This window comes from Shewanella pneumatophori, assembly GCF_023283895.1.
GTDB lineage: Bacteria > Pseudomonadota > Gammaproteobacteria > Enterobacterales > Shewanellaceae > Shewanella > Shewanella pneumatophori.
On sequence record NZ_JAKILB010000011.1, the window covers coordinates 57,672 to 115,342 of the forward strand.

A 57,671-nucleotide genomic window follows, 5' to 3' on the forward strand; every position below is an offset into this window, starting at 1 on the left:
CGCATCAGAAGCCTATCTCGCTGACTTAAGCGAGCACGTTTATAGCTTTGCCGATGGTCTGCGTTATTCTATTCGTGTGCTGTGGAGCCGTATTAACAACGAGTTTGGCTACGTTGGCAGTATTAACGCCAAAATTCGTGAAAACGAATTAGCTCAAAGCCAAGTGACCGAGTTGCTGAACGGTTTAGAGATGTTCCAGTTTAGTGAGCTAGGGGAAATTGCGGGTGATATCCGTGAGCTGCGTAAGCTGCTGGTAACCACACTGCAAGAAACCTTGAGTGACTGTACTCAAGAGCTGAGTGTGGTGCAGGCGCGTCTGCTTGAGCTACTGGGTCGTTTCCGCCAAATTCGCGGTCGTACTCGTTTGCTAAAGGGCTGGTTGCTGTATACCGACTTACATCCAGATTATAAGCCTGCAGATCATGTTAGCCATAAGCAATTGCCTGCGCTGTTTAACCTCGCAGAGCCATTATTGGCACCAGCGGCGGTGGATGTAAGCAATCATGGTTTAGAGCCTGAGTTACTTGAGATTGTATCTAGCATTAAACGTATTGATCGTTTAAGTGATGTGGGTTCACAACGCGAGCAAGATGTATCGGTTGATCTGACGCAAGCGGAAGATTTTGATATTCCAGATAACCCATTAAAGCTAGCGGTAGATGGTTATTTCTGTGCTGTGATTGATTCAGGTAAGAGCCAGTCGGCACTTGAATACCTTGATGAGCAACAGTTACCTTGGGATAGAGAGTCTTGGCTTTACCAAGTCATTTGCGGCTATGAAGGCTTGCCTGAAGAGCATCGTAGCTACTTTGAGTTAGAGCATATTGGTGAACCAGACCCAGTGTATACCGGTAACTTTATCATTAAAGATGTCGAGCTGTGGCTGGCTTAGCCGCGCAGATAAACGATAAAAAAAGCACCTTTTAAAGGTGCTTTTTTTATGAGCATTAATCGGTGTATTTTGCTCTTGGTAGTAAATGATCGCTGTTTAGGGTTTTATTTGTGGTTGAAGTGTCTTTCTTGGTGTGTGTTTTTAGCGGTTTACTCTAATTGGTTTTTAATTTTCTGTGGGGAAAATGCTGCTATTTTGTTGCTGGTGTAAAAGTTATGCCTACGGTAGTCAAACCGTCATCTCTATAAAGTTGTTTTATTTCAGCGGCTTGCTGTTGCTGGTGGCACTTGGTTACACAGGTGTTTCAAAAACTAATTGCCGTGTTTGCATTGAAATTTGTGCCAGCATGTTTCACTATCCCTGCCACAAAGAGATGAAAATCAATAATTCATCAACATTGAAGGCAATAGAAGGCATGCATTTAAGACATGTCCAATAAGGCAAGCAAATGACAAAATCACTTTCGACTAGGATCTTTATCGGTCTTTTTTCAGGGCTTATTTTTGGCTCTATCATTCAATACTTACTTGCAGACGTCAGTTTATTCTCTGGCACTATCGTAGATTTAGCCTCTGGCGCAGGCACCATGTTCGTCAATATGATCATGATGTTAGTTGTGCCATTAGTATTCGTCAGCATTGTTTGCGGTGTGTGCGAGCTTAAAGATCTCAACAGCTTTGGCCGCTTGGGCGGTAAAACATTCGGTTTCTATATTATCAATACCTTAGTGGCGATATTTGCTGCTCTTGGGGTGGCGCTATTACTCGCTCCAGGTAAAGGCGTTGATATGGGCAGCAATGGCGGCGTGGATATTGTTGCTACCGAACTGCCTAACTTAGTTGATTTAGTGGTTAGCATAGTGCCGAGCAACCCAATTGCAGCCTTTAGCTCTGGCAACATGCTGCAAGTTATCTTTATGGCGCTATTACTTGGCGGCGTGATTAAGTCTCTTGGCGATGCAGCGCAAAGCGCGGTGAATGGCTTCCAAGTGGCTAACAAGATCATGATGAAGCTTATTAGCGTTGTAATGCAGTTAGCGCCAATAGGTGTATTCGCCTTGATGCTTAAGCTTGGTGCAACCTTAGAAGCGGCAATCTTTGGCAGCGTCGTTGAATACCTAGCATTGATTTTAGGCTTGCTGCTACTGTGGATCTTTGTGGTTTATCCATTTGCTGTTGGCTTGTTTACGCAAACCTCAGCAAAAGAGTTCCGCGCTAAGACCCGTGAGCAAATTTTATTCTCGCTATCTACTGCTAGCTCAAATGCGACTATTCCTGTGACTATGCGCACTTTGACTGAAAAGCTTGGTGTTAACCGTGCAGTTGCTGGTTTTGGTGTACCGCTTGGGGCAACCATGAACATGGGCGGCGTATCGATTTATATCACTATCGCTATCTTCTTTGTGGCTAACGCTTATGGCGCACCCATTACGATGGAGCAGTTGCCAGCATTAATGTTCAGCATCTTCTTATTGTCTGTTGGCGCTGGTGGCGTTCCAGGTGGTGGCATGGTAATGATTGGTGTGCTTATCCATCAGATGGGCTTGCCAGTAGAAGCCTTTGCGATTGTTGCAGCATTAGACCGTCTAATCGATATGGTACTGACCTCTTGTAACGTGGTTGGTGACACAGCTGTGTTAACTATCGTTGATGAAACAGAAAAGGCAAGTGACGTTAAGCTAGCAACGGCTTAAGCAAGCAGATTGCCATAGCATCTTTAGTTTCGCTAATAAACGGCTTCCATTTAATGGAAGCCGTTTTTTTAGGTGAGGTAGTGCAAGAACCTTAATTAGAATTAATTAAGCGTTAAAGCTAAGTCAATAATGTAAACGCTACACTGCTGTGCAAACTAACACTGGTAAAGCAATTATCGCCAGTTTCAACATTATTACACTCCTTGCTGAGATCTCGATTAACACAATGAACAACAGACGTAATTTTATTAAGAAAACCCTGCTAATTGGCGCAGGCTTGTCGCTTTCTCCTATTCCAACAATGGCTTCTAATCTTGACGAAAAGAATATTGTTAAAGCGCCATTATTTACTCCAGATCTAGCTCAATTAAGAAAACTAGCTACAGTGATTGTTGGAGAATTACCGCAAGGTCTTAATATTATTCGTATTGCTGACACAACTCGTCCAGCTAGCGTTGTGGTCAAAGGTGGCGATCCTAAGCGTAAAATCAAGCTTGAGCGTACGGCGTATCAACTTGAGTACACCAATGGCACGATTATGCTTGATAGTGGCATGGATGAGGCTACTCACCTGCATTTTGGCAAGGGGGGGAATTTCTATCCTGACAGTTATGCTACGCTGCAGCAAGCGTTGAAAAAAGCCAATATGATTGTATTGAGTCATTATCATGGTGACCATGTTGCAGGTGTTGTGCGCTCGCCTTATTTTGATGAGATTGCGCATAAGGTCTGGACCTCAACTAAAACTGCGGAGTTGATGATTAATCGCCCACATAAACCAACACTGAAAATTGCTGCAGATAAAGTTAATCAGTTTATGATTTCAGATTTTGATACATACCAGCCTATTGCGCCGGGAATTGTCGCGATTAATACCCCAGGGCACTCAGCAGATTCGAAAATGTTCTATATCCGCTTACAGTCAGGACAAGAGTTTATTCATAGTGTTGATACCGGCTGGGCGATGGAAAATATCACTCGTAACAGCATGAAAAATGCGTCTTGGATTAAAGAAGATGAGAAGCAAATTATGGCGCAGTTTGCTTGGTTAAATCGATTGATGGCAACCGAAAAAGACCTGATAGTTTTATGTGCTCACGATTCTGGTCAGTATATTAATTTAAGAAAGCAGGGTATTTTGGGCGACATCGTCTAAATTGCAGATTAACAATGCCAGCATCACGCTGGCATTTTTGTTAGTCGCGTAAAGCTATTTTTCTTTAGTGATGCGGCGGCTGAGTGCACTTTGGCTAATACCTAGCATTTGCGCGGCGGCGGTTTGGCTGTTAGCGGTGCGGTTCATCGCTTCTTGAATAAGCGCGTCACTCATTTGCGCTAATGTCGGCAAAATCTTAGGGAAAATCAGCTGGTCGCTCTCAGTGTGATTGGTTGATTTACTTAAATTAATTGCCTCCATAAACGGCGTGATATTTAGCGCTACGCCATCGCTGCGACTGACAGCGTCAAACACCATGCCTTTTAACTCGTGCAAGTTACCCGGAAACTCATATTCAGACAGTTGCTGCGCCAGCGTGCTCGGTTGCTGTGGCTCAGATAAGCCCATCTCTTTGGCGGCCAAGCTAATAAAGTGATTGATCAGCATAGACAGATCTAGTTTGCGGTTTTTAAGCGGTGGTAACTTGATGGTGTGTGAACGTAAGCGATACAAGAGATCGCTTCTAAATTTACCCGTTTGATTCAGTGCCAATAAATCATGCTGGGTTGAGGTGATGATTTTACACAGCACTGGGTAGGCCCTATCGCTGCCAATAGGGTAGTACTGCTTATGCTCAATCACATCCACTAAGCGAGCTTGTGCCTCAATGGGTAAATCGCCTATCTCATTTAAATACAGTAGACCTGACTGCACTTGGTGCAACACACCTGCCTGCGCACTAACATTGCCATTATCATCAGTATGCAATTGACCAAAAAGCTGCAGCTCAAACGCTGAGGTGCTAATGCCTGCCAGATTTACGTTAATAAACGGTGCATCAGGGCAAATCAGTTGATGACAAGATTTGGCAAACTCATCTTTACCTGTGCCGCTTTCACCTTGAATAAGGATTGGCTCAGGGCTTAGAGCCACCGCTTCTAAGTATCTGAATTGATCTAGCAATGCAGGCTCGCAGGTGAGGATATTATTAAACACTTCAGGGCGGTCTAGGGTGCGGCTTAAAAAGCTTTCTTTGATGCGCAGATAGTTACGCTCAAGCCCGACTACCTCTAGAGCGCGGCGCACGGTGCGAGCAAGGTCATCGACTTTATCGGTTTTAATAAAGTAATCATAAGCACCGTTTTTAATGCAGCGCACTGCAGTGTCGACTTCGTTTACGCCGGTGACGATAAGTACTCGGGTTTTAGGAAATTCACTGCGGATCATTTGCAGTAAATCTTCACCAGAATGGAACGGCATAGTTAAATCGAGCAAAACTAAGGCGTAGTCGCCAGTTTGCAGTCGATTCATCACTTGACGACTATCAACACAAGTATCAATTTTCGCTTCCGGCACTAAGCGGTTTAGCGTGATAGACAAGGTTCGTAGCCATGAGGCTTCATCGTCAACCAGAAGAATGTTTCTAGCAAGTTTCATGGTGATAGCTATCCTTTTTATCTTCTATTCTTTGCGGAGCAGGTGAACATGGCGTTAATAATCGAGAGGAAAGCGTATTTTAATCACTGTGCCTTTACCAAGACGTGAGGTGATCTGCATATCAGCTTTATGCTCTTTAATAATACGGCTACACACAGATAGCCCCAGCCCCGTGCCACCACTTGAGCGTCTAGTGGTAAAAAATGGTTCAGTAATACGCTGTAAGGTGGCTCTGTCCATCCCTACGCCTTGGTCGGTAACAATCAAGCAAATATGATTGTCTTCGACCGTGGTCGTAATATTGATGTGCTCATTGCACTCATAACAATCGGCATCTTGCCTGATGGCGTGGCAGGCGTTTTGAATTAGGTTAATCAAGACTTGGTGCAGCTGCTGCGCATCGCCCATTACCACTGGTGCCGGTGACATTAACTCAGTGGTGACGTTAAAAATCTTGGTTTGGTTGGCAGTTAAGCGCAGCGATACTTCAACCACATCGTTAAGACAGGTTGGTTGATAGTCATTAGTCAGCGTTGGCCGCGCGTAGTGTTTTAGGTCATTCACAATGCGGCTAATGCGCTCAGCGCCTTCATTAATAGACTGACTGCTTAAATCCAGTTCATCGATGGCTGAATCAGGCGCCATACCGGCAATGGTCCAAAATGGATTTTGCTTTTGATATTGACTACTGGCCTCAGACAGATCGCGCAATGCATCGCTAATAAAGGCGATGGAGTGAATAATAATCCCGGTTGGGTTATTGATCTCGTGGGCAACACCAGCCGATAACTCACCAAGAGAGGCTAGCCGGCTAGCTTCATCGTTAGCTTGGCGCAGCCTGTGCTGCTCTGTGGTTTGTTCCAGCAAAATAACCACTTGTTTATCAATAATCGGGTGTAGCTGCATTTGCCAATATTGATTATCGATCTGCATGTCTGTTATTTGTGATTTTTGTGCAGTTAATGCATCGCTCAACGCCTGTTTTAGCTCAAAAGCTTGGCCGTCGATGTAGTGAAAATCAGGATTACTGAGCAGATCATTATTATTGTCGTTACTCCACAGGCATTCACCGTCTTGATTAAACAAGGTTACGCCGTGGGGAATACCGTCGAGTACTGACTGAAACTGCTTTGATAGCTTGGAGATCGCCTGCTCAGCTTTTTTGCGCTGTGCCAGTTCAATCTTTAATGATTTAGATCGCTTACGTAGGCTTAAGCTCATATAACCAGTTAATAGCATACCGATGGCTGAGAGTAAGCTGACAAAAATCGCCAGCGATAACATGCGTTTTTGAGCCGAGTTAAGATCGACTTTTTCCCGACCAGTACCAAACCACTTATTGACCAAACGGTCATATTCGCCAGAGAGCTTTAACTGGCGTAGGGCATCGTTTATCTGTGCCATTAAAGGTGCATTGTTGTAGTTGCTGACAAAGTTAAATGCACCGTAAATCAACGGATCACTCGAGCTTCTAATTGATGGGTACAATGGCATTAAGCGCCGGGCAACAAAGTTCTCTGCAATAACTACATCCACTTCGCCTTTAATAAGCAACTGAAAGCCGGTTTCGTATAAATCAACATCGACACGGGTAAAGTCTTGCTGTTTACCTGAGATATACACATCAACAAATGCGCCTTTTTTAATAGCAACACGTTTGCCCACTAGATCGGCCCAGCCATTAATAAATGACTTACCTTGTAAGGTATAAGCCTTAGCGTGAGTGGCATAAATAGGATCTGACTGGCTTAAGGCGCGGTCAATGGTGATAGGGCTAACAACGGCAATGACATCGATAGGGGAGTAAGGATCGTGTACATCGGTGAGTAACTGCTGAAAAGTTTTACGGCGGATAACAATCCGCTTATTAGTAAGCTGACCGATACGGTCCATCAACTCAAGGTTAAAGCCTTGGTCAACACCATTGTTACGCCACTCTAATGGTGCGGTTTTCGAGTGAACCCCAAACACAATACTGTGCTGTTGCAGCGGTGTTTCCGCCTGAGCAAAAAATGCCAAGCAACAAAGGCAAAGGCTGCAAACTAAGTTAACAAATATTTTCATAAAAGAATCTTAGCATGAGCTTATACAAGATAACTGTGCGGGATTTCTCGCTTTTTAAGGCTTTTTTTGAGCTTTTAATGTCACTGTAATTATTGGTTTTTCTCGTTTTTAGAATTGCTAAATTCCGTTCTGGGCGTATTTGTGATCAAGCTAACTTTAGATTATGCATTTTTGCATAACGGCTTATCAGATTATGCATGTTTGCATGGACGGTTTTACAAGCTGTGATCGAGTGTTCAGTTTCAATGGTGATTCAACCGATGTAGTTGCTGGTGTTGAGCAATAGGCAGAAAATTACCTCGAATTGAGTAGTTAAGACAACACTAACGATTGTCGAATATAACGTGATAGCTTTTTTCAGCTGCTGCAGGGCGGTGATAAAAGGCGAGGAAATGAGATGAAAAACTTTAAAAAAGCAGTGTGTATTGCAACGCTTCTAGGTTCAGCAGGCTTAATGTCTAACGCTATGGCGGCTGATAACTTGGCAGATTTTCATGGTGAAAACCAAGAGTGTGATAGTTGCCACATGCCAGACGGTGAGCTATCAAACGACAGCTTAACTTACGAGAATGCACAATGTGTATCTTGTCACGGCACACTAGCTGAAGTTGCTGAAGAAACTAAGCATGAGCATTACAATGCCCATGAATCTCATTTCCCTGGCGACGTGGCTTGTACTTCTTGTCATAGCGCTCACGAAAAATCGATGGTTTACTGTGACTCTTGCCACAGCTTCGACTTTGACATGCCATACACTAAAAAGTGGGAACGTCATGAGCCAAGCATCGATGAACTATTAAAAGACCAATCAGACCGTCAAGCAGCTCTAGCGGCTGAGCCACGCGACACAGTTGATGTAGTGGTTGTTGGTTCTGGTGGTGCAGGTTTCTCTGCAGCAGTATCTGCGCACGACCATGGCGCTAAAGTTATTCTTATTGAAAAAGAGCCAGTAATTGGTGGTAACGCTAAGCTAGCAGCTGGCGGCATGAACGCTGCTTGGACTGATCAGCAAAAAGCAAAAGACATTAAAGACAGCGTTGAGTCAATGTACAAAGACACCATGAAAGGTGGTCGTGACTTGAACGAGCCAGAACTAGTTGAAGTATTAACTTCACACTCTAAAGGTTCTGTAGATTGGTTAACTGCAATGGGCGCAGACCTTAACGACGTAGGTCGTATGGGTGGTGCTTCTGCTAACCGTTCACACCGTCCAACAGGTGGTGCTGGTGTTGGTGCTCACGTAATTCAAGTGCTTTACGATAACGCAGTTAAGCGTGATATCGATATGCGTATGAACACTCGTGGTATCGAAATCATCAAAGATGACAAAGGTAACGTTAAAGGCCTATTAGTTAAAGGCATGTACAAAGGTTACTACTGGATCAAAGCTGACGCAGTTATCCTAGCAACAGGTGGTTTTGCTAAGAACAACGAGCGTGTATCAAAACTTGATCCTAAGCTAAAAGGCTTTATCTCTACTAACCAACCAGGTGCAACAGGTGACGGTCTAGACGTAGCTGCAAATGCTGGCGCGGCGATGAAAGATCTTGAGTACATCCAAGCTCACCCAACGCTATCTGTTAAAGGTGGTGTGATGGTAACTGAAGCGGTACGTGGTAACGGTGCAATCTTGATTAACCGTGAAGGTAAGCGTTTCGTAAACGAAATCACGACTCGTGACAAAGCATCTGCTGCGATTCTGAACCAAACTGGTAAGTCAGCATTCCTAGTATTTGATGACTCAGTACGTAAGTCGCTAAGTAAGATTGATAAGTACATCGGTCTAGGTGTAGTGCCAAGTGCAGACTCGCTAGTTAAACTAGGTGAAATGACAGGTATTGATGGTAAGAACTTAACTGAAGCTGTTGCGCGCTACAACAGCCTAGTGAAGAGCGGTAAGGATGCAGACTTTGGTCGTCCAAACCTACCTCGTGCCCTTAACGAAGGTAACTACTACGCAATCGAAGTGACTCCTGGTGTACACCATACTATGGGTGGCGTGAAGATTGACTCTAAAGCTGAAATCATGAACGCGAAGAAGCAAGTTATCCCTGGCCTATACGGTGCTGGTGAAGTAACTGGTGGTGTTCACGGTGCTAACCGTTTAGGTGGTAACGCTATCTCTGATATCGTCACCTTCGGTAGAATGGCTGGTGAGAACGCGGCAGAGTACTCTAAGAAGAACTAGTCTTAGATTGTTAGTCGGGGTTGGGATTTGAGTTAAGCTTCAGCCTCAGACTTAAAAGCAAAAGCCTTTATCTTTGGATAAAGGCTTTTTTGTTTTCTTAATTTCAGTTGACCACTACGCTTTACCTAAAATCGTGCCGCAGAGCCATCATGAAAGATGGTTCAGGGCTCGGCGAGTATGTGGATTCTTTGGTATTTGTGCTATCTCGACTTTGCTTTGGCTCAACCTAGTTGCTCCACTTCATTATCTGTGGGTGTCAATGATTGGTTGATTAACGAACGCTATAGTAATAGGCTGTTATTCTTTGGTACTTCAAGGATGGATATTCCAAAATGAAATTGGAAAGTAAACTCAATCGAATAGAGTTAAGCGCAGTAACTTTATGTTTCAGTGCTTCACTAGGCATACTTATCTTTGGTAGTGCCTCCTCGCCTTTTATAGGTGTCATGCTTGCTACTATAGTTTGTGGTGTTTATGTCATGATTATCTTTGGTAAGTGGGAGCTAAAAACACATAAGAAGTATTTAAACATGGATTGTTAACTGTATTTACTAATATTTTCTCTCGCTAAAATGAGGGGGATGTTAAAGCAAAGGGCTCAACTACATGGAAAGTTTCAGAGATTTATTACTAAAAGCAGAAATAATGCTTTGGATTTTACCAATCTTTATTTCAGGTTATTTCACTTTTAATTCAATGTATATCTTGTTTGTTCAATTTGGAAAAATTTCTCTAGATTATGTTGCCACATTCTTACTATTAGCATTATTGGCATCAGTTATTCCTCTTTCAATAAAGGGATTAAGAGCTTCAATACAGTGAGCTATAAGGGATGGATTTTACCAAACGGTTAAGGCGTGACACTCATGCTCAGAGTAAGAACTTACATTCATGTTGGTTTCACCTGATTTTCATCAACATGTTTGAATTATTTTAGTCGGAAGCTGTGAGTTTAGCGCTTTATCACACAGCGTTTGACCTATAAGTTAAATTTCGTTTAACAATTAAAGTCGTGGCGTTACCAAAGTTGGTCGCGCATCAAACGAAGCCTGATTGCCAACCAAACTCGGTGGCAGAGTCGTCGCCACCACGACGAAAATCCTGATGTATCTCAAACAAACGAAAAAATTCTAAATTTTTTTTTGTTTTTAATCTTAGGTTAACCGTTGTTTTTCTAGTAAAAAAATTACCGTTTAGCTAACTAAATGCTTAAAAATAGTTGTTTTTACTTTAAGTTTAGTAATTTTTGTTCATTCGTGAAATTGTTCGCTTTTAAAGATATTGTTACTGATGTTTCTTTGTTTCTATATTTCTTTGTCTTTTTATCTGTATGTATTTAAAAGCTAAAGGCCTTGGTTTCTCTCTATTCGCTTGTTCTGTTTTTAGGATAATCCGCTTTAAATCACACCGCTGATAACCAAAGCTAATTTTATTGAATTTAAAACGTGATTTTGCGCAAATTAAGGCGATTTTTTGTATGAAAAGTACAATTGGCAGCTAGGCGATTTTGGCTGATTTCCGACCTATAGAGGCACTAGCAATCGTGCTCGCTGCTGCTGTAAGCTCCGGATTCTTGATCTTAAATGATGGTTTTAGGCATGGGTTTTTTACTGCTTAGAGTTGTCAATAATACCAAAAATAATACTTATACCTTATAAGGACGAGAATGATGAAAATCCTGAGCGCAACTGCTGCTGCAGTCACTCTAGCAATGTGTTCGTTTGCTGCAACAGCTGCAGACTTCAAGCCTGCTGTTGCTTTTGATACCACGGGTAAGTTCGATAAGTCTTTCAACCAAGCTGTTTACCAAAATGGTGTATTGAAGTTTAACGAAAGCGCAGGTGTTGAAGTGCGTGAATTTGTACCTTCAAATGACGCACAGCGTGAGCAGGGTCTTGAGCGTTTAGCTCGTCGCGGTTTCAGCCCTATCGTTGTTGTTGGTTTTATGTATGGCTCAGCGCTTGAGAAAGTGGCTAAGAAATACCCTGAAACAGAATTCGTAATCATCGACTCTGTTGTTGATCTACCAAACGTTAAGTCACTTGTATTTAAAGAGCACGAAGGTTCATTCCTTGTTGGTGCACTAGCTGCAATGAAGTCTGAAACCAACAAGATTGGTTTTGTTGGCGGTATGGATATTCCGCTAATTCGTAAGTTTGCTTGTGGTTACGAGCAAGGTGCGAAGTTCATCAGCCAAGATGCTGAAGTATTCCAAAACATGACAGGTTCAACTATTGCTGCATGGAACGACCCTGCACGTGGCGCTGAGCTATCTAAGAGCCAGTTCACCAAAGGCGCTGACGTAGTATTCGCAGCAGCGGGTGGTACAGGTGTTGGTGTTTACCAAGCGGCTAAAGACGAAGGTAAGTACGCAATTGGTGTTGACTCAAACCAAAACTACTTACACCCAGGCGTAATGCTAACTTCTATGGTTAAGCTAGTGGGCGTGGCAACGTTTGAAGTATTCAAAGATGCACAAAAAGGTGAGTTTACTGCAGGTATCGATAGCCGTGGTCTTAAAGAAAACGGTGTTAACTGGGCATTAGACGAGCATAACCGCGCATTGGTTACGCCAGAGATGGAAGCAAAGCTTGCTGATATCACAAAGAAAATCGTTGCTGGCGAAATCGTTGTTCATGACTACATGAAAGACAACACTTGTAAATACTAAGCGGTATTAACATAGATAAAGCTCTCTGGTTTATGACTGGGGAGCTTTGTTGTAAGTGGTAATTTTTAAGAGTTAATTTTCAAATCAATATTTGATCAATGTTTAGTCATCAATGCCTGCTTAGGCATTTGAGATAATTATGACCATGTCCATATACGCAAAAGAAAAATCCGCTGAGCGTCCCACCGCATTAGAGCTTCGTGGTATCGACAAAAAATTCGGCGCCGTTCACGCAAACAAAGATATCTGCTTAAAAATTCCTGCTGGCACCATTCACGGTATTATCGGTGAGAACGGTGCAGGTAAATCCACCTTGATGAACATCATTTATGGTTTCTACACCGCAGACAAAGGTGAGATCTTAATTGATGGTATCGAGCGTAAACTGGCTAACTCTAAAGAAGCCATCAGCTATGGCATTGGTATGGTGCATCAACATTTTATGTTGGTAGATAACTTCACCGTGCTTGAAAACGTGATTTTAGGAGCTGAAGAGGGCGGTATACTCAAACCTAGCTTAAGAAAAGCACGTAAAGAGCTTGAACGCTTAGCCAAAGAGTACCAACTTGATGTACCACTCGATAGCTTAATTGAAGAGCTATCAGTTGGATTACAACAGCGAGTTGAGATTTTAAAAGCCCTGTATCGCGGCGCAAAAATCCTTATTCTTGATGAACCTACCGGTGTGTTAACGCCGCAAGAAACTGAGCACTTATTCCATATCTTTGATGCTTTGCGTGCGCAAGGCGTAACGATTTTGCTGATCACTCATAAGCTTAAAGAGATCCTTTCAGCAACGGATAACGTGTCAGTTATGCGTCAAGGTGAAATGGTTGCTCACAGAGTGACAGCAAACACCAATAAAGAAGAGTTGGCAGAGCTGATGGTTGGCCGTAAGGTGCGCCTTAAAGCTGAAAAAAGCGATGCCAACCCAACTGATGTATTGCTTTCAACTCATAACCTTACTTATACCGACTCAATGGGCGTTGATCGCCTCAAAGAAGTGTCGATGGAGATCCGTGCTGGTGAGGTGGTAGGTATCGCAGGTGTCTCTGGTAATGGACAGTCAGAGCTACTTAGCGCACTTGCCGGCCTTATTACACCAACCCGCGGCAGTATCAAAGTAGGAAATAGCGTTATTGATGCCAATAACCCAACTTGTGCCGACGGTATGCGCAAGCTCAAAGTGGGTCATATTCCTGAAGATAGATTGGTGATGGGCTTGATTAAGTCTTTCACTGCGGAAGAGTCAGCCATTCTTGGTCATCATAATCAGGCGCAATATAACGGCGCACTGTTTAACAAGCCAAAATTCATCACCTCTGAGTGTAAGCGTCTGATGGATGAATGGGACGTAAGACCTCGTGATCCTAAACTGAAGAGCTCACTGTTCTCTGGTGGTAACCAGCAAAAGCTGATTATTGCTCGAGAAGTCGATCAAGACCCAGATATTTTACTGATTGGTCAGCCTACCCGTGGTGTGGATATTGGTGCGATTGAGTTTATTCATAAACGCATTATTGAGCTACGTGAGCAAGGCAAGGGGATCTTGCTGGTATCGGTAGAGCTTGATGAGGTGATGTCGCTTGCTGACCGGATCATAGTGATGTTTGACGGCCATATTGTGGGCGAAGTGGATGCCAATAAGGCTGATGAGAAAACCTTAGGAATGATGATGGCAAATATTCTGCCTGATGAGCTGGCTTCGAATAAAGGAGGTCAGTAATGAACGACTCTAAAATCCCATCTTGGGTAAATATCTTTGTTTTACCTTTGATTAATATCATGTTTGCTTTTGCGTTTGCTGCCGGTATTTTCTTGGCGGTTGATGTGAACCCAATTGAAGCGGCTGGGGTGATGGTACGCGGCGCCTTGGGTTACCAAGAGGGTATTGGTTACACGCTTTATTATGCAACCAACTTTATCTTTACTGGTTTAGCGGTGGCGATGGCATTCTCTGCTGGCCTGTTTAACATTGGTGGTGAAGGCCAAGCTTATATGGGCGGCTTAGGTGTCGGTCTTGCCTGTTTAGCACTTGATAGTACTTTACCATTTTGGGCGCTGCTGCCGATTACGATGTTAGCAAGTATGCTGTTTGGTGCGCTGTTCGCGTTGATCCCTGCATATTTACAAGCGTACCGTGGTAGTCACATCGTTATTACCACCATCATGTTTAACTTTATTGCTTCTGCGCTAATGGTTTACCTATTGGTAAACGTACTTAAGCTTGAAGGCCAAATGGCACCTGTATCGCGGGTATTTGAAGATAGCGCCGGCTTACCTATGTTCCATGAAATGGCGGCATGGTTTGGCTTCTCTTTCTCACAGTCACCAATGAACTTAAGCTTCTTTATCGCGCTTATCTGCTGCGTACTCGTGTGGGCATTACTGTGGCGTACTCGCTGGGGATATGCCATTCGTGCAATGGGCGCTAGCCCAAGTGCAGCTGAATACGGCGGCATTAACTATAAAAAACTGATCATCGTGGTGATGCTAATCTCTGGTGCGCTATCGGGCATGATGGGTTTGAACGAAGTACAAGGCTATAGCCAGCAGCTAAAACTCGACTTTGTGGCGGGTTACGGCTTTACCGGAATTGCGGTGTGTTTGATTGGCCGTAGTCATCCTATCGGTATCATCTTGGCCAGTATTTTGTTTGGCATGTTGTACCAAGGTGGTGCTGAGCTGTCATTCGATTATCCAAATATCGACCGTGAAATGATCCAAGTGGTTCAAGCATTGGTGGTGCTATTTAGCGGTGCCTTAGCATTGATGTTAGTTAAACCGACTGAGAAGCTATTTGTGTTTCTTGATCAAAAGAAAACCGCGCTAGCTGGCACTAAGGCGGAGGCATAAATTATGTTTGAGAATATTATTCTTATCTTAGATGCAACCCTACGTGTATCGGCACCATTGATTTTGGCTGCGCTGGCAGGCTTGTTCTCAGAGCGCTCAGGTATCGTTAACATCGCCCTTGAAGGTAAGATGTTGTCAGCTGCCTTTTCGGCGGCTGCAACCGCTACTGTAACCGGTTCTGTGTGGCTAGGTTTACTTGCGGGGATCGGTGTTTCAGTCATGCTATCACTGGTACACGGTTTTGCGACTATTACACATCGCGGCGACCAAATCGTATCTGGTGTAGCAATCAACATGTTAGCAGTGGGTTTAACTGTCACGCTTGGACGTTTCTGGTTCGGTTTAGGTGGTCAAACACCAGCGCTAACCGATGACTCTCGCTTTACTGCTATCACTCTACCATTTGCCGATGCATTAGCCGATGTGCCAGTTATTGGCATGCTTTATAGCCAGCTAATATCAGGCCATAACTTCTTAGTTTATCTGTCGTTGTTTGCCGTACCAGCAGTTTACTGGGTTGTTTATAAAACCCGTTTTGGCCTTAGACTGCGTGCAACAGGTGAAAACCCACATGCTGTAGATACTGCCGGTATCTCAGTTGCTTGGATACGTTACCGCGCGCTGATTATTGCAGGTGTGTTAGCGGGAATGGCAGGTGCTTACTTATCGACTGCCCACAGCGCAGGCTTTGTACCGAACATGAGTGCGGGTAAAGGCTTTATCGCGTTAGCGGCATTGATTTTCGGTAAGTGGAAGCCAGTACCAGTATTGTTTGGTTGTTTGCTGTTTGGTTTCTTAGACGCGATTGCAATTCGTCTGCAAGGTGTTGAGCTACCGTTGGTTGGCGAAATCCCAGTACAAGCGATTGAGGTATTACCTTATATCTTAACCGTGTTGCTACTAGCAGGCTTTATTGGCCGTGCAGTAGGGCCAAAGGCGATTGGACAACCATACGTTAAGTCTCGTTAGGCTTCGCTAATAACGAACTTTTCGATTGAGATTAAAGAGTTTACTTGAGCCGATATTTGTAATGTTTGGCTCAGTAAACTCTTTTTGTTTTCTTGTCGAAAACACAGGCTTATCAGGCTGCGCCTGAGCTTAATGCAATCAAACTTCGTTTGACCTCAAAGTTAGACTTCGTCTAACAACTAAAGTCGTGGCTGTGCCACCTATCAGGCTGCGCCAGACCAACGTCGTGGGATTCCATCCCACACCCGGGCAAAGAGGACTGCTCGTCCTTATCCTCCTTGCATCCACCATGACGCCCCGACGGAGTTGTCTCCCTTGTACTTATGGATAAATCGCTAACGCTTCAGATGGGGCATCCTGCCCCGCGAAAGCTAGCCAGACATCCATGTCTGGACTTACGTGATTTATTCCAACGTACTTCGGCAACTCCGATGGGGATCTGGTGTTTGATGTAAGTGCAGTAGCTAGGTTTTGCCTTCATCCCTCTTGTTCAAAGCAGAAGAAGTTATGCCTGTCCCATTTTTAGTTGTCGGCGGCGTCATGGAATCCCACGACTTTTATCAAGCGAAGCTTGATTAGCTCTCGGGTGCATAATCTTCAAATTGCACGATATTGATTCCGATCATATTGGATAAGTATTGCTCTAAGAATACCTTGTGATTGGAACCGACTATGATAACAACCTTACCACCAATATGATCTGCGACTACCCGCATTATATTTGAAGCCATATTGAGGTTGCGGATCTCCCATAGGGCAATTCTTGCTTGTGCTGATTTAGGTTCTAAATCTCTATCAACAAATCCTATCCACTCTTTATTGATAACGTCAGATTGATACTCTTTGCTATTTGTCCAATAAAACAGAGGTAACCAATCTCCAGTTTCTAGCGCTTGAGACTTTAATTTATCAGGTTTGGTTATATATTCGCTTGTGCGGAATTCTGCCCAAAAAGTCGATTTTTGGTAAGAAGGCATTAATTCGTGAACAACTTTGCTGTACATGTCTTTGTCTAAATGATCATCAATAGGATATACACGGTTGAGATTAAGTCTTTCTGCTAATTTGAATCCAATAACGTTTATTTCGTTGTTGCTATTTGTTTGTTTTTGAAGAAATGTTTGGAGTTCTTTTGAAAGGCTACCGTTAATGAATTTAGTGTCTAAAAGGCTCCAGTTTAGAGCGGCAGTATCTCGGTTGTAGCCTGCAACAGCAAGTCTGATAATTTCAATTCTCTGTTGCTGGTCAAACTGTTTTTTAGTCAACAATTCATTCATTTTCTTAATCGCGTCATTAGCTGAAACTCCTAAAGCTTTCTGCTCTTTTTTAGCTAATGATAGAAATGTATCTCCGACAAATTGTGATAAAACGGTTTGGTATTCATCAGAACCATTGAGCATGGTGATGATGTCTTCTGCCCTTAGTGATTCAACGGCAACTGCGGTAGGGTTAAAGGTTTCTAGCATTTGGATTATGGGGATAAAATCGTCCTTGTTTAGCTCACCCTCAATGGTGTTGAGGTGTGTGCTCCCTAAAACCATGACATCTGTTTTATGCTTCACTTTGGCATTTAAGTTCTGGATATATTGTTCTGCGCAAACATTATGCGAAATAGCCAGATATACGATTAAAACTAACAACTTATACATTACATTCCTCCTTGATTATGTTTTTACAATATAAGGTTTTGTTAGGATTTTAAACTATCGAGTTATTGCTAAGATATAAAATGCATATAAGCGTTCTAAATACATAATTTTAAGGAATAAAATACTGTTTCTTTAGTGTGTTAGGCTGTGAGGAATATTGGGTCTGAGTAAACATTCAAACTACTGAGCATAACGCCCATGATTTCGTCTACAGAATACACCTATTCCCCATCGAAGTTGCCGAAGTCATTGAAGAACTCTTGTGAACAGAAAGGCGTGATTGAGGCATAGATGCCAAGATCGCCTTAGGTGAGCCACGGTCTTTATCAAGCGGAGATTGATTAGCTCTAGGGGAAATGTCGGGTCAGGGGCAATATTAGAATAACAACTATATATCTTGGGTTTTAGTGCTGTTAACCTATTAATACCGCACTATGAGTCTATTGAAACGGAGAGACTTTATCATGGAAGATTTAGCCAAATTACTACAAAGTAATGGTTTAAAAGCCAAAATAAAAAACGGGAAAATTACGGTTAAGCTTGAAGGGCTTGCAAACCCTGTTTCGATAGTTTGGGACATAGCTGCTAGTAAATACAAAGTGAAAACTAACGATATTTTCCCATCCATAGCTGCCTGTTTTTTTCTATTTGCAGGGCTCTCAAGTATGAGTGGAGATAGCGGTAGTAACCTCCTAGGTTTTGTACTGATATCATCATCAGTCTTGTCTTTGGTTACAGTGGTACTTACCGAACTAAAGTCTGCCCAATTGCGTGCCACCATAGCAGAGTTTAACCGTGGACTAAGCACATAACAGAGCAGCTTGAATACATATTCAACTACCAGAACTTAACGTTAACTATCAAGTCTACAGAAAACACCAAATTCCCCATCGAAGTTGCCGAAGTGCGTTGGAATAAATCGCGTGATGCCGACATGGATGTCGGCGTAGCTTTCGCGGGGCAGGATGCCCCATCGGAAGCGTTAGCTATTTATCCATAAGTATGAGGATCAACAACTTCGTCGGGGGCGTCATGGTGGATGCAAGGAGGATAAGGACGAGCAGTCCTCCTTGCCCGGGTGTGGGATGGAATCCCACGACGTTTATCAAGCGCAGCTTGATTAGCTCTCGGGTGCGGGCGAAGCGCCGCGATGTTAGTTGTTAGACGCAGTCTAACTATAATCCCAGCTCGGTGCATAGCGACAACTATGCAAAAAAAAGCACAACCCTAACTAACATAGGATTGTGCTTTTCTCTCTCTCTCTCGAAGAAGAAGATCAGCAGCTTAGCGACTGAAGCTTACAAGGCTGGTTCTTCAGAATAATCAACCTGATGGTATTCAAGACACATATCCACCTCATTGGCAGAGCCTAAGATCACCGCTACACGTTGGTGAATTTCAGTTGGCTGAATATCCATAATGGTTTCATAACCGGTCGACGCTTTACCGCCTGCTTGCTCTACCAAGAACGCCATTGGGTTAGCTTCGTACATTAAACGTAGCTTGTATGGCTTTTCAGGGTTCTTGTTGTCAGTTGGGTAAGTGAAGATACCGCCGCGGCAAAGTACGCGGTGTACGTCGCCCACCATGGCGGCAATCCAGCGCATGTTGAATGACTTTTCACGTGGACCAATCTTACCTAGCAGCAAATCGCTGATATAAGTCTGCATTGGCGCTTCCCAGAAGCGTTGGTTTGACATATTAATGGCAAACTCGCCAGTGTCTTTGCTAATCGCCATTGCGCCATTTGTAAGCAAGAACTCGTTAGTCTCTGGGTTTAGGGTAAATAGCTGTACGCCTTGACCTGTGGTTAATGCCAGCATGGTTGATGGGCCGTATAGCACATAACCTGCTGCGACTTGTTTGCGACCTGCTTGTAAGAAACTTTTTTCTGTCAGCTCGCCAGCAGGTGCTGGTAATACTGAGAAAATTGTACCCACAAGTGAGTTGATATCGATGTTAGATGAGCCATCTAGTGGGTCAAAACACACTAGGAACTCGCCGTTAGCATCGGCTTCAACTACGTAGTCTTCCTCTTCAGATGCAATGCCGCGCACTGTGCCGTCAGCCTTTAGGGCATCTTTGAGCATATCATTGGTGATGATATCGAGTTTCTTCTGGGTTTCGCCTTGAACGTTTTCTTGCTCTGTCGCGCCTAACACGCCTGCTAGTGCGCCGTGGCGTACTGCGTGGCTAATCTCTTTTGAGGTGTTAGCTAGGGTAAGGATAAGTTTTTCAAGAGTAGGAGAAATTGCTTGTGATGTCAGGTTTTCAGCCAGAGTTTGCATCTTGTTTCCTATACAATTTTACGTGAGTAAATTGAGTTTGAGGTCAGGACAAAAGTGTATTGTTTATTATTGTGGCGATGATACCTGAGAAAGCGAGTTTTTTCAGCCGTAAAGATTGGCTTTGTGTTTGATTAATCTTCAGTGCAAGTTAACAGCTTTTGAGCATAGTTTTTGTTTTGCTAATGATTAAGGCACAATGTAGGCGAATTTTCAGCCTAACTGTCAGTTGGGAACGACTGAATACGATTTCGCGATTAATCCAGGGAATAATAATGAAAAAGAATTGGATGAGTTTACTGCTAGCATCTTTACCTTTGGTGCTGAGCTCTACCGCAACAGCTCAAGCATCATCACTTCCCGGTGGCACAGAACCACTCACTATCGAGCGTATGTACGCTTCTCCTGCACTTGCTGGCAGCAGCCCGCGTGGGCTCAAGCTATCACCGGATGGTAAACGTGTTACCTATCTTGCTGGGCGTAAAGACAATCAACATCTGTATGATTTGTGGCAGATGGATGTGGCAAGTGGTAAGCAAAGCGTACTGATTGACGCTGATAAGTTGCAAGCCGGTGAGCTGTCGGATGAAGAAAAAGCGCGCCGTGAGCGCCAGCGTATTTATGGCCAAGGGATCATGGAGTACTTTTGGTCTAAAGATGGCGAGGCGATCTTAATTCCAGCTGCGGGCAAACTGTATTACTACTCGGTTGCGGATAATAAGGTCAAGTTGCTTGCAACTGGTGAAGGCTTTGCAACTGATGCGAGATTGTCACCAAAAGGGCATTTCGTGTCGTTTGTGCGTGAGCAAAACTTGTATGTGTTGAACTTAAAAACACAAAAGATCACCGCGTTAACCACTGATGGCGGCGGCGCGATTAAAAATGCTATGGCTGAGTTTGTTGCTCAAGAAGAGATGGGCAGAATGACAGGCTACTGGTGGGCGCCGGATGAGTCGGCAATTGCCTATACCCGCATCGATGAGTCGGGTGTGGAATTGGTTACTCGCAATGAAATTTATGCCGATGGAATTAAGCTGACCGAGCAGCGTTATCCCTATGCTGGCGAGAATAACGTCAAAATTGAGCTTGGGGTGGTGACGCTTAAAGATAAACAAGTCGAGTGGGTGGATTTAGGTAAAGATACCGATATCTATTTGCCACGAGTTAAGTGGCTACCTGATAGCAAACATTTGTCGTATCAGTGGCAGAGTCGCGATCAGCAGGCGCTAGATCTACGTGTTGTTGCAATTGATGATATTAAAAATAATACAGACCTAGTTAAAGAGCGCAGCACTGCGTGGATTAACCTTAATGATGATTTGCACTTTTTAAAGCAGCAAGATGCGTTTATTTGGGCATCTGAGCGCGATGGCTTTAACCACCTGTATTTGATTGGTGTTGATGGCAAGGTTATTCGTCAGCTTACCTCCGGTGATTGGGCGGTAGATGCTGTTGAGTATATTGATGAAAAAGCGGGGCAAGTTTACTTTACCGGTCGTAAAACTAAAGTCACTGAGAAGCAGCTTTACCGCGTTGCTCTTGCAGGTGGTAAGGTTGAAAGCATTAGTCAGCGTAGCGGCATGCACTCAACGGTATTTGCCGATAACAAGCCTGTGTACCTTGATTACTTCAGCAGTTTGTCACAGCCACCACAGGTGAGTTTGCACGATCAAAGCGGCAAGCGTTTAGTTTGGGTTGAGCAAAATGAAGTGAAACAAGGTCATCCGCTTTATGACTATTTTGGTTTGTGGCAAGTACCTGAGTTTGGCGAGCTAAAAGCTGAAGACGGTCAAATGCTGCAATACCGCATGTTCAAGCCAACTAACTTCGATGCTACTAAACAATATCCGGTTGTAGTGCGCGTCTATGGCGGCCCTCATGCGCAATTGGTGGTCAATAGCTGGAGTCATCAAGACTACTTCACTCAGCATCTGTTACAACAAGGCTATATCGTTTATCAGCTCGATAACCGTGGCTCTGCTCATCGCGGTACTAAGTTTGAGTATGTGATTTATAAGCAGCTTGGTGAGATTGAGGTGAACGACCAAAAGGTGGGCGTGGATTACTTGCGCACTCTGCCTTACGTTGATAGTGACAACATTGCTATCTATGGTCATAGCTACGGCGGTTATATGGCATTAATGAGCCTATTTAAAGCACCTGATTACTTTAAAGCGGCGATCTCAGGTGCACCAGTATCTGATTGGGCTTTATACGACACTCACTATACTGAGCGTTATATGGGGAACCCAAAAACCAATGCTAAAGGCTATGAGGCCAGCAGTGTGTTGCCATATGTTGGTGGTTATAAATCTGGGTTGTTGATGTACCACGGAATGGCGGACGATAACGTGCTATTTGAAAACAGTACCCGTGTTTATAAAGCCTTGCAGGATGAAGGCAAGTTGTTCCAGATGATCGACTATCCGGGCTCTAAGCATTCGATGCGTGGCGAAAAGGTACGAGTACATTTGTATCGCTCGCTAGCGGACTTTTTAGATCGTGAACTTAAGGGCAATTAACCGTCTTAAGCAGCTAAAGTAGCTCACTTGAGATAGAGATTGTTAGCAATTTAAAGGGCACTTATTTATTAGCTATGGTTAATGGTAAGTGCTTTTTTATTGTTGCCATCAACAGTAAATATGTTGGGGGGTGAATACTTATATTGCTGATATAGTTAAATAAAAATAAGGTTTAATTGATTGGTATTTGGTTTGGTAATATTTGTATTAAATTATTTTAATGGCTTCGATTCCCGGTAAATAAACCTGAAATACTACTTAATAGGTAGGTTGTTATATTTGAATATAGCTTAGAGTTGTGCGCGCTATAATCCATATTTATTAGCTTAAAGAATACTTTTATTACAATGGGCATTATTGCTTTAGTTGTTGGTTAACTGCGTCAAAATAGGCAAGGTATAAAGCGAAATTGAATTGTGGATAGGATTTTACCGTATGTATTTCGGTAAATGTAATTTAGCTTAACAGAGCCATAATAAGCGACTTGAGAAAAGCGGATATAAAAAAGCCAGTCATATGACTGGCTTTTTCAGCTGTGTAATATCGGTAATGTTACCGATATAGAAGCTTGGAATTAATCTTCCAAGCTACCACAGAAACGGTAACCTTCGCCGTGGATAGTTGCGATGATTTCTGGCGTATCTGGTAAGCTTTCGAAGTGCTTACGGATGCGACGGATAGTTACGTCAACTGTACGGTCATGTGGCTTAAGCTCACGGCCAGTCATCTTCATTAGAAGGTCTGCACGGCTTAAGATCTTGCCTGGGTTCTCTACAAAGTGAAGCATAGCGCGGAATTCACTGCGCGGTAGCTTGTAAGATTCACCTTGTGGGCTAACTAGAGAACGGCTGTTGATTTCAAGGCTCCAACCGTTGAAACGGTAGAACTCAACTGCGCTTTTCTCTTCTGAATCTGTACCAGTGCTATTAACGCGAGTTAATAGGTTACGAGCACGGATAGTTAATTCACGTGGGTTGAATGGCTTAGTGATATAATCATCAGCGCCAATTTCAAGACCTAGAATCTTATCAACTTCGTTATCACGGCCTGTTAGGAAGATTAGACCGATATTATTAATTTCACGAAGTTCACGAGCTAATAAAAGACCGTTTTTACCTGGTAGGTTAATATCCATAACGACCAAGTTAACTTTGTTGTCTTGCATAGCCTTATGCATTTCAGCGCCGTCATTGGCTTCAGTTACCACATATCCTTCTGCTTCAAAAATACTTCTAAGTGTGTTTCTAGTTACTGCTTCATCTTCAACAATCAGAATGTGCGGGTTTTGCATATTAATTACCTAATTTCTGTCAATTATAACCAGGAGCATAAAACTTTTTATACTCCATTTAGCCATGCTGATAATTCACTGATACACGTAGGTGTTTTCAAATCTGGTTCGAAACAGCAACACACTGCATGCGCTAGCAAAGTATGGGTATCTCACATATGGAAAAACGTGAACTGTTTAAACTTCGATTAACAATAGTAGAAAAAAGTTCCTTAGCTACCGTTTTTTATGAAGTTTAAATGTTAAATCAAACATAGTTCACATTTGATACAGCTGTGTGGATTACGCTTCTGTCTGTTTCTAGTATATGTAACAAAATGTGTTCGTTACATGTATCAGAGTGAGCTAATCAACTGGGCCTATTGTACTCGTTTTAGGCATTTGTTAACAAATGAAATGTTAACAAAATTACGCGACGATATGATTTAGATCACTATTGGATTTGCATCTCGTTGATTATAAAAGAAATGGCAAATTTATTATCTGTGACATGCATCACGCGACTGGGCAGCGCTAACGAGTTTGCTATAATAATTGCACCTAAATTGGAGAATTTGTTAGCAATGAATAACTCGGTCGACAGCCTTTGGCATTACTATCAACAAACAGAATTCCTATTTACTCAAATCCTATCCACGCAATTATCCTTTGCGATTATCACCGCATACAACCCTAAAGGCGAAGTGCTATCTGCGCCGCAAAACGGTTTGTTAGATCGCAAATTACAACATGAAATAAACAGATTAGGGCTACCTTATCGATCTATGATTGGTGCATCACAAGACCGCTCTCATATGGAAAAAAGTTGGGCGATTGCTACCGATAAAGCCTCTGCTATTAAGCTTGGTTGCCTGTTTAATCAGAACGCTATCTTTTATGTTGAAGCTGATACTTTGCAATTAGTGCCGTGTTTAATGCCAAAAGAGGAAACCTTACTGGGGGCATTTTCGCCAAGGGTTAATAGGGTATTTGAGCTACCGGATATTGAGTAAATTTAATTCAATCTAGTTTTCCGTTGACTTGATTGGTTAATTTTTGATATTTTTCAGTCTCTTGTTTTTGTATGCAAAGTAAACATACCTGTATACAAAATGAGTGCAGAAGAGGAGCGCTAACTAGGTAGTAAGTTTGAGGGGCCAAACCCGTTGATAACTTATGAGGGAGATTAGCGCCGAGATATTTAAAGCGGTTTGGTTGCGCTTGAATGTTGGTCGTACAGGCTGAATCCTGGCGATTGTCACCTATGTTTTATTATGGTGGAGAGCTTCTGGTGACGATCGCTGTTTCCCATCTTTTGGGGTGCATATCATAGCACCAGGCTCTTCGAACGAAGTTAGTTCGGAGCTTATTCATGTTTGTTTTTAATCTAATTAGTAATAATCAATCTTTCGCGTTTCCTGCAGCTCAGGAGATCGCCTTATGTCTTTAGTATCATCGTTACAAACTACATCTACAGTACCAAATCAATCCGGGTTAACCGTTGCCAAGTTTGGCGGAACCTCGGTCGCCGACTTTGATGCCATGCAGCGCTGCGCAGATATCATAATCGCCAATCCGCAGACACGAGTCGTGGTAGTGAGTGCATCAAGTGGTGTTACCAATCAATTAGTGGCCCTTACGCAAGAAGGTAACAGTAGCGAGCAATCAAAGGCACTGATCAAGCAAATCGCATCGATTCAATACCAAATTCTAGATAAGTTGCAAAACCCAGGAGAGATTGCCGCTAAGATTGACCGTATTTTGAGTCATATCGCCACACTTAGCGAGCGCCTTAAATTAACTCGCAGCAAAGCAGTTATCGATGAATTACTGTCTCAAGGTGAAGCATGCTCTTCAGTATTTTTTGCCGCTGTGCTGCGAGAAAAAGGGGCCTGTGCGACTGCGTTTGATGTGCGCCAAGTGCTACGAACCGATAGTCATCATGGTAAGGCAGAGCCACAAATAGAAACTATTGCAGAGCTTGCACAGGCGCAATTACAGCCGCTACTTGCTTCACAAGTTATCGTTACCCAAGGATTTGTTGGTGCAGATAGTGAGGGAAATACCACAACACTGGGTCGTGGTGGCAGTGACTACTCTGCCGCTTTGCTAGCTGAAGCATTAAAAGCGGATGCTGTTGAGATTTGGACCGATGTAGCCGGTATTTATACTACTGACCCAAGACTTGCGCCGAATGCTAGCCCGATTGCCGAGATCAGCTTTAATGAAGCTGCTGAAATGGCAACCTTTGGCGCTAAAGTTTTACATCCTGCGACTATCTTGCCTGCGGTTAGACAAAAAATTCAGGTATTTGTTGGTTCCAGTTGGGCACCTGAGCAAGGTGGCACTTGGATCCGTCACAAAGTCTCAAGTGAGCCAGTGTACCGCGCGGTAGCGCTGCGCCGCGATCAAACTCTGCTTAATTTGCACAGCTTACAAATGCTCCACGCGCAAGGCTTCTTAGCTGAAACCTTTGCCACTTTGGCTCGGCATAAAATCAGTGTCGATTTAATTACTACATCAGAAGTTAACGTGGCACTGACTCTGGACAAAACTGGCTCAGACTCTAGTGGTCAAGGCTTACTAAGTGAGGCGTTATTACAAGAGCTATCGCAGCATTGCCGTGTACGTGTTGAAGATGGCTTAGCTTTGGTGGCTGTTATTGGCAACAATATTGCGTCTACAGCAGGTGTTTGTCGCCGAGTGTTTGAAGTACTAGAAAGTTACAATGTGCGGATGATTTGCCAAGGTGCGAGTCCACATAACTTATGTATTTTGGTGGATGAGGCAGAAGCAGGAAATGTGATCCGCGCTTTGCACGAAAACCTATTTGAAGCTTGATAAAGCAGTACTTATAAGGAACACAAGACGTTATGAAGTTTAGCCAATCGAGCCTCACAGTTGGTGAGCTAGCAACGGGGCAAGCGTTAAGCGTGCCAGTGTTTCATATTGCAGGCAAAGATAGCCACGCACCTAAGGTGTTTATTCAAGCCAATGTGCATGGCGCTGAAGTACAAGGTAATGCGGTTATTTTTCAGTTGATGAAACAGCTGGAACAAATGGATGTGCGAGGGGAAGTGACTTTGCTTCCTTTGGCTAATCCTTTGGGGATTAATCAAAAAAGTGGTGAGTTTACCCTTGGTCGCTTTGATCCTATAACCGGAGTTAATTGGAACCGCGAATATCTAGATCATAAAACCGATATTGCTAGTTGGTATCAGCAGCATCGTCATTTAGATGATAAGGCGCTTATCGCCGCATACCGATTACAACTAATCGAATCATGTAATGCACACCTCAACAGCGAATGGGGAGTCACGACAGGTAAACGCTTAGCGGTAACGCTGCAATCACTAGCCCATCAAGCCGATATCGTTATCGACCTGCATACTGGCCCTAAATCTTGTAAGCACATGTATTGTCCAGAATATGACGTTGCAGCCGCTTCGCTTTTTTCAATTCCTTACACTTTAGTTATCCCTAACGATTTTGGTGGCGCGATGGACGAAGCTGCGTTTTGTCCTTGGTGGCAACTAACTGAGATCGCTAATTCACAAGGGCGCAGATTGAAGGTGCCTGTTGCGGCATTTACGTTAGAACTTGGCAGCCAAGAACGTATCGATATGGATGACGCACTTAACGACGCTAAAGGGATTTTGGCTTACTTAAGTCAGCGTGGTGTGGTTAGTGAGTATGTTCAAGCGGCTGAGATGGCCAGATATGCTTGTTATCTTAAAGATTATAAGAAGTTTCATGCACCTATAGCGGGGATGGTTGAGTACAAAGCTGAGCTCGGCCATATACTTTATTCTGGTGAGACATTAGCAAATGTTCTAAGGCTAGATCGCTTTGGGACTCACGAAGAGCTAACTGAACTAGTGCTGAATCAAGATTGTGTACCCATATTACATTTCGCTTCAGCTTCGGTTTACCAAGGTACAGAGCTATATAAGGTAATGACAAACTTGTTTAAACTTAACCTGTAACTTGTGGTTTACAAATTGATACAGGTGTGTTGATTTTGGTTTATTTATTGTTAATTTTTTGTTTGCTGGCTTATTTGTGTTGTGTTACTAATGTTTTGCCTAGGTCATACGTGCTACAAATTGAAGGTGTGGTAGTAGATTTTTCTAATGGAAATGCCTAGGCAATATTTAAGCAGGATAAAACAATAAAAACTTGCATGTATTAAGGAATTGACAAGTGAAAACAAAAATAGCCATGGCAGTATCAACTGCTTTAGTAACGATGTCTGCTAGTGCGCTAGCTACACAGTCTGATTATAATCAACGAATTACTCAAATTAACTCAGAGTCAGCGAGAGCAAATATTGCTGTAGTCGATTCTAAGTCTGCTGCTTACTCGCAGAATCAAGTAGTTAGACAAAATGCGGTTTTTACTCCTGAAGCTGATTTAGATTCAGGTGTTTATCGCTATTTCGTTCGCTTGATTGAAAGCCCGGTTGCACTTTATCAAGGTGGTATTGAAGGCTTTAAAGCTACTTCTTTAGAAAAAGCACCAGGTAAGAATGGCAAATTGGATGTTACAAGTTCAGATGTAAAATCTTACCGTTCATTTTTATCAACTCAACAAGATAGCCTCATTCAAAAGGCTAATGCTGTATTGGGTGAATTAGATGTAAAGCAAAGAACAACTCTTGCTTATAACGGCTTAGTCGTTGAAATGACCCAAGCGCAAGCTCTTAAGCTTTCAAAAGTAGCGGGTATTGCCAATATTCAGCGTGAAATCTTACGTAAACCAATGACTGATTCTGGTCCTGCAATTATTAAAGCTCCAGCAATATGGAGTGGTGAAGCAACAGGAACAGAAAGCCAAGGTGAGGGAATGATCGTCGGTATTATTGATACCGGTATTAATAGTGATCACCCATCATTTGCTGATGTTGGTGGCGACGGTTACGACCATTCAAACCCATGGGGGCCGAATGTTTATTCTGGTAACTGTGCGGGCGATTTCCCAGAGCTTTGTAACGATAAGTTGATTGGTGTGCACAGCTGGCCAGCGGTTACCGATCAATACTTAGATTATGATATTGATGTTCCTGCAAATGGTGAAGATCATAACGGACATGGCTCTCATACCGCAGGTACTGCTGCGGGTAATGTGCTGATTAATGCTAACGTACCAAATGTTGACGGTGAAGACACTGGAGTCGTATTTGAATCAATGTCTGGTGTTGCTCCTCACGCGAATATTGTTTCTTATCAAGTTTGTCTTCCTGGTGAAAATGATGATATTGGCTTTGCTGGATGTTTCCCTTCTTTAGCCGTTCTTGCGGTAGAGCATGCAATTGAAAATGGCGTTGATGCACTTAACTATTCGATTGGCGGTGGTTCGAGAAACCCTTGGAATAGTGCTGATGCATTAGCTTTCTTATCTGCACGTAAAGCTGGTATTCATGTCGCGACTTCTGCAGGTAACTCAGGCCCTGGCCCTGAAACCGTTGGTTCTCCAGGTGATGCTCCTTGGTTAACGACTGTAGCTGCATATACCCACGATCGTGATTTCTCTGAAAAAGACATCGGTAGCTTTACTGGTGGAGATACGACCGCTCCTGAAGCACTTGCTGGTAAAGCGATGACTGGTGAGTACACTGGTTCTGTCGTTTATGCTGGTGACTTTGAAAACGCTAATGATCCTGATAATGATCCTGCTCAGTGTTTAGAGCCATTCCCTGCTGAAACTTTTGCTGAGAATTCGATTGTTGTTTGTGATCGAGGCTCGATTGCTCGTGTAGATAAAGGGCGTAATGTTCTTGCTGGTGGTGCTTCAGCTCTAGTGCTAGCAAACTTGCAAGGTGGTGCTGACAGTGTTGTTGCTGATGCTCACGTTTTACCTGCAATTCATATTGATGCTGACAAAGGTGATGCCCTTAAAGCTTGGTTAGCTAGTGGCGCTGATCATATGGCGACAATCAGTGGTACTGAAGTGATTCAAGATGAAAAACTGGCGCGTATTGCTGCAGGCTTCACTTCTCGTGGCCCTAACAAGTCAGTTCCAGATGTTATTGCTCCTTCTATCGCAGCACCAGGTGTGAGCATTTTTGCCGCATATGCTGATGATCAATCTGATGCCTTTAAGCAAAATCCTGATCCAAGTGATTATGGTTTCTTAAGTGGTACATCTATGGCTAGCCCACATGTCGCAGGTGCATTAACACTACTTGCTAGTATTCAGCCTGATTGGACACCGGCGGAAGTACAATCGGCATTGATGCTAACTGCTGATCAAAACACTTTCAAAGAGGATGGGGTAACACCGTCAGATTTCTTCGATATGGGCGCGGGTTACGCTAATGTTGAAGCTGCAGCAAAAACTGGCCTAGTGATGGATGAGAGCTATGTTGATTATGTTAAAGCAGATCCCTCATTAGGTGGTCAACCTTCGCAGATCAACTTGCCGACTATTGCCAACGCAAAATGTGTTGGTGAGTGTACTTGGACGCGTACAGTTAAAGCAACCAAAGATGGTTCGTGGGCTGCTAGCACTATGGGCGTGACTGACGGTTTATTGCTGTCAGTTATGCCAGAGTCTTTTGATTTAAAAGCTGGTGAAACTCAAGAGATAACCGTAACTGCTGATATTTCTGCGGCAAGTGTTGGCTGGAACTTTGCTAATATCAAACTTATGGCAGAAGGTATGCCAGAGGTTAAATTGCCAGTTGCTGTTAAAGGAGATTCTAACAATTTGCCAGCGAGTCTAGATATTACTGCTGGTAGAACAAGTGGAAGTATCACTTATAGCGGTTTTGTTTCTACAGAGCTTACTGATATTAAGGCTGGTGTATATGATAAACCTACTAACCTTATCGATCCGATTACTCTTAATGTACCGGAAGATGGCTTGGATTATGTAGGGATGAGGTTCCCAGCGTTAGCAAATGTTGTTATTTCTATTTCTTCTGAAACGGCACCAGATGTTGATCTGCGTATTTTGGATAGTAACGAAAATAGAATTGGCAGTAGTGCAGGCCCTGATTCAAATGAATCGGTAGCCTTTACCAATCTACCTGCTGGTATTTATTTCTTGGTTGTAGATGGTTATAAGGCGTCGACTCCTGGTGGTACTGATGAAGTCACTATGAATATTGCGTCAATTTTGCCGACTGATGAATCATTAAGTGATGACGTTACTGTTGCTGTTGATGAATCTGAAGGTGAGTTTAGCTTAACATTTGATTGGGATACGGATAACAACACTTCTGGCATCGTAATTTTGACTTCAGGTGACCAAAGCAATGAAGTTCAAATACCATTAAATATCACTCGCAAGAATGATGTTACTCATTTCCATACCCTATCTGATGCAATGACTGCTGGTGTTGCAAGCCGTGTTGGATTTAATGTTGCGCCAAACTTTAGCGATGAAGACAGAGAGTATTCATTCTCTGCGCAAATGTCTGCTGGACATAAAGTTGCCAACATTTCTAATGGTGGTGTGCAAGAAGGCAATACAATTAACTGGACTGTCGTTCAGGAGGCTTCTTCTGGTGAAGCTATGGTCGTTGGCTTTGACTTAATACCTACTAAAGCAGGTTCTGCTTACGCGATGAAGCTTACCAATGAGTTTGGTGACGACATGGTTGAGGAGACTGTTAAGTTCGGTGTAACTGAAGTAGCGCCTGTTGCAATGGCAAGTGCTCCTGATTGGGTGACCGAGGGGTTAACTGTGAATATCAGTGGCGCTGCATCTTATGATGGTAACGATGATGAACTGTCTTACCAATGGTTGCAGACTGGTGGAGCGACTGTTTTGTTTGATAAAACAGCTGAATCATTTAGTTTTAATGCTCCAAGTGTTGGTAGTCAAGGGGATACATTATCCTTTGAACTAACTGTTACTGATACAAATGGTAATTCAGACACAACAAATGCCGTTGTGTCAGTATCTGAAGCGGCAGAGCTTGATAAAGGTGGTTCAATTGGTTGGGTTGGTATGTTACTCCTTCCTGTTGTTTGGATGCGCCGTAAGCTGAAAGCTTAATATTTAGATGCATAGAAAAAGGCTAACAATTGTTAGCCTTTTTTATATTGACTGGGAAAGGATTAAATCGTCTTACCTAAGGCTTAACCGCCCGTACAATAGGGTTTTGTAAGCTAATTAAGGTTTCTGTTGATTGAATTTCATCAATTGACTGAATACGATTAATTAACACATGCTGTAGTCCATCGATGGATTGGCACATTACCTTTACAAATACACTGTAGTTACCTGTGGTGTAATAGGCTTCAACCACTTCCTCTAGTGCATTTAACTTAGAGATTGCAGCTGGATAGTCACCAGCACTTTTTAAGTTAATACCAATAAAACAACATACATCGTAACCGAGTGCCTTAGGGTTAACGGTGATCTGTGCACCAGTAATAATGCCGGCTTGTTTCATTTTCTCTACGCGAACATGGATAGTACCCGCACTAACACCAAAGCGTTTGGCTAGCTCAGCAAAGGGCGTTCTGGCCTCTTTCATTAAGGCTGATAGAATTTGGTTATCGAGAGAGTCTCTTTGAAATGGGGCTTCCATAATAAATGCGCCGTTTGCTTATTGGTTAGGTAAGTAATTTACGTATTTTATGCACAATATTCTACTGATTTATCAAATAACGTGGCGATAAGGTGGTATGGCTAACTTATTGGGTGAGATTAGCTTTAAAGTTCGGCAGAGTTAGAGTGAGTTACAAATACAAAAGCACCGCAATTGTTGCTGGTGCTTTTGTTTATCTTAATTATATAAGTGGGATTATTGCTCACCTTCGGTGTGCATAAATGGTGCATCACAACTAAAAGTCATTGGCTCTTTAGTGTAAGGGTGGCTAATCGTTAGTGACTGTGCGTGCAGTAATAGTCTTGGTGCTAGACGTTTAGCTAATGGATCGGCATAAAAGTTATCGCCCAAAATTGGATGGCCTAATGCCATCATATGCACCCGCAGTTGATGCGAGCGCCCAGTAATAGGTGTGAGCTTAACTAAAGTCGAGCGTTTGCCATAGCTAATCACTTCATAATGAGTTTCTGAGGCTTTACCTATCTTATGGTCGACTTTTTGTTTAGGGCGGTTTGGCCAGTCACAAATTAGCGGTAAGTTCACCGTTCCATGAGGTTGCTTTACATGACCTGCGACTCGCGCGTAGTAGGTCTTTTGGGTTTCTCTATCTCTGAACTGACGTTTTAGCTCAGATTCTGCACTGCGAATTAGCGCCACCACGATAACCCCAGAGGTTGCCATGTCTAAGCGGTGGACGATTTTTGCGTGAGGAAACTCCGCTAATACGCGAGTATAAGTACTGTCAGCGTGCGCTGGATCTCGTCCTGGTACAGATAAAAGCCCCGATGGCTTATTGACCACCATGATATCTTTATCTTGATGGAGGATTTCAAGCCAAGGCGAAGTCGGTGGAGAGTAGACAAAATCAGTCATGAGGCAACCTTATTAAAAATGCGCGGCAAAGATACCTCTTAGGCGCTTATCCATGCAAGCAGATTTGCCGATAAATCTAACCTTGGCTAAACCTGTGTTGTAGATGCTATGAAAAGCTGTTGCCGTTAACGTGCATTATCGCAAAAGTCCACACCACAAAGGCCAGTGCAGAGTGGATTAGGGCGTAAAAAGACTGATCGAGCCGTCCCATACTTCTGGCATCCCAAATCAGCATGCCATGTAAAAAGATAACAATTGGGAATAAGGTTAATAGCGGATAAAGACTAAGAACACTCGCATCGCCAAATATGAGTCGGCTTATTAGCGCCCAAACTACCATTAAGCCAGTGATTATCGGCGGAAGTGCGACTCGATATTGCTCTGGGTATGGAAACATACTAGGCCTCTATTTTATGCTGAGTGAGTACTACATCATCTAATAGGCTTTATGCCTTTGGCTTTTGCGCGATAAGCTGCGCTTTATAACTTGCCGAAGGTAATTCGCCGAATAGATCTTCAGCGTAATGCAGGCAGTGCCAGTTAGCAAATATTGCTTTTAATTCACCCGTTTTCAGTAAAAAGTTTGGGTTTCGTGGTCTGCCTATTTCAGCTTGTTTGGCGGTAAACGTTTCGTAAATAATGTAGCCACCGGGCTTAATCGCTTCAATGATTTGAGGGAAGAGCGGGCGGTGTAGATAATTAAAAACCAATACAATGTCATATTGGTTTTTAGCAAGCTCTGGAGCGCTGCCATCTTCTAAGTTCCATTCAAGCAACTCTATGTTTGCAGGTGTGCTGAGTTCAAGTCGTGATAAATCTTGATCCAGATAAGTCACCGCGCAACCATTATTAGTAAACCATGCGCCGTTACGCCCACTACCACAGGCAAGATCTAACACTCTAAAGTGAGAAGGGATCTTGTCTAACAGTTTATCGAACTGGGTAATGAGCGGTGCATTATTCATGTTTTAGCCTTTTACTTCTTTTTTGGTTTTTATGCTACGGCCATGCACCACTGAAAAGTGGCGTAAACCCGAAGGTCCATGGGATACGATGACTGAGAGTAACACGATAGTGACCAATAGCTCGGGCTTATAGTTAGCAAGAGGAATAAATAGCAACAAGAGACCAATTTTAACCAAGGTGAGTACACCTTTTAGTTGGATAAGCCAACGCCAGTCGCGAACAATTTCCCATACCATTAACACTGAGCCCGTTGCCATAGCCATAATCCAATATGTTAGCCATTGCTCTTGAGGTACATTCAGTAAAATACCACCACCAGCACCTGTGATCCCTAAGATGTGAATCGCTCGAAGAGCTGTTTTTGAAAGGCGATGTACTATAAATTGTTTTTCTGTTAGTTCTTTTCTAGCCATTTTGAAGGTTCTTGGGCGATGAGGTGTTGATAAATTTTATCAGGTATTTGCTAATTAAAAAGTGCTCAGTGATCACAAGCTCCAACAGCAACTGACTGAAGAGGTTAAAAAAAGCTCGCTTAATTACTATTCAGTTGATTTAGCGTAATTTTGTGAAGCAGATATCTATACCTCTTAATAGATACTGTTATGCTAATAAACATATGCTTACTCCTTGCTGTAATTGGTATTTTCATGCTCAACCAATTGCTGCACTGACTTAAATAATCTGGAGAACGTATCCTTTCTCTATACAGATTTATTTGATAATTAAGCTGAAAAGCGAGCTGTCAGGAGCTCGCTTTTTATTTTGTCAAAATCCATCGCTAGTAAACTGGCTCAGATTGACCCTCATCAAGACAAATCCCTTCATATCGCATAGACTGTTCAAGTTTTCTTCCTCTTTTAGCTAAGGTATCTACTATGAAAATAGGCTTTTTTAGCGCCAAGCATTACGACATGCAGCATTTTGACCGTACCAACTCTGCGTTCGGCGCCGCTATTGAGTATTTTGATTACCGCTTGTGTATGCAAACCGTCAAGTTAGCCGAAGGCTTTGAGGTGGTTTGTGCGTTCGTAAACGACTCCCTGTGTGAAGAGGTGTTGGTTGAACTAGCAGCTGGTGGCACTAAGATTATCGCTATGCGCTGCGCGGGCTTTAATAATGTTGATTTGGCTGCCGCCGCTCGTTTAGGTATTAAAGTGGTAAATGTGCCTGCTTATTCTCCTGAATCTGTTGCCGAGCATACTGTTGCATTAATGCTTACCTTGAACCGTAAAATCCATAAAGCCTATCAACGTACCCGCGACGCTAATTTTTCTCTTGATGGCCTAGTTGGTTTTAACATGCACGGTCGCACTGTTGGTGTTATCGGCACAGGTAAAATCGGTTTAGCCACGATTAAAGTGTTACAAGGTTTTGGCTGCACAGTGGTGGCTCACGACCCTTATCCTAACCAAGCTGTAATCGATTTAGGCGTCGAGTATTTGCCACTCGAGCAGCTTTATCCTATTTGCGATGTGATTAGTTTGCATTGTCCGCTGACTGCAGATAACCATCATCTATTGAGTGAAGACAGTTTTAGCCAGATGAAACCAGGGGTTATGGTGATCAACACTAGCCGTGGTGGACTGCTAAATGCGCTAGATGCGATGGAAGCGCTTAAAACCGGCCAGTTAGGCTCTTTAGGTTTAGACGTTTATGAAAACGAAAAAGAGCTGTTTTTTGAAGATAAGTCGAGTGAAATCATTCAAGACGATGTATTTAGACGCTTATCAGCTTGTCACAATGTGATTTTTACTGGTCACCAAGCATTCTTAACTGAAGAAGCGTTAGGCGCGATAGCGCATACAACATTAAGTAATGTTAAACAGCTTCTTGCGGGAGAAGAGTGTCCTAACCAATTGTAAAGATGCCTGTGAGTTGCCAGCATGCATCAAATGCAGGCTGGCAACCTACTTGTTTATAAACGAGCACTAAAGTGATTCATACTAGACTGCATAATTTCAGCTAGATTTGAGCGGACACCTCTAGCTGATAACAGTCTAAACATAAGAAAAGCGACTAAGGAAAGCCGATGATCATTACTCAAGAAGTCCATGATATATCTACTGCAACGGGACCGATGCGAACCTATCTTTATCGTCCTGATTGTGAAGGTCAGTTTGCGACGATTATTTTCTATTCTGAAATTTTTCAGCAAACCGCACCGATTGCTAGAGCGGCAGCCATTTTGGCTGGTCACGGCTTTGTGGTGTTAGTTCCAGAAGTCTTCCATGAACTAAACCCGATAGGCACGGTGCTTGAATACGATGATGTGGGAAAAGACAAAGGTAATGCTGATAAGTTTACTAAACCCTTAGAGCAACACGATAGCGATACTGAAGCGTTAGTCGATTTTGCTCGAAGTATGAGCTTTTGTAGTAGCAATATCGGTAGTATGGGGGTATGTATTGGCGGTCATTTAGCTTATCGTGCAGCGCTTAACCCTGACATTCAAGGAGCATTTTGCTTATATCCAACCGATATTCACTCAAATACCTTACCCTGCGTTAAAGGTAATGACTCATTAACTCGAACTGGTGATATTGCTGCTGAGTTAGTGCTGGTATTTGGTAAGCAAGATCCTCACGTATCAAGTGAAGGGCGCAAGGTTATTTATGACAAACTTGAGGCGACAGAGCGAAAGTTCAACTGGTTGGAAGTAAACGCACAGCATGCCTTTATGCGTGATGAGGGCGATCGATACGATCCTGCGTTAGCGCTGCAAATGTATTTGCAAGCGGTGGCATTTTTTCAGCGAACCTTAAAGTAGTTTTTTACCGGTTTCAGCTAAAAAAAAGGGGCGAGTCATTACTGACTCGCCCCTTTTCATTGTGTTCAAACTCGATATTAACCTTGCTGGTAAGCAGCTAGCTCTGCAGTGCTAACACGTGCAATAAAGGCATTGTCTAGGTAGAAATCAACATGGTCATTATCTTTAACGCCTGACATCACTTGCTGGCTGCCGTCTTCATAAACAAGCGTCATAGCTAAAGTGTTTTCGTCAGTTGCAACCATTGAAGCGCTAGTTAGTTTAACGTTCTTTAATGGTGCAGTTGTTAGATCGCCATCAATATGCTGGTTTACTTTGAAAATAGCTTCAACTGGCATATCAACTACAGCAGGAGAACGGCCAGTAATAGGGTTAGTACCAGTCCAGAATTCGATGCTGTTAATAATAAATAGATCGCCTGTTGCTGCGAAACCATAGATAGGGCTTAGTAGCATGAATAAGCCTGCACGACCGTAACGGTTATCTACTGCGCTTAAGTTAGCTTTAGTTACCATGGCGCTTAGACCCATTTGGCCCATACAACCGGTTAGTTGAGTGCTTAATACTGCAGTTAGTGCGATAGCTGAGATTGTCTTTTTCATTGATCTATTTGATTGAATTGAGATTGGCGCAGATTGTATGTAACACCAAAAAATGAAACGTGAACCAAGTCACAAATCTAGGTTGGGTATTTGTTGGGTTTGTATCGGCGTTTGCTTGTTATGTGGCGGTTTTGCGATGTTTGCTTCGAGCTTGGATTAACTGTGTCTTTAAGTGGGTTGATGTGTTCATCTTGTTGTGTGGGAGCGGGTTGATACTTGCGCTAACACTGAGGTGTTAGGCGTTTTACTCTAGAGATAATTAACGCATAATAGCGCCCCAATTACTGGAGAGCGTATGTCAGATTATCAAGTTTTACATCAAACCAAAGATGAATATGGTCCACTTATCGTGCTAGAAGATAAAGAAACACGGATCTTAGCTTTTGGTGAAAACGATGAGCAAAGTAAATTGCTCAAGGCAACGCCTCATATTCCGCAACACACCTATGTGCAAGCTATGTTATTGGTGCTGCTATATAGCCAGCCCAAAAGTGCAATTGTATTGGGCCTAGGTGGCGGTGGACTGATCCATGCGCTACGCCACTTTGATGCTGGCATTAAATTAACTGCAGTAGAGCTAAGAAGCGAAGTGATTGAACTTGCTAAGCGCTACTTTCAGTTACCACTCAGTAAAAAGCTAAAAGTTATCCATCAAGATGCCAAGCAGTTTTTAGCAGCTGCAGATCATAAGCGGGTCGATGTCGTATTTACTGATATTTACAGCGCAGAAGGCGTTGATGCTGCGCAAGTATCAGAAGCGTTTATTGCTCAGTGCGCCGCATTGATTAAAGCTGATGGTTATTTGGTATTAAATTGCTGGAAAGAGCACAGCCAAAACCGCGAGTTACTCAGCTACCTTAATATGCATTTCGCGGAAGTGCGTGCATGCTTAACTGGCAGCGGTAACTGGGTTGTGTTTGCTGGCAAGGTTAAGCGAGATATTAGTGCTAGTGCCCTTAAAACCAAAGCCCAGTCGCTGTCGCAACAACTTGATTTTCAATTGGCACGCTCACTTACACGTTTTGACGTGTGGGAGTAGTGCTCGTCAGTAGTTAAGCTTACTAGCTTTCTCGAGCTAGTAAGCTGTCTTTAGGCCCGCTTTATATTCCATCTCGTTTCTCCTCCGATTTTACTATTCACTGTATTTATAAACGCTTATCTATTAATGGCCGTTTCACTACGGTGCAGTAAGTGCTGCTTTCCCTGCATATCATTGGGTTGTTAATCCTATTCGGATTTTTAGATTAGGATGATAGCTTTTACCCGTTATCTTTAATTTCTTTGCTCCGCTATTATTCTCACATCGCAAACGAACTGGCTTTTAGGGACTCATCATCACTCACCCAGTTTGTTGAATTTAAAGAAAAAGTATTTTTATTTTTTATTATTAAAATGGAGCATTACATGCATCAGTCAATCATCAACTCTACAATCAAGCCATTTTCAGCAACTGCTTTCCACAACGGTGATTTCCACCCAGTGACAGAGCAAGACTTACTAGGTAAGTGGTCAGTTGTTTTCTTCTACCCTGCTGACTTTACGTTTGTATGTCCTACTGAATTAGGTGACATGGCTGACCATTACGAGAAGCTACAGTCTATGGGCGTTGAAGTGTACTCAGTATCAACTGATACTCACTTTACTCACAAAGCATGGCACGCAAGCTCTGACACCATCAACAAGATCCAGTACCCAATGATTGGTGACCCAACTGGTACTATCACACGCAACTTCGGTGTGATGATTGAAGAAGATGGTCTAGCACTACGCGGCACATTTGTTATCAACCCAGAAGGTGAAATCAAAGTTGCTGAAGTTCATGACCTAGGTATTGGTCGCAGTGCAGCAGAGCTAGTTCGTAAAATTCAAGCTGCTCAGTATGTAGCGACTCACGACGGTGAAGTTTGCCCAGCAGCATGGCAGCCAGGTGAAGAAACACTTGCTCCATCAATCGACCTAGTTGGTAAGATTTAATCGTAAAAAGTTAAGGTAAGCCTGATGGCAGCGCGTTAGTAAGCCCCCACCTCTTGCTAACGCAATAAGCAACCATTAGTCGGTTTCATCTCCTTAATTATATTGTTCAGCCTTGCTTCCCCCCTGATGTTGAGGCTGAACAGTTTTTATTATTAATACTTAATAGCCGCTACACCTTTTATTTTCATTATCACTTTTTATTTTTGTTATCTCTAGGCGCTGCTTGCGACACCTGCTGCCTCTAGAACGAGTATTGAACAACAGAATCAGATTATTTAGGAGCCATCATGTTAGATGCAAACGTAAAGAACCAACTGAATACTTATTTGCAAAACCTCAAGCATCCAGTTGAGCTGGTTGTGTCTGCTGATGACAGCAAAAAAGCTCAAGAGCTTAAGTCACTGGCAGCTGATATTGATAGTTTGTCAGCTCTTATTTCGGTAACTGAGCAACAAGGTGAGCGCACGCCATCTATGGCAGTGGTTAACCCTGCTCTGGGCTCGAAAATCACTTTTGCTGGCTTACCTATGGGGCATGAGTTCACCTCATTAGTACTTGCACTGCTGCATAGTGGGGGTCACCCAATTAAGCTTGATAGCGATGTTATTGAGCAAATCCGTCAGCTGTCGGGTGAATATCGTTTTGAAACGTATGTGTCATTAAGCTGTCAGACTTGCCCTGAGGTTGTGCAAGCGCTGAACATGATGGCGGCAATTAATCCAAACATTACTAACGTAATGATTGATGGCTCATTGTTCCAAGATGAAGTGAATGAACGCAATATCATGGCTGTGCCATCTGTGTATCTAAATGGCGAGCAATTCTCAATGGGCGCAATCAGCACGGTTGAGATCTTGAATAAGTTAGATGTTAATGCCGCTGGCAGAAAAGCAGAGCAGCTTAATCAAAAAGAGGCATTTGATGTTTTAGTCGTTGGCGGTGGCCCTGCTGGTGCGTCGGCAGCAATTTATGCGGCACGTAAAGGTTTACGTACGGGTATTGTTGCTGACAAGTTTGGTGGTCAAGTTGCTGAAACCGTTGGCATTGAGAACTTTATCTCAGTTAAAGCGACCGAAGGACCAAAGCTGGTGGCAAACCTAGAGGCGCACGTACATGAATATGACGTCGATATCATGGATAACCAACGCGCATTAAGCCTAAAGTCTGGCGAGCTATTTGAATTAGAGCTTGAAAGCGGCGCAGTGCTGCGTAGTAAAACAGTGTTGTTAGCGACCGGTGCTCGCTGGCGTGAAATGAACGTTCCGGGTGAGCAAGAGTATCGTGGCAGTGGTGTGGCATATTGCCCACACTGTGACGGCCCACTGTTTAAAGGTAAGCGTGTCGCGGTGATCGGTGGTGGTAACTCGGGTATTGAAGCGGCAATCGATTTGGCCAATATCGTTGAGCACGTTACTGTACTTGAGTTTGATAAGTCACTGCGCGCTGATGAAGTTTTACAGCGTAAAGCTAAATCAATGGGTAATATTGAGATTATTACTCAAGCGATGACCACAGAAGTTACTGGTGATGGTAAGCGCGTAAACGGTTTAAATTATACTGACCGCGCAACAGGTGAGAGTCATCATGTTGAACTTGCAGGGATCTTTGTGCAAATCGGCTTAGTGCCAAACTCAGAGTGGTTAAAAGACACTATCGATATGACGGCTCGCGGTGAAATCATTGTTGACGCTAAAGGTGAAACCTCATTACCAGGTGTATTTGCGGCAGGCGATGTGACTAATTCAGCTTATAAGCAGATTATTATTGCCATGGGCAGCGGCGCAACAGCATCACTTGGTGCATTCGATTACCTTATTCGCCACAATGTTGACGATTTAGACACCAGTAGTGTTGCAGCCTAAAGTGATTAATCGTTAGTATAAAGCCAGCAAGACGCTGGCTTTTTTTATGCGAGTCAAAGACAAAAATGGAAGTAGCAAAATGGCTCTGAATTCACACCGGTATCAAGCGCAATTAAAACGTGAAACCTTCACGATTTTAAAACGTGGTATTTTATGGGCAAGCTATGTCAGTTTTGCCATGCTATTTGTTGTGCTAACAAATGCTTACTACTTTGATAAGCATTATTATGATGCGGGTGCATTGTTTATTAAATTGGTGCCGTTAGCAGCTGTTTTAGGCTTAGGTTTGTATACAGTAAAAAGCAAAGGCCTATTTAAAATTACCGTTATACAAACTTATGTCTACCTAGGTCTGTTGGTGAGCTCATGGAGCCTAGTGCTGGTATCGTTGGCTTTTTTATCTGAGCAAAACATGCCAGGTGTGGAGTCTCTGGCGGATATTTTAGTGCTGGTATTTGCACTCGCTTTATTCCCACATCGCAATATTATGGTCAGTGTGATCTTGCCATTCCTTGCGTTTAGCGCGATTTATCACTCACTACAATTCTCTGAGGCTATTGTTTATCCTCTAACTAAGTTTTTGTGTTTCTTAATGATTATTTTATCAGGTCAGAAAATTATAGCGGGTTGGTTTTTCAAAGCTGTAGTGCGCAATATTGAGAAAAAGAAATTATTAAGCCAGTTTAAACGCTTAGCATTGATCGATGGTTTGACAAATATTAGTAACCGACGCCATTTTGATGATGTGTTACTGCAAGAAAGCAAAGCCGCTGCGCGTAATCAGCAGCCATTGAGTATTATTTTATTAGACATCGACTATTTTAAACCGCTAAACGATACCTTAGGTCATCAAGTTGGTGATGAATACTTGGTAAAAGTGGCTGAGCTATTAAATCAAGCTCTTGAACGTCCAAGGGATTTAGTCGCGAGATATGGCGGCGAAGAGTTTGTGATGGTACTGCCTAATACAGACTTGCATGGTGCAAACTGCGTTGCAGCAAAAGTTCAGCAGATGTTGCACGAAGAGAAGTTAAGCCACCCGAGTTCGGCTGTGGCTAAATACATCACGGTCTCTCAGGGGATAGCGTTGTGGCAAGCACCAGAGGTACCGAGTAGCTTGTTAGAAAGGGCTGATAGCATGCTTTATCAAGCTAAAGCGAATGGTAGAGACGGCTTTGTTTCACAAACAGAGCCAGTCTCAAATAAGCAGGTTGTTTAAGCTGTGGTATTGATATTGTGACCCGTATTGCCAACCGGGGATGGTGTGGCTTCAGGCACCGCTGCATTAATTAATTGCAGCGCAATATCACCTTCGATTTTTTGTTGGTCTTTAGCTAGTTGAGCGACTTTAACGCCAACCTCACCATGACTCATATTCGGTTGTAGATTTGCACTAGAAATAGTTACAGCCATATTCAACTCAATTAATTAGAAATGTTACTTAGTTATCGGCTTAATCCTCAAAGACTTAAGTTTGGCGGTGTTACAGAGTGTATCAGTTTGGTTTCTGCAGCCTTGAATAATAAGGGGTTTTCGCTATTGCTTAAGAAACATCATTCTATAAATTAAGTTGTCTTTAATCTCATAAATCACCACAAGTTCAATATCGTCTTCACGTGTCTCAATCGCCACTGTTTCTTTATCAATAACAAAGTTGCCATCAACAATCCTTTTACTGATAAATGAAGATTTATAGATACTTGAGACGAGATATTTATAGGTCTTGTCAAAGCCATCCATGCCTTTGAATAGTAATTTGTTTGGGAAGTCGTAGGCTTCAACTTCTGGATGAAATAGCGCTTTAAATTCGTCAAATTTATTACTGTTATAGGCTTGTAGGTGAGCATCGATGAGAGGATGTGGTTCTACCGATTCAGCGATAACTGGTGCTTGATATGCAATAGGGCGAGTTACTGCAGCTGCATGACTACACGTAAAAAAGACTAATACTATCGATATAAATTTGGCTAGTTTCATTTTTTCTGTCCTTGAAAACCACTTAATGAGCCTGCTTTTTTATCCCTACTTTGGGATAAATCCTTGCATCCAAGTTTAAAGTTATCAGTGTCAGCATGAGGTGTAAAGTATTAGTTTTGCGAGCTAGATGATTGATTTAGGTATGTATTTATAGGATTTGAAGAAGGGGGTAAGGCCTTAGTCGAGATGTTATCTAAGGCCTTATTTTTGTGGGTTATGACTTTTTCGCTTTAACCTTTTCTAGGCTCTTACGCACTAACGTGATGATCACTGTAAGAATAACAGAGCTGAAGATTAGACCTATCGCTAACGCCACATTTTGCAGTGCTGTTGGGTCTAACGCTAACATGCCGCCTAAGCCCATCATCATAATGCCTGACATGAGTTTAAGGGTTTGGCCCTCTTTTTCGGTGAGCTTACGTTTGCCAAGCGACACACTGAAAGCAATCACAATTGCTGCAAGTGGGATGACATACACTACGTTATACATCACAAGATACATGTAGCGCTCAAATGTTTCTAAGTCATGCATAGAGAGCACGCTGGTGTAGATCATAGGGAATCCCGCAGTACACAGCAGCTCATAAGCATTGGCTAGAATCGATAGCACCACTGTGCCGGCTATCATAGCTGTCATGCTGCTGGCACTGGTTAATTTACCCATGCGCTTTATCAGTCCGGTGCGGTTTTCAGCCGACATCGACAAGGTGACTTCGCCTTTGGTAAAGAAGTAATCTTTGATATTGATGGCACCAGCGACTAATGCCAGCATGCCCGCACCAAGAATAATCCAGCCACCGTCGCTACCAGCGCCAAGTAATTGGAAAATATTGAGCCAAGCACTCATAAAGATAAAGTAGATAAAGCCTGAGAAGAATACAAAGATGCCGCCAACAATTAGCATGCGGGTACGGCTTTTTGCGTTAACCATAATAGACAGTAAAAACAGTAATACAAAGAAGGCACATGGGTTAAAGGCATCAACGCCAGCAAGCACTACGGTAAGCAGTGGCAAAGACATTTGCTCAGGATGCACTACACCCACAAGTGGCAGCTCAACTGGCTGCACATCAGAGCTTGCTAACTCATTGCTGGTATCTAAGCCTAAATCACAAGTACCGTCGCTGCCTTCTTTGCTATCACTCTCACTACAGGTTGCAAATAAGCCGCCTGTTGCTGGGGCGACAGCAATATATTGCCCCTCTTTTTCTGGAGCTAATTTACCGCCTAATGACACGTAATATGATTTTAAACGCTGCACAAGGAACTCACCGGTAACGGCTTGGCTGCTGTAGCCAACAACCGCTTTTTCACCGCTAGCGAAGTAAGGTACAGAGCGTGCTTCTGTGCCAGTTTGCTTAGCGATCTCTTGCCATATATCCATGGTGTCGGCAGCAGTAATCATATGATCTTCTACTTCAATCCAAGGATAACGTTCAGGCAAACTATCTATAAATGGATGAGCTTCGGCACAATGTGGGCAAGTTTTAGACCAAAAGAAATAAAGCTTAACTTTTAACTCACCTTGAGCATTGGTGTAGTGCCACATGCTGGTTTCGCTATTGGCGCTGGTGGCATTAGTGTTAGCAAAGCTTGGCATGGATAGGCTAAGGCTAGTAAGTACGAGGCTGATAAATAATAAAATGGATTTGACCATGGGATCTCCAGGACAATTTTGGCAGGTTTAAACCGTTTTGTTGCTAGCATTCTACTTTAGTGACGGGGCTTTAACGCTGAAATGTTTCATATTTGCTAATGAAATCCCGAATATATTACTTTTGGGAACTAGAGCGAATTTCATGCAATAAGATTAAACTTATCGCTATATTTATAACGACTTGATTATAAATTTTTGATTAAGCTATCGCTTATGTTGTTTGTGTATAGGGGAGCTTGGACGCTGATTTGTTGTGGAACTGTTGCCAGACTTAAGCTGCAGTTTGGAGTCTGATTATACTCGGCCTTGTCATCGCTGGTGCTAGTTACAGCTATAGTGATAGCTTTAGCTCTCTAATCGTCTTTGCTAGCAACTTGGAGTGCTAATTTTTCTGGCTCGTCTGGGCACCAAGTAATTGACACGCTGCGATCAACACTGTTACTGGCTGTGAGTATTCGGGTGATCACCGGCGCAGAATATTCTGTTTTATTGAGGTAGCTTTTAATTCGCTCAATACGTCTTTCTGCAAGCCACTTATTGTATTGCTTTGCTTCAGCTGTTAACTGTTTCGGGTCGACTTTGAATTCTAGTAACAAGTAACCTGCACTAGGCGGTGCAACTCTGCTGAAAGAGTCGAGTTGAGAGGCATATTGACCTGCAAAATATGAGCTGTTCTTTGCGTAAGGAATATCGAAAACATGACTAGCGTTATCGCACTGTGCAAATGCACTTCCTGATAAAAACATCAAAACAGTAGCGAGTGATTTCATTTTGCACATCCTTGATTACATCAAAATCTTTTTAGAAACGCTTCTACATTTAACCATTGCAGAAATTTAAAAATTGTTCGCAACTTAAGCTATTGGTAACAAAATTGCAATGTTCTTTATATTCATTACTTTAACTAAAGCTATTAGTTCGCTCGCTGGCATGCTAGCGCCATATTTTAGACGCCGAGTAATTATTAATATTGACAAGTATTTGCATACAAGGTGACAAAATGTTGACTTTTTGAGCATTGGTTTTATAAATATTTCTAATACAAGGCATTTATTAATGAATAGCTATTTGAGTTCTTTTGCTAATAAGTGGAATACCGCTTAATCGATCGGTTTTTGCGATTGGTGCGTAATATAAGGTAGTAACAGCTTCTAAATAAGGGCAGACAGCTGTTGGCTGGCATTAAGTTTGAGCATGCAAGGTTTATTAGCTGAAGTATAAAATGGGCGCATAAACAGATAATTAGTGGTCTATCTGTTAGGTGCATCAATAGAGTGGGCTGGCATTACTTTATCGATGTGATTTGTAGGTTATTGATTTTAAATAGCTGTTTAAGGAGCTTAAATGGAAGCGGTCGATCTTGTGATTATAGGTGGAGGCATTAATGGTGCGGGCATTGCTCAGTGTGCATCTGCAGCAGGATACAGTGTGCTTTTACTTGAAAAGAGCACTATTGCCGCACAAACCTCAGCAAACTCCAGCAAGCTTATTCATGGTGGGTTGCGTTACCTTGAATCAGGCCAATTGCCATTGGTCAGAAAATCGCTGGCTGAGCGCAAAGCATTACTGCAATTAGCGCCATCTTTGGTTAATCCTATTCCATTTTATATTCCAGTTTATGAAAACAGTCGCCGCAGCCCTTGGACGATCCGAGCCGGGCTGAGCTTGTATGCGCTGCTAAGTGAATTTGATGCGCTAGGGCAGTTTAAATCTATCCCATCAGTACATTGGTCGAAAATCAAAGGCTTAAAGCTACAAGGATTAAAAGCTCTGTATCAGTATTGGGATGCGCAAACTGACGATAAGCTATTAACCGAGGCTGTGATTAAAAATGCTCGCTCGCTCGGTGCGCAGATTATTGAGCACGCAAAGTGCACCACTATTGAGCAACATAAAGGACACTGTAAGGTAGGCTATCAGTTGGTGGAAGCCGCAGGTAATAATGCGGTGACTGAAACTGTGCAAGTAGAAGCGCTGGCAGTAATTAATGCTGCAGGTCCTTGGGTGAACGAGGTGCTGGCATGTGTGAAACCACAAATCGCTGCAGAAGCCATTGAGTGGGTGCAAGGCAGTCACTTGCTGTTAGATATTCCTGCTAACGACGGCATTTTATATTTGGAGTCTTGTTTCGATCAGCGGGTGATTTTTGTGATGCCATGGAATGGCCAAACGTTAGTCGGCACTACAGAAACTGTGCTGGAGCAACTGTCAGGCAAGCCACAGATCACCGAAGCTGAAACTGACTATTTACTTGGCATTTACCAACATTACTTTAGTGAATTTGGTGATGTAGAAGCGTTAAAAGCGCGAGTGGTAGACAGCTTTTGCGGAGTAAGAGTATTACCTAAACAAACTGGTAATGCATTTGACCGCCCAAGAGACACCTTGCAAAAAAACCAAGCGAGCCATCCTAATTTGCTGAGCCTTTATGGCGGTAAACTCACCACTTATCGCACCACAGCAACTGAAGTCATTGACTGGATTGAGCAGACTATTGGAGACAGGCAGGCCTTGGCGGACTTTGATAAGTTGCAGCTTGAGTAACTTAAATATGTAGGGCGTTACCTTTGTATTACTCATCCATAAAGAGATTAAGATGTTGCATTCTGTAACTGAAAGTTTGGTTTCATTAAACTGTAACTTTAGTGTCATACTGTGCTGCAATTAATGAATTTACGAGCACTGTTTCGGGTGCTTATATATGGATGGTTATGTTTCAAATATTCCTGCGTTTCTTCTCCCTCGGTCTGGTTTCCTTTGGTGGCCCTGCCGCGCACATTGGCTACTTTAGGCAAACTTTTGTACAAGAACTTAATTGGTTAGATGATAAACACTATGGCAGCCTGGTCGCGCTGAGTCAGTTTATGCCGGGTCCTGGTTCCAGTCAGGTTGGCTTTGCTATTGGTTATCATCGCGGTGGTCTATTAGGTGGCATAGCGGCGTTTTTAGGTTTTACCCTGCCTTCGTTTATTTTGTTATTTTTGTTGGCAGTTACCAGCAGTCAGTGGCTAGATTACTCATTTACTCAAGGCATCATTCATGGTCTCAAGCTATTAGCTGTTGTAGTGGTAGCCGACGCAATATGGATTATGTTTAAGCAGTTTTGCCAGCGCAAACCAGCCAAAATACTAATGGTGCTTAGCTGTGTGATTATCTTGCTACAACCCTCAATGCTGATGCAGTTTAGCTTGTTAATTGCGGCGGCTTTGGTTGGGCGAAAATATCTTGCTAGTAATGCAGATGAGTTAAATCAACAGCCCCAGCAGGCGGTTAAGCTGAACTTCTTTTGGTTAAGCTTATTTGCAGGCTTACTAATAGCGTCATTGGTGGCCATCAGCTTATCAACCCAAAGCGGCATCTCTAACCTTACCCAATTGTTTAGCCAGTTTTACCAAGTGGGAAGCATGGTATTTGGCGGTGGCCACGTAGTGTTACCACTGTTGCAGCAAAGCGTTGGTGACAGTATTAGTCATGATCAGTTCTTAACGGGTTACGCCTTAGCCCAAGCAGTACCGGGACCTATGTTTGCCTTGGCGGCTTTCTTAGGAGCCGAGATCTGGATTGAACAGCCATTGGTTGGTGCGCTGGTAGCAACTTTAGCTATATTTTTACCGGGCTTTTTATTGATGCTGGTGGCGCTTAAAAGCTGGCATGCAATAAGCGCTAAGCCGCAAGTTACGGGGGCAATAGCCGCTGTTAATGCTTGTGTGGTAGGCTTTTTGTTAGCAGCGTTGTATACGCCTATCTTTAGCAGCGCAGTGCTGTCGTCACTTGATATGGCGTTAGTGGTGTTAGGTTTTGGCTTATTTAAAATCTTTAAGCCAAATATCTTTATCTTAGTTGCAGGCTTTGGTGTAGCAGGTGCCTTAATCGGTGCGTTTGTTAGCTAACCTTCTTTATAAAATAGAGAGATATAAAAAGGCCGTTAGAGCATGCTCTAACGGCTTTTTTTAGACGAGCTTAAATTTTATTTTATACCAGTACGACTTGTTCTTGTTGGGCTAAAACCTTTTCAGCTTTAACCGCGCAGACCTTAAACTCTGGGATTTTCGCCACAGGATCAAGCGCGTTATTGGTCAGCTTATTGGCTGCTGATTCAGCAAAGTGGAATGGCAGGAATAACACTCCAGCTTGAGCACGTTTAGTCACAAACGCCTTGATTTCAATCTCGCCGCGACGGGTGCTAAGTTTGAGCATATCGCCGTTATTGATCTCGAGCTTGTCAGCATCAAATACTGAGATCATTACTTTTGCTTCACCAAGTTGATTAAGCCCTTCCGTTTTGCGGGTCATGGTGCCTGTGTGGAACTGCTCTAGTAAACGACCAGTTGAAAGGATTAGCGGATACTCATCACATGGCATTTCTGCTGGCAGACGATAGTGCACTGCGCGCATTTTGCCTTTGCCGTGAGTAAATTGGCTAGTATGTAAAATAGGCGTACCTGGGTGACCTTCGGCAGGGCAAGGCCATTGTATACCTTGGCGGCCATTTTCTGTTTCGCTATCAATTACTCGCCAAGTAATACCGCGATATTGCGGGGTGACATCGGTGATTTCATGCCAAATTTGCTTCTCACTCTGGTAACCCCAATCTTCGCCCATTTTGCTGGCGATAAGCTGGATGATTTGCCAATCATTTTTAGCCTCTCCCGGCGGATTAACCGCAGGAAGTAGCTGCTGCACACGGCGCTCGGTATTGGTAAAGTGACCTAACTTTTCCGCAAATGCTGCTGCAGGTAATACCACGTCAGCCAGTTCAGCAGTTTCAGTTAAGAAGATATCTTGCACGACTACAAATTCAGCGGCAGCTAAGCCCTGCAATACATGTTTTTGGTCAGGGTCGCTCAGTACTGGGTTTTCACCCATTACATATAAACCTTTTAGCTCTCCATGGCTTAGGGCATGCATCATTTCTGTGGCTGAAAAGCCAATGTCAGCACAAAGATCTTCTTTGCCCCAAGCTTCACGAAAACGCATTTGTACTAGCGGATCGTCAAGCTTTTGGTAACCACTAAAGTAGTTTGGTAAGGCCCCCATGTCGCAAGCGCCTTGTACGTTGCTTTGGCCACGTAGTGGATTAATGCCAGCGCCTTTAACGCCAATGTTGCCGCACAATAGCTGTAAGTTAGAAATTGCAGTTACGTTGTCGTGGCCTGAAGTGTGCTGGGTGACGCCCATTGCATAATACACAGCAGTTTTTTCAGCTGTACCGATAAGCTTGGCCATCTTAATGATGTCGCTGGCACTGACGCCGGTGATGAGTTCAGCATTTTTAGGGCTGTAATCTGGGCTCATCACTTCATCATATAGCTGACTAAAACCTTCAACTCGAGCTTGAATGTAATCTAAATCATGCCAATCATTTTTAATGATCTGCTGCATAATTGCGTTGATTAACATGACATCTGAGCCTGGACGCTGCGCCACATACAGCTCTGCTTTATCGGCAATCGATACCCGCTTAGGGTCGGCAACGATTAATCGTGCGCCATGCTCTTTGATTGCATGCTTGATACGCGAGGCAATAATGGGGTGGGCGCTTTCAGTATCTGAACCAAGAATAAAGATAAGGTCACTGTCTTTAATGCTTGGAATGTCGTTAGTCATTGCGCCGCTACCTAAGCTTTCACGTAGTGCGGTTACTGTAGAGGCGTGGCAAAGTCGCGCACAGTGGTCGACGTTATTGTTGCCGAGTACGCTACGGAAGAACTTTTGGAAAACGTAGTTATCTTCGTTAGTGGCTTTAGCTGACGATAAACCAGCAATAGCTTTGTTGCCGGATACTTGCTTGATTTGAGCAAAACGCTGAGCAACAACTGCAATTGCTTCATCCCAACTCGCTGGTATTAATTCGCCGTTTTTACGAATAAGCGGTGTAGTTAGGCGTTTATCACTGCCAACAAAGTCAAAACCAAAGCGACCTTTAACACACAGCATCCCTTCATTTACAGGCGATGATGTATCACCGCTAACATGGCGAATTTGGTTCTTCTGCTCATCAACATGTAGGTTGATACGACAACCAATACCGCAATAGGTACAGATACTTGATACCGTTTTTAGTGGCGCTTTTTGCGCAGGTGTTAAGCCTTGGGTTTTGTCTCGTGAGTCAACCAGTGCACCTGTTGGGCATACTTGTACACAGTTACCACATTGTACACAGTCGCTGTCGTTCATACTGGCGCTAAAGCCTACGCGTGGGGCTTTGCGCTCATCACCGACAATTGAACCTGCACAAGAAGTCGGTAGTGCGTGGTAATGGTCTTTAGCAAACGAAATCGCATTGTGGCCGCTGGCTCCTTTACAGGTTTCAACACAAGCACCGCAGCTGATACAGCGGTTAGCATCAAAGGTGATAAATGGCGCACTGGTATCAACGCTAAATTGCTGTGCCTGACTAATATCAAGCTCGCTGGCTTTAACTTTGTATTCAGTGGCGTAATCACGCAGCTTACAGTCGGTGTTGGCTTGGCAAGCACATTCAAGGCAGCGAGCTGCTTCTTTCATGGCTTCATCTGCGGCAAAGCCAAGCTCAACTTCACTGAAGTTTAATGCGCGCTGCAGCTTATCAAGCTCAGGCATGACGCTTCGAGCTTGGACTGTCGAATCTGGGTAAAGGCTGTCGGCCTTAATCGATTTTAAGCTGCTTGTTTTCTTGGCTTTAGTTGAGTTGAACGGCTGTTTTACTAGCTCACAAGTTAGGCCTTGGCTCAGCAGTTTTTCAATCGCATCAGCGGCTTTACGGCCATCGGCAACGGCGGCAACTGCGGTGGCTGGGCCGGTGCGAGAGTCACCAATCACAAACAGTTTATCAAGGCCGGCAGACTGACCAGCCGACATAGTGTGTTCACAACCTTCAAAGGTATTCCAACGAGTGAGTGCGACTTCACCTGTGGCAAGCTGGCTCTGTGGATGATCTAAGAAGTCCATATCTGGCGTTTGTGAAACCGCAGGGATCACAGTATCAAACGCTTCAGTAAAGGTTTCACCTGTCGGTGTTGGGCTACGACGACCTGAACTGTCTGGCTCACCAAGTGCCATTATTTCAAAAGTGACCATAGCCACTCGGCCGTTACCATCGCTATGGTTTTCAATCGGATTGGTCAAGAAGTGGAACTTAATCCCTTCTTGTTCTGCCTCGTGGATCTCATAAGGTTCTGCAGGCATTTCATCGCGAGTACGGCGATATACTAATGTTACATCTGCGCCATCGCGCTTGGCTGTGCGGGCACAATCGATTGCAGTGTTACCGCCACCAATAACAGCTACCTTTTTGCCGGTGCTGTATTGCTTCTCTGTGCAGTAATCTCGTAGGTAATCCACACCTAAGTAGCAGCCTTCAAGCTCAATACCTGGGTAGTTCATCGGCACGGCTTTTTGCGCGCCAATCGCTAAGCAGACAGCATCAAAGTCGGTGATTAAACCATTTAAGTGAATATCACGGCCAAGACGGGTATCTGTGGCAATGTTGAGACCATTTTTACACAGCAGCTCAATTTCTTTATCGAGAATCGCTTTAGGCAAACGATATTCTGGAATGCCGTAACGTAACCAGCCGCCCGCTTGTGGCATAGATTCGAAAATGGTGACGTCGTGGCCATTATTAGATAAGTAATAACCCGCCGAAATACCCGCAGGTCCGCTACCGATAATCGCGACCTTTTTACCCGTCGCTGGCGCTTTTGGCGGTACGTATGGATTTTCACCTTCTAAATCTAAGTCGGCTGCGTGACGCTTTAATTGGCGAATCGCGACAGGCTCATCGACTAAGCCGCGGCGACATTCAGTTTCACAAAAAGCTGGGCAGACACGGCCAATAGATAGTGGCAAAGGTAAGGTCTGCTTGATGACTTTTACTGCTTCTGTGTGGTCGCCTTGGGCGATATGGTACAGGTAAGACTGCACATCAACGCCAGCTGGACAGGCCGTTTGGCAAGGGGCTTCACAGTCAGCAAAGTGGTCTGACAAAATGTTGTGCAGCGCGGCTTTGCGCTGCTTACTTAATGCCGCTGACTGGGTAATGACTTCGATATTTTGCGCGGCAATATCCCCGATGCGGGTATCGCAGGCGCGCACATTGGTAATATTGTTGTCGCAATCAATAAGCTCAACATGACAAAGATTACAGTGCTGTTTGCTGTCGTGCACTAATGAGCTAGCAGGACTTTTACATAAATTGGGGATGGCGATATCGGCATTTAGCGCAACATCTAATAGTGTGTCTTGTTGATTAGCTAAAAGGGTTTTGCCATCAATTATTATTTGTTTCATCGCATGGGCCTTTAATTATAGGGTCGCAGCTTGATTGTGTGCGTTGAATCGCTTTACAAAGCGACTTGGCAACATCAGCATTCGCAGAAAATGGACTAGGCGAAATCGTTATTGCTTGGAGTATACCTGTGGCCTTTTTCTACACTGATAACACGGTTTAAATTTGCGCTGAAATTGCTGGCCTGCTCACAGGTATGGCGGGAAGTGTGCGCATGGCTGGCTGCTGCTGGTCTGATGTGAGATCGGCTTATCGTTTTTGCTGGTTTCGTCTGCTAGCTTGCTAGCACGCGAGTTTTTAAGCGTTATGGGGGCAAATAGGCTGGCTAGATTTAACTACTTCAGTTTGCAAAATATGCCTTTTCAGATCACTAGCACCAAGTTAGGAGGTTTGCATTTGAATGGTGTCAGGCTAAGCGTGGTCAAGATCACAACTTGGCTGACTTGCGAGTTGAACTGCTGCACTAAAATGGCAATGTTTGTTGAAAGTGGGTGGGTCTACATTTTCTGCTTATTAGCTTTAAGGTATGTTTTTAGGGCTTAAGCTAATATTGTTGAATAAATTTGCTATTTTGTGGTCTTTTGCGGCTAGGTTTCATTCGAAGCATGGGTTAAAATAGCGGGTTTTCTATTTGTAGTAATTTACTCGTAAAGAGTCGAGCAGTAGAAATTTAACCACTATTGCTTAGCAATGACCGCTTAGCCAAATAAGAAGTTGATTAAATCATGTTTGAAGTAAATCCAGTAAAATTCAAAATCAAGGAGCTCGCCGACCGTACCGACCTTCTTCGGGGGTATCTTTGACTACGATGCTAAAAGTGAGCGTCTAGAAGAAGTTAGCCGAGAGCTTGAAAGCTCTGAGGTTTGGAACGATCCAGATAACGCCCAAGCCTTAGGCAAAGAGCGTGCAGCACTTGAAGCGGTAGTTAAGACTATCGACGATATGGACAGTGGCCTAGAAGATATCGAGGGATTACTCGAACTTGCCGTTGAAGAAGACGATGAAGAAACCTTCAATGACGCCACCGCTGAATTACAAGGCTTAGAGAAACGCCTTGAGGAACTTGAGTTCCGTCGTATGTTCTCTAAACCACATGATGCATCAGATTGTTATTTAGATATTCAATCAGGTTCTGGCGGTACTGAAGCTCAAGATTGGGCGAACATGGTACTGCGTATGTTTTTACGTTGGGGCGAAGCCCACGACTATAAACCAGAGTTGATTGAAGTGACTGCAGGTGATGTTGCTGGTATTAAAGGCGCCACCGTTAAGTTTACTGGCGAATATGCCTTTGGTTCGCTGCGTACTGAAACAGGTGTACACCGTTTAGTGCGTAAGTCGCCATTTGACTCGTCAGGTAAGCGTCACACCTCTTTCTGTTCGGTATTCGTTTACCCAGAAATTGATGATTCGATTGAGATTGATATCAATCCATCGGACTTAAGAATTGATACCTACCGCGCATCAGGTGCGGGTGGTCAGCACGTCAACAAAACTGAGTCGGCAATCCGTATTACCCATTTACCGACCAACACTGTGGTGCAATGTCAAAACGACCGTTCACAGCATAAAAACCGTGACTCGGCGATGAAACAATTAAAAGCAAAACTGTATGAGTTAGAAATGCTCAAACAGAATGCTGATAAGCAAGCCGCCGAAGATGCCAAGTCAGATATTGGCTGGGGCAGCCAGATCCGTTCATACGTGCTAGATGATGCGCGTATTAAAGATCTACGTACCGGCGTTGAAAACCGAAATACCCAGAGCGTGTTAGATGGCGATCTGGACAAGTTTATTGAAGCTAGCCTGAAATCTGGCCTTTAACGAGAGAAGAAGATGACTGAACAAATCCAAGACGAGAACAAGTTAATTGCAGAACGTCGTGCTAAGTTAGAGCACATCCGTACGAACTGCCCTGCAAACGGTCACCCGAACAACTTCGATCGAAAACACAAAGCGGCAGACATTCAAGCTGAATTTGGTAACAACACCAAAGAAGAGCTTGAAGGCATGGGCATTGAACGTTCAATCGCTGGCCGTGTAATGGCTAAGCGTGGTCCATTCTTGGTTATCCAAGATGTGAGCGGTCGTATCCAAGCTTACGCAGGTAAAGACGTTCAAAAAGATCTTAAAGAAAAATTCCAAGGTCTAGATATCGGTGACATCATCGGTGTGACTGGTCAGCTACACCTTTCAGGTAAAGGCGACCTATACGTGAACATGGAGCAGTACCAATTGCTAACTAAAGCATTGCGTCCGCTACCAGAAAAGTTCCACGGCCTAACTGACCAAGAAACGCGTTACCGTCAGCGTTACGTTGACCTTATCGTTAACGAAGATTCTCGTGCTGCATTCGTTATGCGCTCTAAAGTGGTTACTGCTATCCGTAACTTCATGGTTAAGAAAGAGTTCATGGAAGTTGAAACACCAATGATGCACAGCATCCCTGGTGGCGCTTCAGCACGTCCATTCGTGACTCACCACAATGCACTAGATATTGAAATGTATCTACGTATTGCGCCTGAGCTATACCTTAAGCGTCTAGTGGTTGGTGGTTTTGAGCGTGTATTCGAAATCAACCGTAACTTCCGTAACGAAGGTTTGTCTCCTCGTCATAACCCAGAATTCACTATGATGGAATTCTATATGGCGTACGCTGACTTTAACGATCTAATGGATCTAACAGAAGAGATGCTAAGCTCTATCGCTACTGAGCTTTGTGGTTCTCCACTACTTCCATATGGTGAGCACACAGTTGACTTCGGTGGCCCATACGCGCGCTTAAGCATGTTAGATGCGATCAAAAAGTACAACCCAGACAACGCAACAATCCAGTCTATGACTTACGAAGAAGTTAAAGACGTTGAATTTATGCGTGAGCTAGCGAAGAGCATCGGCATGACTGTTGAGAAGTTCTGGACTTGTGGTCAACTACTTGAAGAGATCTTCGGTGAAACTGCTGAGCCACAGTTGATGCAACCTACGTTCATCACTGGTTACCCAGCGGATATTTCTCCACTAGCACGTCGTAACGACGACAACCATTTCATCACAGACCGTTTCGAGTTCTTCATCGGCGGCCGTGAAGTAGCAAACGGTTTCTCTGAGCTTAACGATGCTGAAGATCAAGACAGCCGCTTTAAAGCACAGGTTGATGCTAAAGACGCTGGTGATGACGAAGCAATGTTCTACGATGCAGACTACATCACTGCACTAGAGCACGGTTTACCGCCAACTGCAGGTCAAGGTATCGGTATCGACCGTCTAGTGATGCTATTTACTAACACTCACACTATCCGTGACGTGATCCTGTTCCCAGCAATGCGCCCACAAGCGAACTAATTTGCAGGGCCGATACAGTAAAACTGTATCGTCAGGAAAATAAAAACCAGCCATTCGGCTGGTTTTTTGTTTTCAGCCCTAAGCTAGCTACTTTAGAATTTTTATCTGGTGATTAAATTGTAAAGCTTTAATTAACAGGGTTTATTCTTGCTGGGTTGTTATTGTAAACTTTAGTATTACTATTTGTTAATGTAATCTGGAGTTAGTAAGACGATGGCATTTGATTATGGATCGATCGACATAGGGCTTAAAAACCCGTTTAAAAAAGAGGGAGCCGTTACAAGTATTCGTGGCTTAGTCACCACAGTACTTGGTGTTTATTTGCTGATAGAAGCAGCTTCTGTCGTCAGAGACAACACGGTTGTTGGCTGGATCTTAGTGGTATTTGGCCTATTTTTATTGGGCGGTGGTCTTAAAATTACCACCAACGGCATTATTGCCATGTTGCGTTACTTTGTTGGGCGTAATCATCCTACGTCGTTAGCTTACAACCATAGTCGTTCTGAAACGACCACTGCGAAGCAAGAGTCAGGATATGTTGCGTATACCAAACAGCGCTTAATTGAGATGCTGGTTGGCCGTAAAAATGCCACATTTGTTGAACCGCAGGGCTTCCTTGCTCGTTTAGTGCATACCATTTTTCCTAAGTTAACCTTTATGCCTTATCCGGTGCGTAATATGGCGCAGCGCTTGTTTGGTGCTTGGGTAAAAACTGTTTTGGCGTTGGTCGCTTATGCTTTAACTGCATTTGTTTCTTTGGCTGGATTTGCTGGCGAAATTGGTGAGTTTGCATTCCCAATTTACTCTATTTTACTGACACTTTATCTCATAGGTGTTTGGCGCTCCGCTGGTCGTGCACTTGCTCGTAGTGCCGATCGTAAAATTCCATCAATGGGCACCAAAGAGTTAGCTAAGGTAATTGCTACTGCTATTGTATTGCCTGTGGTATTAGCCGCTGGTCTTGCTTACTTCATGCAAGTAACCAGTGTTAGCATGGCTCAATTACAGCAATTGCTGCAATTTTTACCCAACTTTCACGCTTGGGCGTACTTTATCGCAATCGTTGTTGCAGCCATAATTTGCTCGGCGCTGATCAGTATGATGATCTTTAAGCGTATGGCATTGACTGATCCTAAAGTTGAAGTGTCAGAGCTTAGAGATAATTGG

General features: G+C 43.4%; 42 protein-coding genes and 1 riboswitch (2 of these 43 cut by a window edge). Of the genes, 26 read left to right on the top strand and 16 right to left on the bottom strand.

Going from position 1 to position 57,671, the window contains the following annotated elements; genetic code table 11:
- From L2740_RS16030 to L2740_RS16040, 3 genes are all read left to right on the top strand, one after another.
- Window positions 1-892, top strand: the 3' portion of a protein-coding gene (locus L2740_RS16030) for a phosphoenolpyruvate carboxylase (RefSeq protein ID WP_248951124.1). It extends 329 nt beyond the left edge of the window; the window shows 892 of its 1,221 coding nt (coding positions 330-1,221); its start codon lies beyond the left edge, outside the window; the stop codon is at window positions 890-892.
- A gap of 448 nt (window positions 893-1,340) precedes the next feature.
- The gene (locus L2740_RS16035; protein WP_248951125.1) at window positions 1,341-2,585 is read left to right on the top strand and encodes a dicarboxylate/amino acid:cation symporter; all 1,245 of its coding nucleotides are present in this window, start codon (window positions 1,341-1,343) and stop codon (window positions 2,583-2,585) included.
- A gap of 148 nt (window positions 2,586-2,733) precedes the next feature.
- Window positions 2,734-3,741: an MBL fold metallo-hydrolase gene (locus tag L2740_RS16040; RefSeq protein ID WP_248951126.1), complete on the top strand. Its 1,008-nt coding sequence runs from the start codon at window positions 2,734-2,736 to the stop codon at window positions 3,739-3,741.
- A gap of 54 nt (window positions 3,742-3,795) precedes the next feature.
- Here the strand turns inward: L2740_RS16040 and L2740_RS16045 are convergent, their stop codons facing one another.
- Complete coding sequence (locus L2740_RS16045) at window positions 3,796-5,178, bottom strand: sigma-54-dependent transcriptional regulator (RefSeq protein ID WP_248951127.1); 1,383 nt, start codon at window positions 5,176-5,178, stop codon at window positions 3,796-3,798.
- Window positions 5,179-5,232: 54 nt separating this feature from the next.
- Window positions 5,233-7,242: an ATP-binding protein gene (locus L2740_RS16050; RefSeq protein ID WP_248951128.1), complete on the bottom strand. Its 2,010-nt coding sequence runs from the start codon at window positions 7,240-7,242 to the stop codon at window positions 5,233-5,235.
- Between the two features lie 397 nt (window positions 7,243-7,639).
- On the opposite strand from L2740_RS16050, the gene L2740_RS16055 reads away from it, so the two are divergent.
- From L2740_RS16055 to L2740_RS16080, 6 genes are all read left to right on the top strand, one after another.
- Window positions 7,640-9,430 (top strand): flavocytochrome c, encoded by a 1,791-nt coding sequence (locus L2740_RS16055; protein WP_275974316.1) that lies wholly within the window; start codon window positions 7,640-7,642, stop codon window positions 9,428-9,430.
- 606 nt (window positions 9,431-10,036) lie between these two features.
- Window positions 10,037-10,252, top strand: a complete 216-nt coding sequence (locus L2740_RS16060; RefSeq protein WP_220782443.1) for a hypothetical protein — start codon at window positions 10,037-10,039, stop codon at window positions 10,250-10,252.
- 844 nt (window positions 10,253-11,096) lie between these two features.
- Entirely contained in the window at window positions 11,097-12,101 is a 1,005-nt protein-coding gene (locus L2740_RS16065; RefSeq protein WP_037410129.1) for a BMP family lipoprotein, read from the top strand.
- A gap of 139 nt (window positions 12,102-12,240) precedes the next feature.
- The gene (locus tag L2740_RS16070) at window positions 12,241-13,827 is read left to right on the top strand and encodes an ABC transporter ATP-binding protein (RefSeq protein ID WP_248951129.1); all 1,587 of its coding nucleotides are present in this window, start codon (window positions 12,241-12,243) and stop codon (window positions 13,825-13,827) included.
- On the top strand, window positions 13,827-14,957 hold the full coding sequence (locus L2740_RS16075; protein WP_028765713.1) for an ABC transporter permease: 1,131 nt from the start codon (window positions 13,827-13,829) through the stop codon (window positions 14,955-14,957). Before L2740_RS16070 ends, L2740_RS16075 begins: the two co-directional genes overlap by 1 nt.
- Window positions 14,958-14,960: 3 nt before the next feature.
- Window positions 14,961-15,926: an ABC transporter permease gene (locus L2740_RS16080; RefSeq protein WP_028765714.1), complete on the top strand. Its 966-nt coding sequence runs from the start codon at window positions 14,961-14,963 to the stop codon at window positions 15,924-15,926.
- A 575-nt stretch (window positions 15,927-16,501) separates the two neighbouring features.
- On the opposite strand, the gene L2740_RS16085 is transcribed toward L2740_RS16080, so the two are convergent.
- Window positions 16,502-17,575, bottom strand: a complete 1,074-nt coding sequence (locus L2740_RS16085; RefSeq protein ID WP_248951130.1) for a DUF5694 domain-containing protein — start codon at window positions 17,573-17,575, stop codon at window positions 16,502-16,504.
- A 464-nt stretch (window positions 17,576-18,039) separates the two neighbouring features.
- Here L2740_RS16085 and L2740_RS16090 point away from each other — a divergent pair, with 464 nt between their 5' ends.
- Window positions 18,040-18,387, top strand: coding sequence for a hypothetical protein (locus L2740_RS16090; RefSeq protein WP_248951131.1), 348 nt, complete (start codon window positions 18,040-18,042; stop codon window positions 18,385-18,387).
- A gap of 486 nt (window positions 18,388-18,873) precedes the next feature.
- Here L2740_RS16090 and L2740_RS16095 read toward each other — a convergent pair whose 3' ends face one another.
- Window positions 18,874-19,863 (bottom strand): class 1 fructose-bisphosphatase, encoded by a 990-nt coding sequence (locus L2740_RS16095; RefSeq protein WP_248951132.1) that lies wholly within the window; start codon window positions 19,861-19,863, stop codon window positions 18,874-18,876.
- 272 nt (window positions 19,864-20,135) lie between these two features.
- On the opposite strand from L2740_RS16095, the gene L2740_RS16100 reads away from it, so the two are divergent.
- Window positions 20,136-22,382, top strand: coding sequence for a S9 family peptidase (locus L2740_RS16100; RefSeq protein WP_248951133.1), 2,247 nt, complete (start codon window positions 20,136-20,138; stop codon window positions 22,380-22,382).
- Window positions 22,383-22,956: 574 nt separating this feature from the next.
- Here L2740_RS16100 and arcA read toward each other — a convergent pair.
- On the bottom strand, window positions 22,957-23,673 hold the full coding sequence (gene arcA / locus L2740_RS16105; RefSeq protein WP_012153996.1) for a two-component system response regulator ArcA: 717 nt from the start codon (window positions 23,671-23,673) through the stop codon (window positions 22,957-22,959).
- A gap of 563 nt (window positions 23,674-24,236) precedes the next feature.
- On the opposite strand from arcA, the gene L2740_RS16110 reads away from it, so the two are divergent.
- From L2740_RS16110 to L2740_RS21475, 4 genes are all read left to right on the top strand, one after another.
- Entirely contained in the window at window positions 24,237-24,665 is a 429-nt protein-coding gene (locus L2740_RS16110) for a DUF3293 domain-containing protein (RefSeq protein ID WP_248951134.1), read from the top strand.
- 101 nt (window positions 24,666-24,766) lie between these two features.
- Window positions 24,767-24,948: riboswitch (Lysine riboswitch) on the top strand.
- 144 nt (window positions 24,949-25,092) lie between these two features.
- Window positions 25,093-26,493 carry a lysine-sensitive aspartokinase 3 gene (gene lysC / locus L2740_RS16115; RefSeq protein WP_248951135.1) on the top strand — a complete coding sequence of 467 codons (1,401 nt, stop codon included), beginning with the start codon at window positions 25,093-25,095 and terminating at the stop codon, window positions 26,491-26,493.
- A 32-nt stretch (window positions 26,494-26,525) separates the two neighbouring features.
- Entirely contained in the window at window positions 26,526-27,638 is a 1,113-nt protein-coding gene (locus L2740_RS16120; RefSeq protein ID WP_248951136.1) for a succinylglutamate desuccinylase/aspartoacylase family protein, read from the top strand.
- Between the two features lie 217 nt (window positions 27,639-27,855).
- Complete coding sequence (locus L2740_RS21475; protein WP_338056262.1) at window positions 27,856-31,656, top strand: S8 family serine peptidase; 3,801 nt, start codon at window positions 27,856-27,858, stop codon at window positions 31,654-31,656.
- A gap of 76 nt (window positions 31,657-31,732) precedes the next feature.
- Here the strand turns inward: L2740_RS21475 and asnC are convergent, their stop codons facing one another.
- From asnC to L2740_RS16155, 5 genes are all read right to left on the bottom strand, one after another.
- A complete protein-coding gene (gene asnC / locus L2740_RS16135; RefSeq protein WP_012275918.1) occupies window positions 31,733-32,194 on the bottom strand; it encodes a transcriptional regulator AsnC in 462 nt (153 codons plus the stop codon).
- 216 nt (window positions 32,195-32,410) lie between these two features.
- Window positions 32,411-33,088 carry a bifunctional tRNA pseudouridine(32) synthase/23S rRNA pseudouridine(746) synthase RluA gene (gene rluA / locus L2740_RS16140; protein ID WP_248951137.1) on the bottom strand — a complete coding sequence of 226 codons (678 nt, stop codon included), beginning with the start codon at window positions 33,086-33,088 and terminating at the stop codon, window positions 32,411-32,413.
- A 106-nt stretch (window positions 33,089-33,194) separates the two neighbouring features.
- Window positions 33,195-33,485 carry a hypothetical protein gene (locus tag L2740_RS16145; protein WP_248470033.1) on the bottom strand — a complete coding sequence of 97 codons (291 nt, stop codon included), beginning with the start codon at window positions 33,483-33,485 and terminating at the stop codon, window positions 33,195-33,197.
- Window positions 33,486-33,534: 49 nt separating this feature from the next.
- Window positions 33,535-34,053, bottom strand: a complete 519-nt coding sequence (locus tag L2740_RS16150; RefSeq protein ID WP_248951138.1) for a class I SAM-dependent methyltransferase — start codon at window positions 34,051-34,053, stop codon at window positions 33,535-33,537.
- Between the two features lie 3 nt (window positions 34,054-34,056).
- Window positions 34,057-34,467 (bottom strand): hypothetical protein, encoded by a 411-nt coding sequence (locus L2740_RS16155; RefSeq protein WP_248470030.1) that lies wholly within the window; start codon window positions 34,465-34,467, stop codon window positions 34,057-34,059.
- 462 nt (window positions 34,468-34,929) lie between these two features.
- Here L2740_RS16155 and L2740_RS16160 point away from each other — a divergent pair, with 462 nt between their 5' ends.
- Together L2740_RS16160 and L2740_RS16165 are read left to right on the top strand one after the other, a co-directional pair.
- Window positions 34,930-35,916, top strand: coding sequence for a 2-hydroxyacid dehydrogenase (locus tag L2740_RS16160; protein ID WP_248951139.1), 987 nt, complete (start codon window positions 34,930-34,932; stop codon window positions 35,914-35,916).
- A 167-nt stretch (window positions 35,917-36,083) separates the two neighbouring features.
- Complete coding sequence (locus L2740_RS16165; RefSeq protein WP_248951140.1) at window positions 36,084-36,821, top strand: dienelactone hydrolase family protein; 738 nt, start codon at window positions 36,084-36,086, stop codon at window positions 36,819-36,821.
- A gap of 77 nt (window positions 36,822-36,898) precedes the next feature.
- Here L2740_RS16165 and L2740_RS16170 read toward each other — a convergent pair whose 3' ends face one another.
- Window positions 36,899-37,423 carry a DUF3332 domain-containing protein gene (locus L2740_RS16170; protein ID WP_248470027.1) on the bottom strand — a complete coding sequence of 175 codons (525 nt, stop codon included), beginning with the start codon at window positions 37,421-37,423 and terminating at the stop codon, window positions 36,899-36,901.
- Between the two features lie 295 nt (window positions 37,424-37,718).
- Here L2740_RS16170 and L2740_RS16175 point away from each other — a divergent pair, with 295 nt between their 5' ends.
- The 4 genes from L2740_RS16175 (at window position 37,719) to L2740_RS16190 (ending at window position 42,478) form a co-directional block, all read left to right on the top strand.
- Window positions 37,719-38,462 (top strand): spermidine synthase, encoded by a 744-nt coding sequence (locus L2740_RS16175; protein WP_248951141.1) that lies wholly within the window; start codon window positions 37,719-37,721, stop codon window positions 38,460-38,462.
- Between the two features lie 365 nt (window positions 38,463-38,827).
- Window positions 38,828-39,397, top strand: a complete 570-nt coding sequence (ahpC, locus tag L2740_RS16180; RefSeq protein WP_248470023.1) for an alkyl hydroperoxide reductase subunit C — start codon at window positions 38,828-38,830, stop codon at window positions 39,395-39,397.
- Window positions 39,398-39,684: 287 nt separating this feature from the next.
- A complete protein-coding gene (ahpF, locus tag L2740_RS16185) occupies window positions 39,685-41,259 on the top strand; it encodes an alkyl hydroperoxide reductase subunit F (protein ID WP_248951142.1) in 1,575 nt (524 codons plus the stop codon).
- Window positions 41,260-41,338: 79 nt separating this feature from the next.
- Window positions 41,339-42,478, top strand: coding sequence for a GGDEF domain-containing protein (locus tag L2740_RS16190; protein WP_248951143.1), 1,140 nt, complete (start codon window positions 41,339-41,341; stop codon window positions 42,476-42,478).
- On the opposite strand, the gene L2740_RS16195 is transcribed toward L2740_RS16190, so the two are convergent.
- The 4 genes from L2740_RS16195 to L2740_RS16210 form a co-directional block, all read right to left on the bottom strand.
- On the bottom strand, window positions 42,475-42,672 hold the full coding sequence (locus L2740_RS16195) for a cytoplasmic protein (RefSeq protein WP_248951144.1): 198 nt from the start codon (window positions 42,670-42,672) through the stop codon (window positions 42,475-42,477). The genes L2740_RS16190 and L2740_RS16195 overlap by 4 nt on opposite strands.
- Window positions 42,673-42,795: 123 nt before the next feature.
- Entirely contained in the window at window positions 42,796-43,236 is a 441-nt protein-coding gene (locus L2740_RS16200) for a nuclear transport factor 2 family protein (protein WP_248951145.1), read from the bottom strand.
- Window positions 43,237-43,450: 214 nt separating this feature from the next.
- A complete protein-coding gene (locus tag L2740_RS16205) occupies window positions 43,451-44,893 on the bottom strand; it encodes a TlpA family protein disulfide reductase (protein WP_248951146.1) in 1,443 nt (480 codons plus the stop codon).
- Window positions 44,894-45,246: 353 nt separating this feature from the next.
- Window positions 45,247-45,663 carry a hypothetical protein gene (locus tag L2740_RS16210; RefSeq protein WP_248951147.1) on the bottom strand — a complete coding sequence of 139 codons (417 nt, stop codon included), beginning with the start codon at window positions 45,661-45,663 and terminating at the stop codon, window positions 45,247-45,249.
- Between the two features lie 574 nt (window positions 45,664-46,237).
- On the opposite strand from L2740_RS16210, the gene L2740_RS16215 reads away from it, so the two are divergent.
- Both L2740_RS16215 and chrA read left to right on the top strand, forming a co-directional pair.
- A complete protein-coding gene (locus tag L2740_RS16215) occupies window positions 46,238-47,437 on the top strand; it encodes a glycerol-3-phosphate dehydrogenase/oxidase (protein WP_248951148.1) in 1,200 nt (399 codons plus the stop codon).
- Window positions 47,438-47,604: 167 nt separating this feature from the next.
- Complete coding sequence (gene chrA, locus L2740_RS16220; RefSeq protein WP_248951149.1) at window positions 47,605-48,783, top strand: chromate efflux transporter; 1,179 nt, start codon at window positions 47,605-47,607, stop codon at window positions 48,781-48,783.
- A gap of 82 nt (window positions 48,784-48,865) precedes the next feature.
- On the opposite strand, the gene fdhF is transcribed toward chrA, so the two are convergent.
- Window positions 48,866-53,164, bottom strand: a complete 4,299-nt coding sequence (gene fdhF, locus L2740_RS16225) for a formate dehydrogenase subunit alpha (protein WP_248951150.1) — start codon at window positions 53,162-53,164, stop codon at window positions 48,866-48,868.
- Between the two features lie 723 nt (window positions 53,165-53,887).
- Between fdhF and prfB the strand changes: the two genes are divergently transcribed.
- From prfB to L2740_RS16240, 3 genes are all read left to right on the top strand, one after another.
- Window positions 53,888-54,986 (top strand): peptide chain release factor 2 gene (prfB, locus tag L2740_RS16230; RefSeq protein ID WP_248470013.1). Its coding sequence is split into 2 segments (ribosomal slippage): window positions 53,888-53,962 and window positions 53,964-54,986, totalling 1,098 coding nucleotides; the frame shifts between segments, so codons are not numbered across the junction.
- A gap of 12 nt (window positions 54,987-54,998) precedes the next feature.
- Window positions 54,999-56,504: a lysine--tRNA ligase gene (gene lysS, locus L2740_RS16235; protein WP_248951151.1), complete on the top strand. Its 1,506-nt coding sequence runs from the start codon at window positions 54,999-55,001 to the stop codon at window positions 56,502-56,504.
- 213 nt (window positions 56,505-56,717) lie between these two features.
- Window positions 56,718-57,671: the 5' portion of a hypothetical protein gene (locus L2740_RS16240; RefSeq protein WP_248951152.1), read on the top strand. It continues 951 nt past the right edge of the window; the window shows 954 of its 1,905 coding nt (coding positions 1-954); its start codon is at window positions 56,718-56,720; its stop codon lies beyond the right edge, outside the window.

Bases quoted from the DNA above. Each gene is read 5' to 3' on its own strand.
- L2740_RS16035 (WP_248951125.1), top strand. From the start codon at position 1,341: ATGACAAAATCACTTTCGACTAGGATCTTTATCGGTCTTTTTTCAGGG.
- L2740_RS16045 (WP_248951127.1), bottom strand. From the start codon at position 5,178: ATGAAACTTGCTAGAAACATTCTTCTGGTTGACGATGAAGCCTCATGG.
- L2740_RS16050 (WP_248951128.1), bottom strand. From the start codon at position 7,242: ATGAAAATATTTGTTAACTTAGTTTGCAGCCTTTGCCTTTGTTGCTTG.
- L2740_RS16055 (WP_275974316.1), top strand. From the start codon at position 7,640: ATGAAAAACTTTAAAAAAGCAGTGTGTATTGCAACGCTTCTAGGTTCA.
- L2740_RS16060 (WP_220782443.1), top strand. From the start codon at position 10,037: ATGGAAAGTTTCAGAGATTTATTACTAAAAGCAGAAATAATGCTTTGG.
- L2740_RS16065 (WP_037410129.1), top strand. From the start codon at position 11,097: ATGATGAAAATCCTGAGCGCAACTGCTGCTGCAGTCACTCTAGCAATG.
- L2740_RS16070 (WP_248951129.1), top strand. From the start codon at position 12,241: ATGACCATGTCCATATACGCAAAAGAAAAATCCGCTGAGCGTCCCACC.
- L2740_RS16075 (WP_028765713.1), top strand. From the start codon at position 13,827: ATGAACGACTCTAAAATCCCATCTTGGGTAAATATCTTTGTTTTACCT.
- L2740_RS16080 (WP_028765714.1), top strand. From the start codon at position 14,961: ATGTTTGAGAATATTATTCTTATCTTAGATGCAACCCTACGTGTATCG.
- L2740_RS16085 (WP_248951130.1), bottom strand. From the start codon at position 17,575: ATGTATAAGTTGTTAGTTTTAATCGTATATCTGGCTATTTCGCATAAT.
- L2740_RS16090 (WP_248951131.1), top strand. From the start codon at position 18,040: ATGGAAGATTTAGCCAAATTACTACAAAGTAATGGTTTAAAAGCCAAA.
- L2740_RS16095 (WP_248951132.1), bottom strand. From the start codon at position 19,863: ATGCAAACTCTGGCTGAAAACCTGACATCACAAGCAATTTCTCCTACT.
- L2740_RS16100 (WP_248951133.1), top strand. From the start codon at position 20,136: ATGAAAAAGAATTGGATGAGTTTACTGCTAGCATCTTTACCTTTGGTG.
- arcA (WP_012153996.1), bottom strand. From the start codon at position 23,673: ATGCAAAACCCGCACATTCTGATTGTTGAAGATGAAGCAGTAACTAGA.
- L2740_RS16110 (WP_248951134.1), top strand. From the start codon at position 24,237: ATGAATAACTCGGTCGACAGCCTTTGGCATTACTATCAACAAACAGAA.
- lysC (WP_248951135.1), top strand. From the start codon at position 25,093: ATGTCTTTAGTATCATCGTTACAAACTACATCTACAGTACCAAATCAA.
- L2740_RS16120 (WP_248951136.1), top strand. From the start codon at position 26,526: ATGAAGTTTAGCCAATCGAGCCTCACAGTTGGTGAGCTAGCAACGGGG.
- asnC (WP_012275918.1), bottom strand. From the start codon at position 32,194: ATGGAAGCCCCATTTCAAAGAGACTCTCTCGATAACCAAATTCTATCA.
- rluA (WP_248951137.1), bottom strand. From the start codon at position 33,088: ATGACTGATTTTGTCTACTCTCCACCGACTTCGCCTTGGCTTGAAATC.
- L2740_RS16145 (WP_248470033.1), bottom strand. From the start codon at position 33,485: ATGTTTCCATACCCAGAGCAATATCGAGTCGCACTTCCGCCGATAATC.
- L2740_RS16150 (WP_248951138.1), bottom strand. From the start codon at position 34,053: ATGAATAATGCACCGCTCATTACCCAGTTCGATAAACTGTTAGACAAG.
- L2740_RS16155 (WP_248470030.1), bottom strand. From the start codon at position 34,467: ATGGCTAGAAAAGAACTAACAGAAAAACAATTTATAGTACATCGCCTT.
- L2740_RS16160 (WP_248951139.1), top strand. From the start codon at position 34,930: ATGAAAATAGGCTTTTTTAGCGCCAAGCATTACGACATGCAGCATTTT.
- L2740_RS16165 (WP_248951140.1), top strand. From the start codon at position 36,084: ATGATCATTACTCAAGAAGTCCATGATATATCTACTGCAACGGGACCG.
- L2740_RS16170 (WP_248470027.1), bottom strand. From the start codon at position 37,423: ATGAAAAAGACAATCTCAGCTATCGCACTAACTGCAGTATTAAGCACT.
- L2740_RS16175 (WP_248951141.1), top strand. From the start codon at position 37,719: ATGTCAGATTATCAAGTTTTACATCAAACCAAAGATGAATATGGTCCA.
- ahpC (WP_248470023.1), top strand. From the start codon at position 38,828: ATGCATCAGTCAATCATCAACTCTACAATCAAGCCATTTTCAGCAACT.
- ahpF (WP_248951142.1), top strand. From the start codon at position 39,685: ATGTTAGATGCAAACGTAAAGAACCAACTGAATACTTATTTGCAAAAC.
- L2740_RS16190 (WP_248951143.1), top strand. From the start codon at position 41,339: ATGGCTCTGAATTCACACCGGTATCAAGCGCAATTAAAACGTGAAACC.
- L2740_RS16195 (WP_248951144.1), bottom strand. From the start codon at position 42,672: ATGGCTGTAACTATTTCTAGTGCAAATCTACAACCGAATATGAGTCAT.
- L2740_RS16200 (WP_248951145.1), bottom strand. From the start codon at position 43,236: ATGAAACTAGCCAAATTTATATCGATAGTATTAGTCTTTTTTACGTGT.
- L2740_RS16205 (WP_248951146.1), bottom strand. From the start codon at position 44,893: ATGGTCAAATCCATTTTATTATTTATCAGCCTCGTACTTACTAGCCTT.
- L2740_RS16210 (WP_248951147.1), bottom strand. From the start codon at position 45,663: ATGAAATCACTCGCTACTGTTTTGATGTTTTTATCAGGAAGTGCATTT.
- L2740_RS16215 (WP_248951148.1), top strand. From the start codon at position 46,238: ATGGAAGCGGTCGATCTTGTGATTATAGGTGGAGGCATTAATGGTGCG.
- chrA (WP_248951149.1), top strand. From the start codon at position 47,605: ATGTTTCAAATATTCCTGCGTTTCTTCTCCCTCGGTCTGGTTTCCTTT.
- fdhF (WP_248951150.1), bottom strand. From the start codon at position 53,164: ATGAAACAAATAATAATTGATGGCAAAACCCTTTTAGCTAATCAACAA.
- lysS (WP_248951151.1), top strand. From the start codon at position 54,999: ATGACTGAACAAATCCAAGACGAGAACAAGTTAATTGCAGAACGTCGT.